This window comes from uncultured Microbulbifer sp., from assembly GCF_947504145.1.
In the GTDB taxonomy this organism is placed as follows: Bacteria; Pseudomonadota; Gammaproteobacteria; order Pseudomonadales; family Cellvibrionaceae; genus Microbulbifer.
Genome location: NZ_CANNGQ010000006.1, coordinates 1 through 57,671, shown reverse-complemented (window position 1 = coordinate 57,671; position 57,671 = coordinate 1). Strand labels below are relative to the sequence as shown.

At 56.7% G+C, this 57,671-nt stretch carries 39 protein-coding genes (1 of these 39 running past the window's edge); 22 read left to right on the top strand and 17 right to left on the bottom strand.

All coding sequences use genetic code 11. The features are described 5' to 3' along the window. The 4 genes from Q1A74_RS17445 to Q1A74_RS17430 all read left to right on the top strand — a co-directional run. A protein-coding gene (locus Q1A74_RS17445) for a 2,4'-dihydroxyacetophenone dioxygenase family protein (protein WP_299599365.1) crosses the window boundary here: on the top strand, positions 1 to 513 show its 3' portion. Its footprint begins 21 nt before the window's first position; only the last 513 of its 534 coding nucleotides appear in the window; the start codon falls outside the window, past its left edge; the stop codon is at positions 511 to 513. Positions 514 to 595: 82 nt separating this feature from the next. Then, complete coding sequence (locus Q1A74_RS17440; protein WP_299599363.1) at positions 596 to 1,426, top strand: SDR family NAD(P)-dependent oxidoreductase; 831 nt, start codon at positions 596 to 598, stop codon at positions 1,424 to 1,426. A gap of 172 nt (positions 1,427 to 1,598) precedes the next feature. Beyond that, positions 1,599 to 3,200, top strand: coding sequence for an AMP-binding protein (locus Q1A74_RS17435; RefSeq protein WP_299599361.1), 1,602 nt, complete (start codon positions 1,599 to 1,601; stop codon positions 3,198 to 3,200). Positions 3,201 to 3,390: 190 nt separating this feature from the next. After that, complete coding sequence (locus Q1A74_RS17430) at positions 3,391 to 4,896, top strand: phospholipase D family protein (protein ID WP_299599359.1); 1,506 nt, start codon at positions 3,391 to 3,393, stop codon at positions 4,894 to 4,896. 106 nt (positions 4,897 to 5,002) lie between these two features. Here Q1A74_RS17430 and Q1A74_RS17425 read toward each other — a convergent pair whose 3' ends face one another. The 7 genes from Q1A74_RS17425 to Q1A74_RS17395 form a co-directional block, all read right to left on the bottom strand. After that, a complete protein-coding gene (locus Q1A74_RS17425) occupies positions 5,003 to 6,994 on the bottom strand; it encodes an alkyl sulfatase dimerization domain-containing protein (protein WP_299599358.1) in 1,992 nt (663 codons plus the stop codon). A gap of 49 nt (positions 6,995 to 7,043) precedes the next feature. Then, complete coding sequence (locus Q1A74_RS17420) at positions 7,044 to 8,327, bottom strand: OmpP1/FadL family transporter (RefSeq protein WP_299599356.1); 1,284 nt, start codon at positions 8,325 to 8,327, stop codon at positions 7,044 to 7,046. Positions 8,328 to 8,391: 64 nt separating this feature from the next. Further along, on the bottom strand, positions 8,392 to 9,180 hold the full coding sequence (locus Q1A74_RS17415) for a transporter (protein ID WP_299599354.1): 789 nt from the start codon (positions 9,178 to 9,180) through the stop codon (positions 8,392 to 8,394). Between the two features lie 216 nt (positions 9,181 to 9,396). Then, positions 9,397 to 10,287 (bottom strand): DegV family protein, encoded by an 891-nt coding sequence (locus Q1A74_RS17410; protein ID WP_299599352.1) that lies wholly within the window; start codon positions 10,285 to 10,287, stop codon positions 9,397 to 9,399. Positions 10,288 to 10,482: 195 nt separating this feature from the next. Then, a complete protein-coding gene (locus Q1A74_RS17405; RefSeq protein WP_299599351.1) occupies positions 10,483 to 11,397 on the bottom strand; it encodes a DUF4380 domain-containing protein in 915 nt (304 codons plus the stop codon). 3 nt (positions 11,398 to 11,400) lie between these two features. Then, a complete protein-coding gene (locus tag Q1A74_RS17400) occupies positions 11,401 to 13,995 on the bottom strand; it encodes an exo 1,3/1,4-beta-D-glucan glucohydrolase (RefSeq protein WP_299599349.1) in 2,595 nt (864 codons plus the stop codon). A 136-nt stretch (positions 13,996 to 14,131) separates the two neighbouring features. Further along, a complete protein-coding gene (locus Q1A74_RS17395; protein WP_299599347.1) occupies positions 14,132 to 16,597 on the bottom strand; it encodes a TonB-dependent receptor in 2,466 nt (821 codons plus the stop codon). Between the two features lie 322 nt (positions 16,598 to 16,919). On the opposite strand from Q1A74_RS17395, the gene Q1A74_RS17390 reads away from it, so the two are divergent. Next, the gene (locus tag Q1A74_RS17390; RefSeq protein ID WP_299599346.1) at positions 16,920 to 18,155 is read left to right on the top strand and encodes an AraC family transcriptional regulator; all 1,236 of its coding nucleotides are present in this window, start codon (positions 16,920 to 16,922) and stop codon (positions 18,153 to 18,155) included. Between the two features lie 160 nt (positions 18,156 to 18,315). Here the strand turns inward: Q1A74_RS17390 and Q1A74_RS17385 are convergent, their stop codons facing one another. From Q1A74_RS17385 to Q1A74_RS17370, 4 genes are all read right to left on the bottom strand, one after another. After that, complete coding sequence (locus Q1A74_RS17385) at positions 18,316 to 19,770, bottom strand: sugar porter family MFS transporter (protein ID WP_299599344.1); 1,455 nt, start codon at positions 19,768 to 19,770, stop codon at positions 18,316 to 18,318. A 257-nt stretch (positions 19,771 to 20,027) separates the two neighbouring features. Next, positions 20,028 to 22,355 (bottom strand): beta-glucosidase BglX, encoded by a 2,328-nt coding sequence (bglX, locus tag Q1A74_RS17380; RefSeq protein ID WP_299599342.1) that lies wholly within the window; start codon positions 22,353 to 22,355, stop codon positions 20,028 to 20,030. 309 nt (positions 22,356 to 22,664) lie between these two features. Continuing rightward, positions 22,665 to 25,391 carry a TonB-dependent receptor gene (locus tag Q1A74_RS17375; RefSeq protein WP_299599340.1) on the bottom strand — a complete coding sequence of 909 codons (2,727 nt, stop codon included), beginning with the start codon at positions 25,389 to 25,391 and terminating at the stop codon, positions 22,665 to 22,667. Between the two features lie 287 nt (positions 25,392 to 25,678). Next, positions 25,679 to 27,820, bottom strand: coding sequence for a carbohydrate-binding protein (locus tag Q1A74_RS17370; RefSeq protein ID WP_299599338.1), 2,142 nt, complete (start codon positions 27,818 to 27,820; stop codon positions 25,679 to 25,681). Between the two features lie 194 nt (positions 27,821 to 28,014). Between Q1A74_RS17370 and Q1A74_RS17365 the strand changes: the two genes are divergently transcribed. Beyond that, positions 28,015 to 29,187: a helix-turn-helix domain-containing protein gene (locus tag Q1A74_RS17365; RefSeq protein WP_299599336.1), complete on the top strand. Its 1,173-nt coding sequence runs from the start codon at positions 28,015 to 28,017 to the stop codon at positions 29,185 to 29,187. A 21-nt stretch (positions 29,188 to 29,208) separates the two neighbouring features. On the opposite strand, the gene Q1A74_RS17360 is transcribed toward Q1A74_RS17365, so the two are convergent. After that, positions 29,209 to 30,831, bottom strand: coding sequence for an endo-1,4-beta-xylanase (locus Q1A74_RS17360; protein WP_299599334.1), 1,623 nt, complete (start codon positions 30,829 to 30,831; stop codon positions 29,209 to 29,211). A gap of 267 nt (positions 30,832 to 31,098) precedes the next feature. Here Q1A74_RS17360 and tilS point away from each other — a divergent pair, with 267 nt between their 5' ends. The 12 genes from tilS to rpoS all read left to right on the top strand — a co-directional run bounded on the left by tilS (position 31,099) and on the right by rpoS (position 43,537). After that, positions 31,099 to 32,424 (top strand): tRNA lysidine(34) synthetase TilS, encoded by a 1,326-nt coding sequence (gene tilS / locus Q1A74_RS17355; protein ID WP_299599332.1) that lies wholly within the window; start codon positions 31,099 to 31,101, stop codon positions 32,422 to 32,424. 125 nt (positions 32,425 to 32,549) lie between these two features. Then, on the top strand, positions 32,550 to 34,178 hold the full coding sequence (locus tag Q1A74_RS17350) for a CTP synthase (protein WP_299599330.1): 1,629 nt from the start codon (positions 32,550 to 32,552) through the stop codon (positions 34,176 to 34,178). Positions 34,179 to 34,283: 105 nt separating this feature from the next. Further along, positions 34,284 to 35,129, top strand: coding sequence for a 3-deoxy-8-phosphooctulonate synthase (kdsA, locus tag Q1A74_RS17345; RefSeq protein ID WP_299599328.1), 846 nt, complete (start codon positions 34,284 to 34,286; stop codon positions 35,127 to 35,129). A 128-nt stretch (positions 35,130 to 35,257) separates the two neighbouring features. Then, positions 35,258 to 36,544, top strand: coding sequence for a phosphopyruvate hydratase (gene eno, locus Q1A74_RS17340; protein WP_299599326.1), 1,287 nt, complete (start codon positions 35,258 to 35,260; stop codon positions 36,542 to 36,544). A 284-nt stretch (positions 36,545 to 36,828) separates the two neighbouring features. Beyond that, positions 36,829 to 37,143: a septum formation initiator family protein gene (locus Q1A74_RS17335; RefSeq protein WP_299599324.1), complete on the top strand. Its 315-nt coding sequence runs from the start codon at positions 36,829 to 36,831 to the stop codon at positions 37,141 to 37,143. Continuing rightward, positions 37,140 to 37,889, top strand: a complete 750-nt coding sequence (gene ispD / locus Q1A74_RS17330; protein ID WP_299599322.1) for a 2-C-methyl-D-erythritol 4-phosphate cytidylyltransferase — start codon at positions 37,140 to 37,142, stop codon at positions 37,887 to 37,889. The genes Q1A74_RS17335 and ispD overlap by 4 nt, the downstream gene beginning before the upstream one ends. Continuing rightward, the gene (gene ispF / locus Q1A74_RS17325; protein ID WP_299599320.1) at positions 37,886 to 38,389 is read left to right on the top strand and encodes a 2-C-methyl-D-erythritol 2,4-cyclodiphosphate synthase; all 504 of its coding nucleotides are present in this window, start codon (positions 37,886 to 37,888) and stop codon (positions 38,387 to 38,389) included. Before ispD ends, ispF begins: the two co-directional genes overlap by 4 nt. Continuing rightward, on the top strand, positions 38,386 to 39,390 hold the full coding sequence (truD, locus tag Q1A74_RS17320) for a tRNA pseudouridine(13) synthase TruD (RefSeq protein WP_299599317.1): 1,005 nt from the start codon (positions 38,386 to 38,388) through the stop codon (positions 39,388 to 39,390). Before ispF ends, truD begins: the two co-directional genes overlap by 4 nt. A 132-nt stretch (positions 39,391 to 39,522) precedes the next feature. Then, positions 39,523 to 40,194, top strand: a complete 672-nt coding sequence (locus tag Q1A74_RS17315; protein ID WP_299599315.1) for a protein-L-isoaspartate(D-aspartate) O-methyltransferase — start codon at positions 39,523 to 39,525, stop codon at positions 40,192 to 40,194. Further along, a complete protein-coding gene (locus Q1A74_RS17310) occupies positions 40,194 to 41,159 on the top strand; it encodes a DUF368 domain-containing protein (protein ID WP_299599313.1) in 966 nt (321 codons plus the stop codon). Before Q1A74_RS17315 ends, Q1A74_RS17310 begins: the two co-directional genes overlap by 1 nt. A 209-nt stretch (positions 41,160 to 41,368) precedes the next feature. Beyond that, a complete protein-coding gene (locus tag Q1A74_RS17305; protein ID WP_299599311.1) occupies positions 41,369 to 42,202 on the top strand; it encodes a peptidoglycan DD-metalloendopeptidase family protein in 834 nt (277 codons plus the stop codon). A 252-nt stretch (positions 42,203 to 42,454) separates the two neighbouring features. Beyond that, positions 42,455 to 43,537 carry an RNA polymerase sigma factor RpoS gene (rpoS, locus tag Q1A74_RS17300; RefSeq protein WP_299599309.1) on the top strand — a complete coding sequence of 361 codons (1,083 nt, stop codon included), beginning with the start codon at positions 42,455 to 42,457 and terminating at the stop codon, positions 43,535 to 43,537. Between the two features lie 148 nt (positions 43,538 to 43,685). Here rpoS and Q1A74_RS17295 read toward each other — a convergent pair whose 3' ends face one another. From Q1A74_RS17295 to Q1A74_RS17285, 3 genes are all read right to left on the bottom strand, one after another. Next, entirely contained in the window at positions 43,686 to 44,051 is a 366-nt protein-coding gene (locus tag Q1A74_RS17295; protein WP_299599307.1) for a YdbL family protein, read from the bottom strand. Then, entirely contained in the window at positions 44,051 to 44,263 is a 213-nt protein-coding gene (locus Q1A74_RS17290; RefSeq protein ID WP_299599305.1) for a YnbE family lipoprotein, read from the bottom strand. The genes Q1A74_RS17295 and Q1A74_RS17290 overlap by 1 nt, the downstream gene beginning before the upstream one ends. Positions 44,264 to 44,422: 159 nt before the next feature. After that, positions 44,423 to 47,647, bottom strand: a complete 3,225-nt coding sequence (locus Q1A74_RS17285; RefSeq protein ID WP_299599303.1) for a YdbH domain-containing protein — start codon at positions 47,645 to 47,647, stop codon at positions 44,423 to 44,425. A gap of 119 nt (positions 47,648 to 47,766) precedes the next feature. On the opposite strand from Q1A74_RS17285, the gene ggt reads away from it, so the two are divergent. Then, positions 47,767 to 49,476: a gamma-glutamyltransferase gene (gene ggt / locus Q1A74_RS17280; RefSeq protein ID WP_299599301.1), complete on the top strand. Its 1,710-nt coding sequence runs from the start codon at positions 47,767 to 47,769 to the stop codon at positions 49,474 to 49,476. A gap of 25 nt (positions 49,477 to 49,501) precedes the next feature. Continuing rightward, positions 49,502 to 52,144: an aminopeptidase N gene (gene pepN / locus Q1A74_RS17275; protein ID WP_299599299.1), complete on the top strand. Its 2,643-nt coding sequence runs from the start codon at positions 49,502 to 49,504 to the stop codon at positions 52,142 to 52,144. A 118-nt stretch (positions 52,145 to 52,262) separates the two neighbouring features. On the opposite strand, the gene Q1A74_RS17270 is transcribed toward pepN, so the two are convergent. Together Q1A74_RS17270 and Q1A74_RS17265 are read right to left on the bottom strand one after the other, a co-directional pair. Continuing rightward, the gene (locus Q1A74_RS17270) at positions 52,263 to 52,889 is read right to left on the bottom strand and encodes a histidine phosphatase family protein (RefSeq protein WP_299599297.1); all 627 of its coding nucleotides are present in this window, start codon (positions 52,887 to 52,889) and stop codon (positions 52,263 to 52,265) included. Positions 52,890 to 52,960: 71 nt separating this feature from the next. Next, entirely contained in the window at positions 52,961 to 54,532 is a 1,572-nt protein-coding gene (locus Q1A74_RS17265; RefSeq protein WP_299599295.1) for a carboxylesterase family protein, read from the bottom strand. A 467-nt stretch (positions 54,533 to 54,999) separates the two neighbouring features. On the opposite strand from Q1A74_RS17265, the gene Q1A74_RS17260 reads away from it, so the two are divergent. Together Q1A74_RS17260 and Q1A74_RS17255 are read left to right on the top strand one after the other, a co-directional pair. Next, complete coding sequence (locus Q1A74_RS17260; protein WP_299599293.1) at positions 55,000 to 56,355, top strand: MFS transporter; 1,356 nt, start codon at positions 55,000 to 55,002, stop codon at positions 56,353 to 56,355. 267 nt (positions 56,356 to 56,622) lie between these two features. After that, on the top strand, positions 56,623 to 57,671 hold a 1,049-nt coding region (locus Q1A74_RS17255), incomplete at its 3' end, for a BapA prefix-like domain-containing protein (protein ID WP_299599291.1).

Below are 57,671 nucleotides of genomic sequence, written 5' to 3'. Positions count from 1 at the left end.
GTGATGGACCTGCTGGCCGCAATGCAAAGTGGTGGCGTGGTATCCCGCGACGACGCCAAAGAGGCGATCCTGATTCAAGAAAATGACCTGCCCTGGGTCAGCCTGCCCGACGGCTCATTGCTGCAGGTGCTACATGTCGATCTCAACCAGAATCTCTGGATCATCCGCAACAAGTTCAAACCCGGTTTCGGTGTGGAGACCCACTACCACACGGGCCCGGTATTTGCGGTGACCACGGCGGGAGAATGGTTCTACAAGGAGTATCCGGACAAGATCAACAAGGCTGGTTCCTACCTGTTTGAGCCAGCGCACTCCGTACACACGCTCTCCGTCGCGGACGATGCGACGGAAGATGCGGAAGTCTGGTTCGCAATCTTCGGCAGCAACGTCAATATCGACGATGACGGCAATGTGACCAGTGTACTGGACGCCAAAGCCGTGATGACCATTTACCGCGCGTTGTGTGAAGCAGAGGGTAAAACCTGCGAGAACATGATTGTGTTGGGCGAATAGCGGACACAGGTTCGCGTAATTCTCACTGGCGCGTCCAACGTCGCCGTTGCCAGCAGTATCCGTGCAATGGGAGTGAAATATTATGAGCAATTGGAAACACGGCGCGCCTAAAGTGGCGTTTGTATCCGGTGGTGGTAGCGGCATTGGACTTAACTTGACCCGCGCATTACTGAAGGACGGAGCTTCTGTGGCGATCTTCGACCTCAAGGTGGACGATGCCCTGCTGAATGATTTACACGGACTTTCTCCCAACGCACGGGTGGAGCGGTATTTTGTGGATATCACCGATTCGGATGCGGTGGAAAAGTCCATGGAGGAAGCCGCAAGCACATTGGGGGCCCCGGACTTTGCCATCAATTGCGCGGGAATCCTGCGCACGGCAGTATTTACCGAAATGTCCTACGCCATGTTTGATCAGAGTATGAAGGTCAATCTATACGGTAGCCGCAACTTTGCCGCCGGCGTATTGAAGCATATGCAATCCGGCGGCCATCTGGCCCTGATTGCGTCGCTGGCGGGCATGTGTGGTAGCTATACACACGGTGCCTATGCCACATCGAAATTCGGCGTCGTTGGCCTGGCGGAAGTTCTGCGTACCGAGATGAAACCGAAAGGCATCGATGTGTCGGTAGTCTGTCCGGGTGAAATCTCCACGCCGATGCTGGATGAAGAGCGTCGGGTTGGCAGCAAGGTGACGGAGATTGTGAATGAATTCGCCGGTGTTCTTCCGGTTGAGGTAGCGGTGCAGGGTATTCTCGATGGCCTGCGCAAGCGCACCTTTATGATTACTCCGGGCTTCAAGGCAAAACTTACCCGTTATCTAGCCCGTAGTCACACCGGGCTTTTCCGCTGGATTGTGGATAAAAAAGTGGCAAAGGCCCTGAAACTCTTTGGCGAGAAGACTGCCGTATAAACTGCGGTAAATCGAAAACGCCGTAATTCGCAAACGGGTACAACTCCAATCGAGTTGTACCCCAAATGAGTAGCACCTAAAACGACTAGCACCTAAAACGACTAGCACCTAAAACGAGTAGTACCCCAAACGAGTAGTACCCCAAAAATACAACAATAATTTTGGAGCGCATATGAGAGACCAAACTATGAATGCACGTGAGCTGAGCCAGAGATCTGCCAATCTTGCTGACTATATTGGCCGATGCCTGAAACGGTTTCACGATAAGCCGGCCTATCACTGCCTGGGACAGACATTGACCTTTGGCGAGATCGAGGAAAAATCCCTGCACCTGGCCCGGTGGCTGCAACATCACTGTGGCCTCGAAGCCGGCGACCGCATCGCCATTCAATTGCCCAACATCACCCAGTATCCCATTGCGGCTTATGCAGCTTTGCGCGCGGGACTGGTGGTCGTCAATACCAACCCGCTGTATACCCCGCGGGAAATGCAGCATCAGTTTTCCGATTCCGGTGCCAAGGCACTGGTGATTCTGGCGGATTTTGTCGACAAGTTTGAAGAGATCAAATCCTCGACACAGATTGAACATGTACTGGTCACCGGTCCCGCAGATCTACTGGGTAAGGCGGTGCCGGCGCCCGCGGGCTACTACGGGTTTGTCGACGCGCTGGAGCGCGGATCACTTTGTGGCGATCTGGTGGAGAGCACGGCAACACGCGAAGATATTGCCGTATTGCAGTACACCGGTGGCACCACCGGTGTGGCCAAAGGGGCGAGCCTGACCCACGCCAACCTGTTGGCGAATACCGACCAGATGCTGCAACGCATCCTGCAGCGCGGTAACGAAGGCGAGGAAATTTTTGTCTGCCCGTTGCCGCTGTACCACATATACGCGTTTACTGTGAATATGCTGACCTTTTTCGGCATGGGCAGCCTGAATGTTCTGATTCCGAACCCGCGGGATATCGACGGTTTTGTGAAAATGATTGCGCCATTCCGCTTTACCGGTCTCGCCGGCCTCAACACATTGTTTGTGGGCCTGTGCCGCCACCCGGAGTTCAAGCAGCTGGATTTCAGTGCATTGAAGATGACCTTCTCCGGCGGTACCGCACTGACCAGCAGTGCGGCGGAGCTGTGGCACCAGGTAACCGGCTGTGCGGTTACCGAGGGCTGGGGGCTGTCGGAAACTTCGCCGGTGATCTGCCTGAACGAATTCGATCGCGAGGAAATCGGCACCGTGGGCCCGGTACTGGAAAACACCGAAGTACAGGTGTGGGACGAACAGGGCAATCCCGTGTCCCAAGGCGAGAGCGGTGAGCTGGTGGTACGCGGCCCGCAGGTGATGCAGGGATACTGGAACCGCCCGGAAGCGACCGCTGAGGTCATGCGCGATGGCTTCTTCCGCACCGGCGATGTGGGCCTCATCCAGGACAACGGCAATATCCGCATCGTCGATCGCCTCAAGGACATGATTATTGTGTCCGGCTTTAATGTGTATCCGAACGAGGTGGAAGATGTGCTGTGCCGTCACCCGCAGGTGATTGAGGCCGCGGTGATTGGCGTTCCCAGTGAGCAGACCGGTGAAGCGGTGTGCGCACACCTGGTGGTCGATGGAGAAATTAATGAGCAAGAAGTTATCGACTTCTGCCGAACCCAGCTGACTGCCTACAAGGTGCCCAAGCAGATTGTTATCCAGAGCGAGTTGCCCAAATCCACCGTTGGCAAGATCCTGCGCAGAGAGCTGCGCACTCCGTCGACTGCAGAGCCGGCGTAAACCCCGACCGAACCTTTGAAAAAAGCGCAGCCATTGGCTGCGTTTTTTTGTCTGTAGATAGCCGTTTGCCGCTGTGTGTTGCTGAATTATGGGCACAAAAAAGCCGCCAGTGCGGTAGCAGAGGCGGCATGCGCGCTATATTACATTGACACGGACGAGGGGCATACTCACACGGGGTCTACCATCGAAAATGACAATCTCCAAAAAGACCGAATACGACACAGGCCCGGATTCTTCCGCTCTGGAGCCAGCCGAGGATTCGGCACTCGCACTCGGTCTGCGCCGCGAGGTTGAATTACACGATCCAGACCAGTCTGGCTTCCACCTGGTACACGATGGTCTCTCCGCCTTCGTCGCCCGCGCGGTGCTGATTCAGGAAGCCCGCGTCTCCCTCGATCTGAAATACTATATCTACAGCGATGACGCTTCCGGGCGAATCCTCACCGGCCTGTTGCTGCAGGCAGCCGATCGCGGTGTGCGGGTGCGCCTGCTCGTGGACGACCTGGGTACCCGGGTCACCAACCCCTGGGTGCTGGCCCTGGATGGCCACCCGAATATGCAGATACGGGTGTTCAACCCGGTGGAAGGTCGCAGTGGCCTGCGCCGAGGCATTGAGCAGTTGTTGAACTTTGGGCGGATCAATCACCGCATGCACAACAAACTGCTGGTGTGCGACGGCAACGTCATGATTACCGGCGGTCGCAATATTGCCGACGGCTATTTCTCCAAGGCGGAAACGGAATTTCTCGATGTGGACGTGGTGGCGGTGGGTGCGGTGGTTCAGGACGCCTCGGATATTTTTGACGAGTACTGGAACAGCGAAGTGGCCATCCCCGTCACCGAGCTGGCGCTGGTCGATGACGATACCTGCTCGCTGGAGAATTTACGCGACCTGGTAACGAGTTATCTGGATGGAGAAAAGCAGACCGAGTTCAGTCGGGCGCTTGAAAAATCCAATCTTGCGGAAAAGCTTAAGAGCGGTGAGACGTCATTTCACTGGGGTAAGGCCACACTCTTAAGTGATCCACCGCGCAAGGCGATTGATCGGGACAGTGTACCGGTGAGTGAATATCCCGGTTACAAACTGGAAAAAATTCTCAAGCAGTGCAAACAGCAGTTGCGTATCACCAACGCCTATCTGATACCCGGCGTTCCGGGGCTGGACCTGTTTTCTACGCTACGGCAGTCCGAAGTCAAGGTCGACATCCTCACCAACGCACTCGCTACCAACGATGTGGCTGTGGTGCATGGCGCTTACTCCCGCTATCGCAAGCCATTATTGGAGGCTGGGGTTAATCTGTGGGAACTGCGGCCAGTAGCGGAGCAGAAACAGCGGCTGCATTGGTTCAAGGGGCAGTCGCGGGCGAGCCTCCATGCTAAAACCTTTGTGTTGGATGGTGACCGCTCGTTTGTGGGGTCGATCAATCTCGATAGCCGCTCGATTATCCAGAATACCGAGATCGGTATGCTGATCGAGAACTCAGAAATAAATCGTCAGCTGAATGCGCTATTTGATACCTGGACGGCCCCCGACGCGGCGTGGCATCTACAACTGAGTGACAGTGGGAACATTCGCTGGCACGCGCAGGACGAGGACGGAAAGGTCCTGCAAACCAGTAAAGATCCGGAAACCCATTGGTGGCAGCGCCTGTTGGCCCGCCTGTTATCGCGGCTTCCGATTGAGGAGCAGATTTAATATTCTTGGCTAAATGGTACCCGGCCGCTTTCCTATGTTGAAATCGGCCGGGTAGGGCTGCTACGAAAAGTCCGCTTGCAAAAAACGCTATTGCAACAGCAGTCCGCTAGTTCTTCGGGCGTGGGTTGGGGGTAGACAGGTTCCACCACAACTCGAAGGTATCCAGCAGGGACAGTAGAGACTCAAATTTTTTGGTGTCTCCAGTCACCTTGGCACTACCGGAAGACAGCTTATCCTTAAAGGTGGTAGTACCCATAATGATGTCATTGAGTTCCTTGCGGTCGATGGAAACCGTGGCATCGGGCTTATCGACGGGCGGACCATAGTTCAACACACCGTTTTCAAGAACCAATGAATAGTTGCCCTTGATATCGGGTAGTGAAATATTGAATCTCATCGTTTTACCTGCGGCTTTGGGGCCATTGAGGCGAATACCCAGGTAATCAAAAAACATCTCTGTGGGCATGTTGGCGATGGTGTCGGGGCTGGCGGTAACGGTGGTTGGTAACTTCTTCACACCTTCGCGCAGCTCTTTGGCGCCACTCAGGAAAAAATTGCGCCAGGTGCCGTTTTCCTGCTGATAACCCATTTGCTCCAGTGTGTTGGCCAACAGGTTTTTGGCCTTCTGGTTATCCGGCTGCGCCGAGACCAGGTTGTCCAGTACCTGTGCCACCCAGCGATAGTTGCCCGCGTCATAGTCCTTCTGGGCTTTCTGCAACACGCTGTCCGCGCCACCCATGTACTCGACAAATTTTTTGCCAGCTTCTGTAGGCGGCAGTGGATACAGGCGTGCCGGATTGCCGTCAAAGAAACCAAGGTAATAGTTCCACACCGCGCGGGTATCGTGGCTGACACTGCCGTAGTAGCCGCGATTGCCCCAATAGTCGGCCAGTTCCGGAGGAAGCTCCATCATCTCGGCGGTTTCGACCATGTTGTAACCGTGGTTTGCCAGGCGCAGTGTCTGGTCGTTCAGATACTTATACAGGTCGCGCTGCTTTTTCAGGTGGCTGACGACATTTTCATTACCCCAGGTTGGCCAGTGGTGTGGGGCAAACAGGACTTCTGCCTTGTCGCCCCAGCGTTCCAGGGACTCTTTCAGATAACCTGACCAGGCACCGGCGTTGCGGACCTTGGCACCGCGCAGGGTGTACAGGTTATGCAGCGTATGCGTGGCGTTTTCTGCCGCGGTTACCGCTTTCAGCTCGGGAATATAGAAGTGCATTTCTGCCGGGGCTTCTGTACCCGGTGCCATCAGGAATTCGAACGTCAGGCCGTCGACTTTCAGGGTTTGACCTGTTTTGGAAATGGTATCTGTCGGTTCGATCAGGGTTGCCTGGCCGGTGGAGGTGCCGAGGCCCAGCCCCGTACCTAGCCCATCTTTGGGACCTTTGCCCAGCAGGTTGCCGTACATATAACTTGCGCGCCGAGCCATATGGTTCCCGGCAAACACGTTTTCGCTGACGGATTCTTCAATAAAATGTTCCGGAGCGATAATTTTCACCTTGCCTGCCTTCACATCTTTTTCATCCACCACGCCGCGTACACCACCGTAGTGATCGATATGGCTGTGAGTGTGAATGACGGCAACCACCGGTTTGTTTCCACGGTGTTTGCGGTAGAGGTCAAGGGAGGCTTTGGCCGTCTCCTTGGAGATCAGCGGGTCCATCACTATGACGCCGGTGTCACCTTCAATAAAGGTGATGTTGGAAAGATCGGCGCTGCGCACCTGATAAATGCGCGGAGTGACTTCGTAAAGTCCCCCTTCGGACAAGAGCTGTAGTTGTCGCCACAGGCTGGGATTGACTGTGTCCGGCGCATCCTGGCCTTTGGCAAATTCATAGGCGCTCAGGTCCCAGACCGGTTGTCCTTTGGCATCCTTGATTACGCCTTTGTCGGGCAGTGGTGCGATAAAGCCCTTTTTGACGTTTTCGAAATCTTCTTTGTTATTAAACGGAAGCTCAGACTTTACAGCCGCATTGGCTTTTTTGGTTGTATCCGTCGCGGCGTTCTGCGCCAACGCCAGCGGCGAAGACAAGACCAGTATCCCGGCGGTCAGCGCTGAGTAAAAAAGGGTATGGGCGCACTGTCTGCGAATCATAGAGTCGCTCCTTGAATCTTGTTCTGTGGAAATTTGACGAATCCGTTGGTTAAAACTCGAATTGCACGGAACCACCGAGGAAGTGCAGAGCACTGTCTTCATAGGTGCCTTCGAGTCGTGGGCTGAACGGTGGGCGGCCCGTTTGATCAATGTCGATGTCGCCCAGTGATACGTAGTTATAGCCTATGTCCATGGTGACTCCGGGGCAGAGCTCCTTTCCTGCGCCAAGGCCAAACGTCACCGATTTGTTGGTGACCGTGTCTGCGGTAATGCTTGACGTATTTGCCATACCGCTTTCGGCGGAAACACCGGTCGACAGCGACCACCCCTGCAACTTACCCTGATCGAATGTATGCCGAATACCGACGGCAAAGGCGCCGGTGTCGTGGTATCCCCGGTTTACCTTCACAGAAGTTTGGTTGGGGTTGTCCAGGGCGAGGCTGACACCGGCATACTCTGACCAGTCCTGCCAGGCCAGGTTGAAATACAGGGTGGTGGCGTCGGTCAATTCCTGCTGCAGGCTAGCGGTGACCGTGGCGGGAACATTGATGCCTATTTCAGTCCCTGTGTTGTCGAGCCGGCCGACGACAGGCTCAAACAATGGACCGAAGTCGCGCAGTTTCAATTCGTCGTCAAATTCAAACTCCACCTTGGATGTATAGGTAATGCCAAAGGTGGTGCCGTTGACGGGGCGGAAAATGATGCCCAGATTACCGCCATATCCCATGTCGAAATCTTTAAAGCGCAGGTAGGCGTCTTCGTCGATTAATCCGGCCCGAGGGGCGGACTGAAAGCTAAAGTAGCCCGCCATGGCGTTGAGGCCCAGCCCGAGTGACAGGCAGTCGTTTACCTGCCAGCTGAGTGAAGGGATCAGGCTCATGCCGAGCAGGTCCACATTTTGTACAAAGCGGCGGCCCTGCCAGTCATCATGGTAATCAAGACCGAGGCCAAAGTTACCGGCCATGGCAAAGCCCCAGCCGATATTGTCGGTCAGCTTGCCGGCGGCAAACCCGCCAAGGCCCGGGAACCACTTGAGGGGGTTACCGCCATCATTCCCCGGTACATTGCTGAGTCCGTCGTCGGTAAATTGAATATCACCGTAGAGTGCCTGGCCGGCGACACGTACTTCGGTTTTATCCCGCCACACGGTGCCCGCGGGGTTGGTGAAGGCGGTTGCAGTTTCTTCCGGCATTGCGGCCCAGCCGGCACTGGCCGTCCCAAGTGTTGGTGTGCCGATTTGCCACAGCATAATGCCGCCGGCCTGCGCGGCGGGCGCAGAGAGCAGAGCGACGAGTAGTGGCAACAATTTTTTTACGGGGCGGTGTTTTTTCATGGCCATTGCCCTCTGCAGAGGATGGAGCAGGTAAATTCAGGTTTTATCGACAAATACCAGGTGGTTATTTCGGGAACAGCATCACCCAGTTCATCCGAAAGCCCCAATCGTGGCCGCCGCCTTCGGGGCTTTCCGCGTAGTAGCGGGGGCCCGCCTGAATTTGATAGGTCTGCTTACCCACCTTGAATACTTTGGCTACGAGGAAGTGCACCGGTACATTCCATTGCTCGCTTTCCCAGTCGTAGGTGGATTCGGTTTGAAGCGTAAATGTCCACGAGGTGGGCGTGTTGTACGCGAAAAATGGCTGAATGAAGGTGCTGTTAACGTCGGCGCGGTTGTCATCACCTGCAAATGACCAGATGTGGTTGACCAGGGAACCGATGGTCCAGGGGCCGGTTTGTTTGAGCACGACGCCGGTGGGACCCGCGCCCCATTTTTCGGTGCCGAGTAGCGGCTCGGTACCCGTGGGCAACAGGAAAACAGGGCCAACACCCCAGATAACGCCGCCCGCCGTAGGCTCTTTGGGCGAAAAGAAGGCACTCTGTACCGTGTCCCCAAGGCCGGTCTGTTCGCCGCTGCCAGGGAAAATGGCTTCCTGGTTGATGACCGGGAGAATAGTGCGGCTGATCAGATTCCACTCTTCATTGAGGGAAATAGGGATGACCGGCTGAATATTCAGGGTGTACTTGCGCCCCCCGTCGGTGGGGCCGACGCGATTGTCCCAATTGTGCTGAAACGGCACGCTGATTAGGTCGGAGACCGGATTGCTGAGTTGTTTGGCCAGGTCGGCGTCGGCAAGCGCATTGCTGCTGATCGCGATCAGGATGATTAGCGCGGCGAAACTACGGTACATCTTTATTCACCTGTTGAGGTAAGTCGTGAAACGGCTTTCCCCAGTCTAGCCATACCTTGGTCACTTTTGCTCTGTTGCGTCGCGGGGCTCGACCTATTGACGATAAATGGCGAGCCATAAAAAAAGCGGGCGACAAATTCTCTCTGTCGCCCGCTTTCGATGGATGTGATTTGGTTGGATTGGCGGAATTGAATTACCGGAAACTCTGGTGGCGTGCTATTTGGCAGCCATCGCCAGCGCGACGATACCCGGACCGAGATTGATGCCGCCCGACAGGCTCATGATGGAGCGATAGATTTTTACTTTGTGCTCGGCCGCGGTTTTCACCAGAGATTGAAAGCTGGGTGTTTTTTCGAGATCGCTCAGTGGCCCGGCAATACTGACTACCACCGCCGGCATCAGCAGTTCCCCCGCCACGATTTTTTCTTCCGCTCGTTGGAACAGGCGGTGGGTGCATCCATCATAGGTTTTTACCGTATCCGCGACGGCGGAACCCTGGTATGTCATGGAAATGATCGGGTGCAGATTGAGTGAGCGCGCCATAAAGGCTTTAAGCCAGCTCACACTTTTTTCATTTTTTTGGCGGCCGCGTTCACGGAGGTAGTACACATCTTTGATCGCCGCGTATCCCACAATTTTGCGCCCGAACTCTTCGGTGCGAGATTTTACCTGTGCACCGCTGAGCCCTTTCTGGATCAATGACAGCGTGTAGAGTGCCAGCAGCCCCTGGCCTGAAAACAGTGAGTGGGAATCCACGGTGTGGATTTGCACCGAGTCGTTGCTCAGCCGGTTGGCGACTCTGACCGCATTGGCGTAAGTGGGGCTGTTGTCGCCGTTGATGGTCTGGACGACGATGTCTTTCTTTCCCTGGCGGATCAGCTTGGCAAGTACTGCTTCTATTTCAGATTCACCAGCGGGCCCTGAATTCACCAGGCGGGAACGGTCTACCAGCGAGCGGGTGTAAAAATGGGCCATCTGCGCGGGATTGCGCTGGTCGCCAAAGAAGTCTTTGCCAACACTCACGCTGTGGGGAAGCACCGGGATATTGTATTTGCGCAGGAACTCATCGGGGAGATCGCAGCCGGAGTCGACGACTAACTGAACCATGGGGCACCTCTTATTATCCGGTTCACGTTCGGAAATATTTGGCGCCAAATTTAGCACTAGTTCACATTTTTCGACAGTTAAGCGGGGCCATTTTACGGGCTTAGTGGTGACTGGTTAGTCTGGATGCGGGGGCGGGATTAAAAGGAGAGCAAAAAATGGCCGCAGCGGGGTGCTGCGGCCGAAGCACCTTGGGTTTCAAGGAGATGATGCCATCTGTGAGATTTGTTGGCGGGTGAATTCGAGTAGTGCTGGAGAGCCGCTGTGCACTTTGAGAGATGCCGGGATCGGCGCAACCAGCCATTCCACTGCCCAGTCGAGCCCTTCACCACGTTTCAGGTTGTGTGCGGCGCTTTGTACTTCCAGTTCCAAGTAAGGCTTTTCGCCGCTCAGGTAAAGCTCGATATCCCCTTCACCGGTGGCCATATTTTTCGCCGCCACTTTCGGGTACACCTTCAGATACAGCAGCCCATCCTGCGCGTAGGCCAGCCAGCCCTCGCTGCCATTGGCAATCACCTTGCCCTCCACCAGTGCCGCGTCGGCCTCCATGGGCAGCCATAGCGTGTCGTTTTCCAGCGTGTAGGCCACCTGGCCGCGCACGGTTTTCACACTGTCGGTGGTTACCGGTGCAAAGGCCAGGCCGCGGTTTGGTACCCGGGTGACTTCCCAGGCGGCAACTTCGGGAAAATCTGTATCCGTATCGATGCGGTAATGCACCGTGGCACTGTGGCCACTATTCAATGTGATGGTCTTGCTCACTCGGGCACCCGCGCCAAAACGGCTGCGGAGCGTGGCCGAATCAGCGCTCTTTGCTGATACGGCATAGGGCGCGCTGTCGTGTTCGGGTACCGGTGGCCAGTTCCACAAGGATTGCGGGCTCAGCCAGAAGGTGGAGCCAAAGTTGTTGCCACCAGGCTGCGGTAGCGCCAGCAGGTCTTGATCGCCGAACCGCAGCTCGGTGATCCGGCCACCGTACGCCGGGTCCAGCGCCAGATGGAGTGAACCCTTGCTGAGCTGGATGCTGGTGTCATCGGCCAATCCGTTTGCGGTCGCCAGCAGGGCAGACAGGCCAAGCGCTGCGGCGCTTTTTTTCAGACGGTGTAAACACAACACGGCTCAACCCCCGCAGTGAATCTGTGCCTGCGCAGCGGTACCGGGGACAAACTTGATGTCGGCCACGGCCATGGCGAGCTTGCCTTCGCTGTGGAAAGACAGGCCCTGGGAGACTTTGGTGAAGTCCACACCGGCCTCGGCGAAGCACTTCAGGTCGATGGAGACCTGGGACCAGTCGCCCTGGGGCAATGCATTCAGCGCATTCTGCAGGGGCAGGGCGCCGCCACAGTTGTTGCCTTCGCAGGCAATCTGCGCGAACACCGGCGCTTGCGGCGCCTGGTCTACGCGGATATCCATGGTCAGTGCGGCGCCTTCATCCAGGTAGCGGCTCATGTCCTGGGGCTTCTGGGTTTGCAGTACCACGCTGCCGGCGCGCAGGCCTTTCCAGGTGAGTGCGCGGGCGTCCTCTTGCGACAGCCTGTCGATGGAGGCAACGGTGATGTTGTCGTCCGCACTACTGGCAAGGTTGCCACTAACCCAGACGGGGGCTTGTTTGCTGTCGTCGATAAACAGTTTCCACGGAGCCTGTGGGCGCGACACCATCAACCAGGCGTCTTCCAGCTTGCCGTCCACATAGGATTCGCCGTCTTCGTTCAGGTTGTTGGCCAGTTGTGTGCTGCTTGTGTAATCGAGGCCGTAACCGTATGAAAACAGCGGGGCATAGTTTGGATCATCGCGGTTGATGACAGTCTGGTGTACCAGCTCCGGCCAGCTGAACGACAGGCGACCGGTGAAGTCGTAGCGTTTTTTGCCCTCGGTATCGGTGAGCAGTACATCGGCAACGCCTGCACCTTCCGAGCCCGGTAGCCAGGCGGCGACGAAGGCGTCGGACAGGTTCAGCTCTTTGTTCACCCACAGCGGTCGGCCCGAGAGGAAAACACTGACCACCGGAATATTCTGTGCCTTGAGTTTCTGCAGTAACTCCTGATCTTCCTTGCTGCCCAGCTGGAACTCGATGCTGGCCAGGTCGCCGTGCCACTCGGCGTAGGGATCTTCGCCGAACACCACAATGGCCACATCGGGTTTTTCACCGTTGAAGACGCTGTCCTGCAGTTCGCCATCTTCACTCAGAACCACCTTACCGCCGGCGGCGTCCACTGCCTGTTTAATGCCGGTGTAAATGGACGTGGCCCCGGGGAAGTCTTCGGCGGTGTTGCCGGTGCCCTGCCAGGAGATGGTCCAGCCACCACTTTGTTTGGAAATACTGTCGGCACCATTGCCAGCCACCAGGATGTTTTTGCGGGCATCGACCGGCAACAACTGATCATTGTTTTTCAGCAGCACCAGGGATTTACGCACCGCTTCACGGGCAATGGCGCGGTGCTCGGCGTTGCCGAGGATACCGGTTTTACCGGCGAGAGGGCGGTCGCGCTCGAACAGGCCCGCGCGGATTTTTACCCGCAGGATCCGGCTTACCGCATCGTCGATGCGGCTCATGGGAATCTCACCACTTTTTACCTGTGCAATGGTGTTTTCGAGCAGGGCTTTCCACTCGGCGGTGATCATAAACATATCCAGGCCGGCGTTAACGGCCTGAGCACAGCTGTCGATGGTGCAGCCGTCTACAAAGCGGTGACCATTCCAGTCGCCGACCACAAAGCCGTCAAAGCCCAGGCGCTCTTTCAGTACATCGGTGAGCAGGTATTTATGGCCGTGCAAACGCTTGCCATTCCAGCTGTTGAAGGAGGCCATTACCGATTGCACGCCGGATTCGAGTGCGGTGAAGTAGCCGGCGGCGTGAATCTCGGCCAGCTCCTTTTCACTCACTTCGGTGTCGCCGCGGTCGATTCCGCGGGTGGTGCCGCCGTCGCCGACAAAGTGTTTGGCGGCGGACACCAGGTGGCGACCATCGAGAAACTCTTCGCTGTTTTTATCGCCCTGAATACCTTTGATCATCTCGCGCGCGTAGGCGGCGACGATTTCCGGGTCTTCGGAGTAGCTTTCAAAGGTGCGTCCCCAGCGGTCGTCGCGCACCACGGCAATGGTGGGTGCGAAGGTCCAGTCCACTCCGGTCACCGCGACTTCGCGGGCGGTGGCTTGGCCGATGCGGCGGATCAGCTCCGGGTCGCGCGCAGCGCCCAGGCCGATATTGTGCGGGAACAGGGTCGCGCCGATCACGTTGTTATGGCCGTGTACCGCGTCGCTTCCCCAGATAATCGGGATGGGCACACCGCCGTCACTATCGTCCATGGACGCCGCAAAATAGGCATCTGCCAGTTGGCGCCAGTCGTCCGGCGTGGCGAATTTGTCATTGTTCGGAAAGGTGCCGCCGCCGTTCAGAATGGAGCCAATGTGGTACTGCTTCACTTCTGCCGGGGTGATGGATTTAATTTCTGCCTGCATCATCTGGCCGACTTTTTCTTCCAGCGTCATTTGCGCGAGCAGGTCGGCGATGCGGGTTTCAAGCTGTTCGTCACGGGGCAGGGCGGGCTTCAGAGCCGGCCAGTTTTCCAGTGCGTTGCGTTGATCCGATGTGTTTTCGGTGGGGAGGGGGGTGTCACCGCCAGCGGTGTTGATGGAGTCGTTCTTATGCTCGCTGCAGGCAGCGAGGGCAGTTGTCAGCATGATGCTGGCTGACAGGGTTTTCAGGTAAGACATGGGTACTCCGTAACGGTTCCGGCGCTGCAATGTGCGAATTCAAAAAAAAGGCGGGGGCCCTGAGAAAGGGTAAACAAGGCCCCCGCAATCACTACTTGGGAAATATGCGCTTCTTACACGCAGAGAGAGAGACTAATCAGAAGTTCACCTTGAAGCGCGCGCCGTAGGTGCGCGGCAGGTTGGTAAACCGCAGATTATTGCCGTGATCAATGATTCCCTTATTAGAGACGGTTATGTCGGTCAAATTCGCCCCATAAACTTCAACCCGGTATTTTCCGGAGTTGTCGGTAAAGCCGATGCCGGCGTCCACATTGACGTAGCCGTCTACCTTGTCGGCGTAATCCGGGTCGCTGCCGATCACGGTTTCACCATCGATCAGGTCGTAATCAGTGTCGTTCCAGATACTCAGGTAGTAGTCGCTGCGGTACATGGTGGAAATGGACCAGTCAAAGGTACCGGCGGAGGTGTCCAGTTGCTGCGACAGCGCCATGGTCATGGTGAAGTCGGAAGACAGTGGCAACTGCTTGCCGGCAATGTCGACAATCGGGAGATCGGTACCCCAGCCCTGGCGGGTATCCGCCATGGTGCCTTCCTTGATTTCTGCATTGAGCCACAGGGCAGTCACATCCAGCATCAGGTCGGCGGGGAGCAGGAATTTGCTTTCCAGTTCCAGGCCGGTGATTTCCGAGTCGGCTATATTGCGGTTTTGCAGGGAACTCGCACTTTCGTCTTCCGCGGTGGCTACGATCATCTGGAATACCTGATCGGCGTAGTCGTAGAAGAAGGCGGAGGCGTTCAGGCGGGTGGGGACGCTGCCGAGGGTCAGCTCGTTTTTGCTACCCACTTCATACATCACCAGTTTTTCCGGTGCGTAGGGCTCGGCAACCAGGTTGCCGTTCGGGTCTACCAGAGTGTCATTGAAACCGCCGGACTTGTGGCCGGAAGCGATGCTGGCGAACAGCATATTGTCTTCGGTCAGCTGATAGGTACCGCCTATGCGGAAATCGGTATAGTTTTCTTCATAATCACCTTTTTGTTGTACCGGCGCACCAACGGTCCAGGGCATGGTGATGTCGGTACAGGCTGGGTCGGTGACACAGGCAATCTGGTCGTCCAGATTGTCGTCCGCACCCCAGCTACCGACGCCATCGAGCAGGTAGGCGTACAGCTGGTCCGGGGTTGCGCCAACTATGTCGTAGTTACTGCGGCCAAGCCCGTCGTATTTAAAGCCGGGAGTACCTATGCGAGAGGGGATAGCCGTGCCCCATTCGTCGCCGGCTTCAAAGAACGCGAAAGCCCAGTTGCCGCCGGTACCGAAGCGGGATTTTTCTTCCTGGGTACGTCGCAAGCCCGCAAAACCGGTGAGTTTTTCGCTGAAGTCGTAGGAGACATCTACATAGGCTGCCATCGAGGCGCTATCGACGTCGGGCATAACCCACTCGGTGCCGGTGTACCAGGTGCCTCCATCGCTGAGGCTGAACAGGGCCGCTTGCTGGTCTTCCTCGAACTGGAAGATGCCGGTCGTCCAGGACAGGGGGCCATCGCCGTTGGAGAAGAGGCGCAGCTCGTTCACCATGGACTCCGACTGGGTGTTCCAGTATTGGCTACTGTAATTTTCCTGGTTCACTTCGTTGTGACCCGGGAAGTAAACACCGTCGTTGGAAGCATTGACCTGCTTGAAGTCCAGGTCGCGATAGCTGCTGGACAGCTCCACCGAGAAGCCCTCGAAGTCGTGGGTCAGCACCGCCATGATGCCACTGTGAGTGGAATCCAGATCGCCCTCGGTGCCGCGGTAGAGGACATTGCGCGGGTCGTCGAGGTCGTCAAAGTCGTAGCCGGATTGCAGTGCCTGCTTGATCTGGGCACCGGGGTAGCCGGTACCGCCTTCCTGAGTCTGGTCCGCGACGACGTAGAGGTTGGTGTTTTCACCGATATCCCACAAGGCGGAAAGACGGAAAGACTGCACGTCTTCACTGCCCGCAGCATCCAGGCTGCTGTTGGCACTGGCGTTGCTGAAGTATGGATCGTGTTGTTCGGTGTACCCGGCGAGTCGCAGGGCAAAGGTATCGGTGACGGGTAGATTGACGGCACCGCGGGTGCCGAAGTTGTTGAAATTGCCGGCAGACAGTTCCAGGTCCGCGCTCATCTCATCCATGTTTGGACGGTTGGCAACAATATTCAGGGTACCAGCGGTGGCGTTGCGTCCGCGCAGAGTGCCTTGCGGGCCCTTCTTCACTTCCACCCGAGCGATGTCATAGAACATGGCGCCGACGCCACGTGGGCGTGGAATGTATACGCCGTTGACGTGGGTGGCCGCCGCAGGGTCGCCGAGTTCCGTATTGTTACTGGAACCTACACCGCGGATGTAGATTTCCATATTGCCTTCCTGATCGGCAATATTCAGGCCGGGAACGACATTCTGCAGATTCTGGAAGTTGGTGCCGACCCCGAGACGGTCCAGGGCGTCCTGATCGAATGACTGAGCCACGCCAGCGACGCTTTGCAGGGTCTGCTCGCGGCGCTCTACGGTGACCACTACTTCTTCCAGCACTTGCGAGCTCCCTGTCTCTTCGTCGGATTGGGCGTACAGGCTACTGCTCATGAAGCCGGCAGCTATTGCGGTGACTGTTGCGGCAACACTCGCGGCTAGTTGGTCTCTCTTGAATCGCACCATCGCTGGCACTCCTTTTTTATGTTTGTCGTATTGGGTGTTCGTCAAAGTTGAGCACTTCTTTGTCTCGTGCCCGATATTGGGGAAGGAGCGGTTGCCGGTCGTCTTGGTTACTGCATCTGCACAACATTGAACGTCCAACTATGGGTAAAGCGCGAAGTTGTACCTTTTGCTGCGTCGATCTGGTCGGAAATTGAGCATTCTGGTACGCTGAGCTAAGCCGATAACAATACAAAGAGAGCTTGCCTGGTCCATGGATACCCTCCTGTTTAACGTGCACGACGTCATCCTCATGATGACCAGTTATCAGTGCCTGTTGTTTGCCCTATTACTGACTGCGGTACGTAGCGAGCAAAAGTTCAGTTTTCTGCTGCTGGCTGCATTCCTTGTTACCCAGGCCATGATTCCCATGGATACCCTGATCAGCTACGGCGCCGGGGTGCGCCAGTGGGCCATCGATACCTCGCCGAACCTGTTCTATATCTTCGGGTTTGCCTACTGGCTCGAGGGGCCGGTGCTGCTCTGGTATACCCGCTCCCTGATCTACAAAGACTATCGACTTGGGCGGGCTGACCTCTGGTACCTGTTGCCTTTTGCTGCCTACGCCCTGTTTGAATATTTCACTTATTTCCGCTTCGACAGCACCACAAAAATCGCCATGTTGCAGGGGTACACCCCCTACGGCGAATCTCTGCTCAATCTACTGATTGGCTTTGGCAGGGAATTGTTGCGCCTGCTGTTCGGTGTTTTCTGCCTGATCGAGATTCGCAATTGCCGCCGGCAGATGCGCGAGCGGTATTCGAACGTGGAGCGTATTGACTTCAAGTGGCTGCTGATTCTGGTCTGGGGCTTTGTGCTGCTGCGCGGTTGGGCGGTACTGGTCAATGTGGCACTGACGTTGGCCGCGCAATGGGATAGTGCGGTGGACTTCCGTGTTATGGGGCTCGCCAGTAACTACACCGTCTTTATCCTCATCAGCGCGATGATCTTCTTTAGCCTCAGCTATGCGTCGATGTTTGAAGGCATCGACCGAAAATCGGCGACGTCGGCTGGGGTCGGTGCTGCAAGCGGTTTGAAAGGGGGGGCTGAAGTCGAAAATAAGCCGGCGGTGGATACCGCATTGGCCGAGCGTATTGCGCGCTTTATGGAAACTGAAAAACCCTACCTGGAACCGTCACTTACTTTGGAACAGCTGGCGGCCCAGTTAAATGTACCCAAACGCAATGTATCCACCGCAATCAACCGTCACTTCGAGCGCAATTTCTTCGAGTTTGTGAATCACTATCGGATCGAAGAAGCGCAACGGAAGCTAGTCGACCCACACTGTGTGGATTTGACGATCATGGATATCCTGCTGGACTGCGGCTTCAATACCAAAGCCACGTTCAATGCGTTCTTCAAGAAGCTGGTGGGTATGACGCCTACTGAATATCGTAAAGAAGAGTACCGTAAGCAGAACTTGCCGGAAAAAACTGCATCCGTGCAGTAAGTTGATTCCCTATCGGACGAGGCAAGGTGATATCCACTGAGTGGATTGAGAGATGATCAGTCGGTCTGCACCCTGTTCAAGGTAGCCCCGGGCAGGGTGCAGTTTGTGCACACGGCTTGTGTCTTCGCGCGGCTATCGATTGATAACCGCGCGTGCCCAATTAACCGCGCATTTCTTCCAGTTCCAGCCCTTTGGTCTCGTGCACCATATACAGTACAAACGCTACCGAGAGCAGGGCGAACAGGGTGTAGATACCGTAAGCACCTGCCAGGCCGATGCCGGTCAGCATGATCGGGAAAGTCATGGTGATGGCGAAGTTCGCTACCCACTGGGCGAGGCCAGACACCGCCAGGCCAGAGCCGCGGATCTGGTTCGGGAACATTTCACCGAGCATGGTCCACATGGCCGGGCCCCAGGAACCGTTGAAGAAGAATACATAGGCGTTGGCGGCGATCAGTGCCAGCAGGCCCATGCTCTGGGAGAGTTGCAGCTTGCCGTCGACGAGAGAGGAGTTGGCGAAGGCGAAGGCGACCAGCCCGAGAGTGACGGCCATACCGATGGAGCCCACCAGCAGCAGCGGTTTGCGACCGATCTTGTCGATCAGCGCCATGGTGATCAGACAGGCCGCGATGCTCACACCACCGGAAATAATGTTGATCATCAGTGCGTCGGATTCAGAGAAGCCTACCGCCTGCCAGAGTACCGCACCGTAGTAGAACACCACATTGATGCCCACCAACTGTTGGAAGGTGGCAAGGCCGATGCCCACCCAGACGATCTTGCGCACCTTGCCAACCCGCTTGCCGGTACTTTCCAGCAGGTCCGCCATACGCGGGCGGTGATCGCCTGCAACGGATTCGCGGATGCTTTCCAGCTTCTGTTCAACCGCTGCTTCACCGTACAGCTTGCGCAGCACTGCGGTCGCTTTGGAGGTCTGTCTGGACATCACCAGATAACGCGGGCTTTCCGGAATCAGCAACAGGGCGAAAAAGAACAAGGCGGCCGGAACCATTTCAATCCAGAACATCCAGCGCCAGGCGTTGTAGCCCATCCACCACTCATTGACTGCAGAGCCCGCGGTGTTTGCCAGCCAGTAGTTGCTGACAAAAGCTGTGAATAGGCCCGAAATAATGGCGATCTGGTTGATGGTGATCAGGCGTCCACGAATGGCCGCCGGGGCAATCTCACTGATATAGGCCGGTGACATCACACTGGCAGCACCGACCGCCAGGCCGCCGAGAATACGATAGAACACGAATTCCCCGGAGCTGCTGGCAACACCGGAACCCCAGGCGCTGACCAGGAACAGCACCGCTGCCACCAGCAGCAGTGTTTTGCGGCCCCAAAGATCCGCGAGGCGGCCGGCGAAGAAGGCGCCGAAGGCGCAACCCAGCAACATGGAGGCGACGTTGAAGCCGGTACCGGCGGTATTGGAATTGAACGCCTGCTGTAGCCCGGTCACGGTGCCGTTGATCACACCACTGTCGAAACCGAACAGGAAACCACCAATGGTGGCCACACTACAGATCAGGATGATAAAGGGGAGGGGCGTCGCGTCCTGGTGGCTTTGCAATGCCCCCAGGTTGCCCTCGGCGGAGTTCTCAATCGCTTGCATGGGTTACTACCTGCTTTTTATTGTTTGTGGGCGGGCGGTGTCTCCACCGCCCGGTATCACGGGTAAATCAAAGTCGGCTTTTGGCCGTTTCTGTCTGTTCTTGATCTATGCGTTCTTTAGAGTGACGTTTTGCGGGCGGAAAAGCGTCCTACTTTAGGAAAAAACCTAAAGTTGGACGCTACCCGAGGCCCACTTTCCACCAATCGACCCATTTGAGGTGGGACACACCGGTATTGAGAAAAACTCGGGCGGCAGATTTACTGCAGCTTAAAGCTTCCCTGCAGGCCGGATTCTGCATCTGGTGCCACCCACACGTGGAAGTCCCCAGGCTCAATGACCTGCTGCATATCGGCGTTGTGGAACGCCAGCTGTGCCGGTGCCAGGGTGAAGGATACGGTGCGCGACTCTCCCGGCTGCAAGGTTAGACGTTCAAACCCTTTAAGCTCCCGCACCGGGCGCGACACGCTGCCCACCAGATCGCGCACATACAGCTGGGCGGTTTCGGTGGCGGTGGTCTTGCCGGTGTTGGTGATGGTGGCGGAGATTTCCAGTTGGCCGTTGAAGTCCAGCTCGTTGCTGCTGAGCTCCAGGTCGCTGTAGTCGAACTCGCTGTAGGTCAGACCGTAGCCGAACGGGAACAGCGGCTTGTGGCCGTAGTCCAGCAGGTTGGAGGAGTTACCCGGCTGGTGCTGGAATACCTCGCGGCCGATTTTTTCGATCCGTGTGTAGTTCTCTTCAGTCGCCGGGCGGCCGGTGGCCAAGTGGTTGTAGTAAATGGGGATCTGGCCTGCACCCACCGGCCAGGTCAGCGGCAGGCGACCGGACGGGGAGCTTTCTCCATAGAGCACGTCTGCCAGTGCCGGGCCGGCCATGGTGCCCGGGTGCCAGGCCATCATGACCGCGTCCGCCTGCTCCAGGGTTTTGTCCAGCTGCAGCGGGCGGCCAGCCAGTAACACCATGGCGAGCGGCTTGCCGGTTTTGGCCAGTTCCGCCACCAGTTCTGTCTGGGCGCCGGGCAGGCGGATATCGCCGCGGCTGTGGCCCTCACCGGACAGGATCGCTTCTTCACCGCCCACAAACAGAATCACATCGGCCTTCTTTGCCGCCTTGATGGCAGCCTTGAAACCACGGGTACTGGTGTCACGGCTGTAGTCGAGGCCTGCAGCGTAGAGAATCTCACCGTCATCGCCGACCATTTCGCGCAGGGCGGGCAGCAGGGTGTGGGAATGCTTTTTGTCACCGTTGTAGATCCAGGTACCCAGCTGGTCGTGGGCGGCGTCGGCCAGGGGGCCGATGACGGCGACGGTCTGGCCTTTCTTCAGCGGCAACAGTTGTTTGTCGTTCTTGAGCAGAACAAAGGTTTCCTTGGCGGCGTCTTTGGCGGCGTTCAGGAAATTGTCATTGCGAATAATCTGCTCGCGTTCGGCCTTGGACTTGGCGCGGGGGTAGGGGTGGTTCCACAGATCCAGGCGCAGTTTGACCCGCAGGATATTGGCCACGGCGGTGTCCAATTGCGTTTCACTGAACTTGCCTTCGTCCATCAACTGGGGCAGAAATTTTTCGTAGGTGTCGGTGTGCATCTCCATATCGATGCCGGCATTGGCGGCGAGGGTTGCCGCGTGCTTGGCGTCGCGGGCGAAGCCGTGGGGCACCATTTCCATGACCGCGTTCCAGTCACTCACCACAAAGCCGTCGAAGCCCCATTCGTCGCGCAAAATCTGCTTGAACAGGAAGGGGCTGCCGGTACCCGGAACATCGTTCAGGGTACTGTACGTACTCATGATGCTCTGCATGCCCGCATCGATGCCGGCCTTGAACGGCGGCAGGTAGATGTCCCGCAGCAGGCGTTCGGGAATATAGGCACTGTTGTAATCGCGTCCGCCTTCCGCGGCACCGTAGCCGGCAAAGTGTTTGCCGCAGGCGGCGAGGCTGGTGGGATCGGCAAGGTTGCCGGTCTGGAAGCCTTCCACCATGGCGACACCGAGAACGGAGGTGAGCAGCGGGTCTTCCCCCAGGGTTTCCGCGATGCGGCCCCAGCGCGGGTCGCGGCTGATGTCGATCATCGGCGCGAAGGTCCAGCGGATACCATCGGCACTGGCTTCCTGTGCGGCCACGCGCGCACCGTTTTTGATCAGTTCCGGATTCCAGCTGGCGGCCTGGCCGAGGGGAATCGGGAAAATGGTCTCGTAGCCGTGAATCACGTCCTGGCCGAATAACAGCGGAACCCCCAGCGGGCTTTCTTCCACCGCAATGCGCTGCAATTCTTCAAACGCGTTTTTATCCACGGAACTGAAATTGACGTTCAGGAATCCGCCCACGCGCCCGTCACGCACGGCCTGTTTGATGGATTTCATATCCGAAGCGCCAAAGGTGCCCCAGTCGCGCAGGGCCAGCTGGCCGATTTTTTCCTGCACGGACATCTGTGCCAGCAGGTTTTGGATACGGGATTCGATGGCTTCCTGTTGTTGGCTCTGCTGTGGCTGCGCGCCCGGAACCGTGGTTTCGTTGGCGGCCTGAAGTGGCAGGGCGGCGGCGAGTGATAGAAGTCCGGCCATCACGCCAATAGTAAGGGGGTGTTTTTTCATGGTACTCACTCTCGAAACTCTTTCCTGGAGCTCTTTGTAAAAGCTCGCTTGAAACGTTCACTCAATGCTTTTTCGCAATGTTTTCTTGCAAAAACTTTTTGCGATAACTTCTTGCAACTACTTTTCACATCTACTTTTCACAAAAAAACCTAAAGCTCCAAGGTTCTCCAGTCTCTCTCATCCCGTTGGCCGGGTTCCGCGCGCACGTTGAATCCCGGGGGGGGAGTGCGGGGAAAAAGGCCCCCACCACCATGGGTGGGGGCAAGAGAGACAATCGACGAGAACGATCGCTTTAAGAAGTTTTGGTCATTAGAAGTTGTAGTTGCCGCGGATGCCGTAGAAACGCGGCATGGAAACCGGCCCTTTGATTACGTGGTCGCCACCGCCGGCCCAGTAGGTTTCTTTCTGGTCGGTGAGGTTGTAAACAAAGGCTTCTACATTCCACTTGTTGTCCGGTGCTTCCAGCTTGAGGGTGCTGTTTACACTGTGGAATGCCGGGCGCACATCACTGAACGCATCGGGGGTTTCTGTGACAAAGGCGTCGTAGTGTTTATCCACGTTCTGGAACGTGTGATACGACTTGTCCCGCCAGAAATAGCTGAGGTGAGGAACAATGGCAAAGCCGTTGTTGAATCGGAAGGTGTGGGTGTAGTTCAGCTTGGCGCTGAGCTTCGGTGAAGCCGCCAGCTCGTTGCCTTTCAGGTTGACCTTCATGGCATCGTTGTCTGGATTGGTGGCGGCACCGTGATCCACTTCGAACAGATCGGTGGCTGCAAAATCCCAGTGGTAGATGAAGTCGCTGGTGATTTCGGTATCCAGCCAGGTGACGTAACCGTCGAAGCGGCCGTTTTCAATCGGTGCCCAGTCAAACTCCACTTCCAGGCCTTTGATGGCGGCGGTGCCGATATTGTCGGTCTGGAACACGGTCTGGGTTTCGGTGGTGATTTCACCGGTCAGCTCACCGGTGCCGTCCGCGCGCTCTTCTACATAATAGGGGAAGATGCCTTTGGCGGAGGCCGCCTGCATATCTTCGTAATCGCTATAGAAGAAGGTTGCCATCACGTTCAGGCTGCCGTCCAGGTAAGTACCCTTGGTACCCAGCTCGTAGGTGGTAACCACTTCCGGATCGTAAGTGTTGCGGTGACGCTCTTTGATGATGCGCTCGCCGTTGGCGTCCAGCAGGTATTCGGCAGTGTCGGGGTTCTGTTCATATTGCACGAATACATCGCCGATACCACCGGACTTGAAGCCGTTGGCCACATAGCCGAAAACCATCAGGTCGTCGTTGACGATGTAGTCCAGGCCCACGCGGTAGTTGGTGAAATCCCAGGTGCCTTTGGTTTGGTTGTCACTGACGGCGGTGTAAATACTGGAATCGTCAAAGTAATCCGTGGGCAACTGGTTGAAGGCATCGCGATCCCAGGCCGGGAAGCAGCGCTCGCCAGTTTGCGGATTGATGGTGTCGCCGTTACAGGTCATGTTGCGGCCACCCACGTCCTGCTTGGTGTCTTCGGTGTGGCGCAGGCCCAGGGTCAGGTTCAGCTGGTCGGTCAGTGCGTAGGTACCCTGGGCGAATACCGCCTGGGATTTGAGTGTGCGGTTCGGCTGGTTCCAGTAATCCGCATTGGGTCCGCTGTTGATCCAGCCACCCTGCATGTTGTTGTCTTCTTCGAAATAGAAGGCGCCGGCGATCCACTGCAGTGGACCGGAACCGGTGGATTGCAGCTGAAGCTCGTGCGACTGAGAGGTGAAGGTCGCATCGCGGAAGAAGATGGACATATCCCAACCGGTGATACCGCGGTCCTGGTCGGAATGCTGTGAGCGCACTTGCTCGGCCCAGCCGGCGTTGTACACCAGCTCCATATTGTCGCTTACATCCCAGCTCAGGTTGGAGCGTATGGATTCGATATTCAGGTCGAGGAAGCCGGGCACGCTGACGTTGACGGTGAAGTCGTCGGCACCGGGGCCGTACACGCTTTCACAGCCCAGCTGACCGGGTACTGGTGTGGCGGAAATATTGCCGTCCGCATCCAGGTAGTTGCCGTCGCCGTCTTTGCGAATGCGTTTGGCGGCCATGTCACAGTTCAGGGTGTCGGCACCGCCGGCGCTATCGTCCTGGAATTGCTCATAGGCCAGCATCCACGACAGGGTTTCGCTGGGCTCCCACAGGGCGCTCACACGGAAGGCGTACTGGTCGGAGTTGTTGTAGAAGTCGGACGGATCGGCTTTGACCAGTTCCTGTACCTCACCGCTGCCCCAGCGTTCGCGTTGGCGCAGGCTGCGGTCTTCATCGGTGCCGGTGTAGACCGGGGCGTTCTGGATTTCTTCCGGCAGGTAGCGCACGTCCCACTGGTTGGGGTCGTAGTAGCCGTCCAGGTAGGAGTCGCGGGATTCCTGCATAAACGAGGCGCGCAGGGCGAAGGTCTCGCTCACCGGGATATTGATCATGCCGCGGGTCTGCTGGTGGTTCCAGCGGCCGGCTTCGATGCCTACGGACGCGTCGAACTCGTTGAAGTCCGGGCGTTTGGAAATGATGTTGACGCTGCCCACAGTGGAGTTACGACCAAACAGGGTGCCCTGCGGGCCGCGCATGGCTTCCACCCGCTCCACGTCGAACATCAGCGCCATGGCGCCTTGCGGTCGGGGGGAGTAAATGCCGTCCAGGTGCAAGCCGACGGAAGGATCGCCCAGTTCGGTGATATTGGTGGAGCGCACGCCGCGCATGGCAACTACCGGCGCGGTCTGTGAGGAATCCATGGAGATTTCCATGTTTGGCACCATCTGTGCCATATCCTTGATGTTGGTCAGGCCTTCCCGGTCCAGCTTCTCCTGGGTGAAGGCGGTGATGGAAACGGGGGTCTCCATCAGATTGGTTTCCCGCTTGGTGCCGGTAACGGTCACTTCTTCCAGGGCGTTGGTGGCATAGGCACTTTGTGCTTCTACCGGCGTTTCCTGTTGTGCATCTTGTTGCGCAAAGGCGAAGCCGGAGTTCACCAGCGCAATGGAGAGCGCCAGAGGCTTGTGCAGTCTCTTCATCGGTATTCCTCTCATGTTTATTGTTTTCGGTCGCCAAATCTGGGCGACGGAGGAAATTTGCCAAATGCCTGGAGCCCGGGCGTCCGGATGCGGTTACTCGAACGCAAAAATCCCGATTTTTTTGGCGTTCGACTATCCTACGCGCAGTCGAACCTGGGGTAAATGTCTGCAAATCAATGACTTAGAAGTTTTGGTCGCTGGCGGCGCCGGGTCATAAAGCGGTCAAAAAAAAGGGCCGCGGGAGTGTTTCCGGCGGCCCAAGGCAAGAGAGAGTCTGTCAGGTGCGGTTAGTTTTCAAACAGCCACAGCTGGTTGTCGCCACCGTGGAAGGTCCACTGTTGGATATTGCCGCCGGCGCTGGTAGAGCCATCCTGAACATCCAGAGATTTGCCGCTCAGTGCAGACAGAATACGGAACTGGTTGCCGGAAACCGGTTCGACAATCCACTGCTGGTTGTCACCACCACCGTACTCCCACTGCTGGATGTTGGCGCCGTTGCTGGCAGAGACACCCTGCACATCGAGCGCGAGTCCGCTGTAGTTGTTTTCGATCCGGTAGTTTCCATTGCTGAGTGCGGTCACCTGCCAGGATTGGCTACCACCCTGGATCACATTGCCGCCGTTGCCGGTGGCATTGTTGGCAACGGCCAGCAACAGGCCACTGGCCAGGTTGCGGATCTGGTATTCGCCATCGGCAATGTCGCCAGATGGCGGTGGGGTGGGGTCCACGGGTTCTTCCTCCCCGCTACCTACTTCCAGCTCGAACCAGTTGAGGTTGAATCCGGGGCCCGCCACCTGCAGGCGCAGGGTTTGGGTGCCGGCGCCGAGGTTCACGTTAGTGGAAACGGACTGCCAGCTCTGCCAGCCACCGGTGTTGGGCAGGCTGGTATCAGCTACTTGCGCACCATCGGCCAGCAGTTGTAGCTGCCCGGTATTGGTGGTGCTGGCAACGCGGTAGGTCAGTGTGTAGCCACCGTCTTCGGGGACGTCGACGCGGTAATCCAGCCAGTCGCCGCTGTCGGTCCAGCCGATATTCTGGCCGCCGCCGTTGTCACTGGTGTCTTCCGTTTGAATACCAGACATGGCGCAATAGCTTTCCGCTTCGATGCGGTCGACGGCCTGCGCAGCGGTGGAATCACAGCCAGCGGGAGGTGGGGTACTGCCGCCCGCGGATTTGATGGCATCGTAGAAACCCTGATGCCAGCTCACATTACTGGCGCCGTTGCCGATGTGGTTCTGGGCAAAGTCGATCATCCCCGCATAGGCGTTGGCCGGGGGTGTGCCACCGTGATTGATGTAGTTCACCACCTGGCTGTAAACGCTGTTGGGGGCAATGGTCCACAGGGTGCGGTCGTGGCTCATCTTCTTGAACGACCAGGGGAATTGGCCGGCGATATTGTTGATGGACCAATCGGTCAATTGGCGAATGATATCGTTGGTGTCCTCGCCATATTCCCCGAGGATCATTGGTACGCCCATGGCATTGGTGATGTCTGCGCGGGGGTACAGGTCGGGGATCCAGCCCACATTACCGAATACATAGTGGTGGGTTTGGTACACCAGATTATCGTCCCAGCGAACGCTGATACCGGTATTGGTCTGGGTATTGGCATCGGTCCAGTCGATCTTCTGCATGTCCGAGCCCCACCAGCTGCCCTCGGCGACAATTGCGTGGTTGGTATCGACTTCGCGAATGGCGTCGCGCATGGCGATCAGTGACGGCAGCAGCTCGTACTCGCGTCCGGCCTGGGGCACCGGCTCGTTGATCAGATCGTAGCCCCAGATGACCGGCTCCTCCTTATAGCGGTCGGCGATGTGCCGCCACACCTGGCTGGCAATCTGCACATTGTTGCCATCCCAGAACTTCACCGAATCCCGCGGCTGGCCGGCGTTGGAGTCGATGTTGTCGCTGTGGTCGCCAGGATTTTGGTAGCCGGGGGCGGCGTGCATATCCAGCAGCACATAGAGCCCGTGGGTGCGGCAGTAGTCGATCAGTCGATCAAAGTACTGGAAGCCGTGATCCGACAATTGGCCGTTTTCCCAGAACAGGTTGTAGTGGAAGGGCACCCGTACGGTATTGAAACCGAGACTTTTCAGGTCCGCGATCTCCCGTTCGGTCACGTAATTGAGTCGCCACTGGTGCTCGAACTCCCTCGCCTGGGCCATGCTGCCGAAAGTGTCGGCGAGGCTGTTGAGAAACTGGGTATGGGTGCGGTAATTAAAGTCGCCCATCATTAGATAGCCTTCCCATAGCAGCCAGTTGCCGAGGTTGATACCGTTCAGGTGGATGGGGTCACCGTTGCCATCCACGATTTCGGTGCCATCCGTGTGGACATACTGAGCGTGGGCTTTTTCAGTGACCGTCAAAGGGGACATTAGGACGAGCAGTGCTAATAGACTGCCGAGCCCGCTTGCAGAGTTAAATCTCATCATGCTTTCCTTTATTATGATTTCAAGTGATGTAGAGAGATAAGGCGAGTCAAGATCGCCAACGACACCCTAAGAGGGGAGTGCAGGCGGCGTCGTTCTGACGACGTGAAAACAGTGGTATGTGGTTAGTCGAACCCGTTCGGCTGCCGCGGGGCATCCGAACGCCCGGAAACGATTGGATAAAAATCATAAAAATGAGCCAGGTTCTGTTTAACTTTCACGATGTCGTGCTGCTGATGACGGCCATGCAGTGTCTGTTCTTTGCGGTACTTCTGTTGGCCACCAACACCAGCAAACAGGTGAGTACCTACTTCCTTGCAGCTTTTCTGTTTGCGCACGCGTTTATCCCGCTCCACGAGCTGGTGTTGTGGGGCGCGGAATTCAAATTTGCGGTGCGTGAGTGGCTGCCACAGGTGTACTTCCTCGGTGGCTTCGCCTATTACCTGGACGGCATGCTGCTGTTTTTCTGCGTCAAATCCCTGATCTTCCGCGACTTTTCCCTGCGCCCTCGCGATGCGGTGCACCTGTTGCCGTTTGTCCTGGCACTGGTTTACATGAGCGCGGTGTTTTTCCGTCTGCCGCTAGAACAGCGGTTAGATCTGATCAGTAGCGAAACCCTGGTGTACGGCTGGCATTACGTGCTGGTGGAGTTTTTGTGCAAGGGCCTGCGGGTGGCCTACTGCCTCTGGTCATTGCTGCTGATTGTGAAATACACCCAGCGTTTGAAATCCACTCACTCTAATGTGGAAAAGGTGGATGTGACCTGGATCTGGACACTGGTGTTCGGATTTATGCTGGTGATGCTGATGGAGGTGGTGTTGAGTATCGCCAAGATGTTCAGCCTGTATCAGCACTACGATCTGGGGGTGTTCGAAAAAATCGGGCTCACCGGTTACTACACGGTGTTCGTACTGGTGAACCTGCTGGTGTTTACCGGTGTGCGCTACTTCGCCAGTTTTGAATCCGTGCGCGAGCCGGAAAAACCGCGCAAAGCCGCGGGCGAACAGGTGTGCAATCCGGCCCTGGCGGAAGACATCGACCGCAAGATGCAGGCAGAAAAACTCTATTTACAACCGGACGTGACCATCGATCTGCTGGCGGAGAGTCTCGAGGTGCCGACGCGAGACCTGTCGATGATCATCAATCGGCACTTCGAGGTGAATTTCTACGAGTTCATCAACCGTTATCGGATTCAGGAGGCCATGCGCCTGTTGCGCAGTGCCGATGGGGAAGGGAAGACCATTACCGATATTTATCTGGAAGTGGGCTTTAACAGCAAATCCGTATTCAATACCTTCTTCAAGAAAGCCGCCGGGATGACGCCGTCCCAGTACCGCCGGGCCGACGCCATTCCAGAGCCCGCTTAGGGGCGCATGAAAAGAGAGGTGTTACTGGCCCAGTAGCGCCTCGGCAAACCCTTCCAGTGCTGGCTTTTCTTGGTAGGGTCCATTGGCGGGGCCATTGAACAGTAGTGGCCAATCGTCGGCACCCTGCCAGTTTTCAAAATCCAGTATCCAGCTGTCGCCATCCCACAAGCCCCAAACAGAAATCCCGCCTCTCTGTGCCGGCGGTACTACGTCCAGATATGTTTGTACGATCGCCTTGTAGCGAGCTTTCTGCAGTGCTGCGACTTCCGGCGTGTACTGGGTGTATTGCGGAAACGGGGCGGAGGAATAGGGGTTGTTCACCGGTACATCCAGCTCGGTGATTTTTACCTTGAGACCGCGATCGACGATGGCCTGGAAGGCGCTGCGTAAATGGCTGGTAGTGGGCCAGTCAATCTGTATGTGCATCTGCAGGCCGACCCCGTCGATGGGGACTTCCTCTGCCTGCATCTCGTCCAGCATGGTGAGCAAACAGTTGAACTTGGCGGTGTTGCCGCCGGAGATACTGTAATCGTTGTAGTACAGATCTACCTCAGGGTCTGCGGCATCCGCGGCAATAAAAGCGGCGTTAACGTAGTCGCTGCCAAGACGCTGGTAGAACAGGGAGTTGCGGTAACAATTCGACTGGGTCTCATCGAGTACCTCGTTCACCACATCCCAGCTGGTGACACGCCCTGCAAAATGATCGGCAATGGTGGCCACGTGCTCGTTGAGCATGATCTGGAAGTCGCCGTTGTAATTTCTCATCCAGTCGGGCACCTGGTATTCGTGATGCCAGAGGAAGGTGTGCCCGTGCACGGTCAAGCCGTTGCTGAGCGCCCAGTCCACCATCTGGTCAGCGTCGGCAAAATCGTAGGTATTTTCTGCCGGGTGCAGAAAGCGCATCTTCATGATGTTCTCGGCGGTAATCTGGCTGAAGTGCTGCTTGATGGTGGATTCCTTTTCCGGAATGCGCAGGAAGCTCCGGCTATCGTCGCCCGCGGCTACCGCAACACCGATCGGGAACTCTGCAAGGCTGTACAGGTTGGTGGTGTTGCTGCCAGATGACGATCCACTGCCAGAAGAGCTACCGGAGGAGCTGCTTGATGATGAACTGGAAGATGAGCCGCCCGATGACGAGCTGCTGCTAGAGCTACTACTGGATGAAGAGCTCGACGAAGAACTGGATGACCCACCGTGTTCGCATAGCGCACCGTTGACCTGCGGTACTTCGGCAGTACCGGTAGACGTGCCTTGAAATCCGAATTCCGCCGTCTGCCCCGGTTGCAGGCTGGCATTCCAGCCGGCGTTCGTTGCGATGTACGGATTCCCACCCGAAACCTCCGCATTCCAGGTGTTCGTGACCCGGTTGTCGCCGCTGTATTGCCACTGCACCTGCCATCCGTCGATCGCGGAATCGGTATCGTTGGTGACCCGAACATTTGCGGTGAAACCGCTGTTCCAGGCATTGCTGACGGAGTATTCGCAGCTGGCGAGCGCACTGTAGGGCGCGGCCCCCAGAGCAGTCAGGGCAGTAAACAGTAGGGCCCCGACGAGCTTGCGCGGTTTGTTCCCGGTGGGTGCCCGGTGGGCACTTGGGGAGATCGTTTGAAATCGCAATGATGCTGGTGGTCTGACAATAGGCATTGGTGTCTTCTCTTTACATAAGTTTTGAAGATGGTGTGCCCGGCGAGGGTGCTGAAAAACATACAGCTCAGAACCATGCTGAGGGGGCATACATTGCTGGGACGTATGGCGATGGCACGCGGGCCGTTGAGTGCATGGTTTTGTGCGCTGCTTCTCCAGAATAGTCATAATGACTATCATGGGGCGGAGCAGGGAGGGGTGTCTTGGGTGGCTGCGTATGACCGGTATATGGGGGTGCAGTCCAGCGGTATACTCCCGGCCTATTGAATGAACAGGATCAGGATCGGAATGGTGATGGCTCCCCCCGCCAGGCTTGCCACATTGCTGGATGACGCACTACTGCGCTGTCCAGTGTCCGGAAAATTGTGGCTCGGGTACTCCGGTGGTCTGGACTCCACCGTACTGTTGCACCTGCTCGCCAGTGCCAAAATCCCATGCACGGCACTGCACATTAACCACGGTTTGAGTGCGCGGGCGGACCAGTGGCAGGCCCACTGCGAAGCGGTAGCCGGGAAAATGGGGGTGCCTTTTGTTTGCCGGGAGGTGCGGGTAAATCGCAGCGATGGTGGATTGGAGCAGGGGGCGCGGAAGGCCCGGTACCGAGTTTTTGGGCAGGTATTGGCAGCGGGCGATCAGGTCCTGCTGGCTCACCACGCGGACGATCAGGCGGAAACCTTTTTACTGCGTTTATTGCGTGGCGCGGGGGTGCAGGGACTGGGGGCCATGCGTGAATGGCGCTCCCTTGGCGGTGAGCGGAAGGGTTGTACGGTATTGCGTCCTTTATTGCGTGCGCGCCGCAGTGAGCTGGAAGATTACGCCCGCGCTCATGGGTTGGAGTGGGTCGAGGATGAGAGCAATACGGATCAGAATATTGACCGAAATTATATTCGCAGTCAGGTTGTTCCCCCGCTGCAGCGCCGTTGGCCGCTGTATTCCAGGGTCGCCCAGGCCGCGGAGAATCTGCGCGAAGCTGCGGTGCTGCTCGGCGAGCTGGCCGAAGCGGACCTGAAAAATTGCGGCCTGCGTGGGGAGATGTTCGGAGTCAGTATTGATCGCGTCAGTTTCTCGGGCCTGTCTGCGGCCCGGCGGAAAAATCTGCTGCGCGGCTGGCTGGCGGAATCAGGCTCGCAAATGCCTGAGGCTGTACATCTCGACCAGGCGTTGCGTCAAGTCGAAGCCGGTGACGATGCGGTGCCGGCAGTGACGCTCGGGCAGCGGGTGTTGCGCCGCTATCGCGATCGGCTGTACCTCACACCACAATTGAAACCCTTCAATGCTATTGATGGGGGTGAACAGCGGTGGGATGGCATGAAACCATTGGCGCTGCAGGGCAGCTGGGTACTCTTGCCTGCCGGCGACTGGCCGGTCTCGGACTATACCGTTCGCTTCCGCGTGGGTGGCGAGCGGGCCAAACCGCGAGAGCGCCATCACTCCCAGACCTTGAAAAAGCTGCTGCAGGAGTATGGCCTTCCACCCTGGCTGCGGGATCGGGTTCCGCTGATCTACCGGGGCGAGACCCTGGTTGCCGTGGGCGACCTTTTTGTCACCGCCGAAGGACCTCCCAAACCACCAATCTGGCGTTTTTCAGATTGAGCAGAAACCGCCTTTCTGGTAGTCTGGCGTCCCATCTCAAAGGCACCGGGTTGCGCGAGGCTGCGCCCCCAGAGCCAGTTCCGCACGCCCGAACTCGTCGGGCATTCAACTGACCAAGGTTTTGCATGACGCGCTATATTTTTGTCACTGGCGGCGTGGTTTCCTCATTGGGGAAAGGTATCGCTTCCGCTTCTCTGGCTGCCATTCTGGAAGCCCGTGGCCTCAAGGTCACCATCCTGAAGCTTGACCCTTATATTAACGTTGACCCGGGCACTATGAGCCCCTTCCAGCACGGCGAGGTCTACGTGACCGAAGATGGCGCCGAGACCGATCTGGATCTGGGCCACTACGAGCGCTTTATTCGCACGCGCATGTCCAAGCGCAACAACTTCACCACCGGCCGGGTGTATGAAACCGTGCTGCGCAAAGAGCGCCGAGGCGACTACCTGGGCGGCACCGTGCAGGTGATCCCGCACATCACCGACGAGATCAAGCGCCGTGTTATCGAAGGCGGCCGCGATGTGGATGTGGCCATTGTCGAGATCGGCGGTACCGTCGGCGACATCGAATCCCAGCCGTTCCTGGAATCCGTGCGCCAGCTGCGTGTGGAAATGGGCACCAACCGCGCCCTGCTGATGCACCTGAGCTATGTGCCTTACCTGGCTACTGCCGGTGAAACCAAAACCAAGCCGACCCAGCACTCGGTAAAAGAACTTCGCTCCATCGGCCTGCAGCCGGACATCCTGCTTTGCCGTTCCGAGCGTGCCATCGACGATGACTCCCGCCGCAAGATCGCCCTGTTTACCAACGTGGAAGAGCGCGCGGTAGTGCCACTGCCCGATGCCAAGACCATTTACGGTGTGCCCCGTATGTTGCACGAATACGGTCTGGACGAGATCGTGGTGGAAAAACTCCAGCTTGAAACCGATGCGCCGGATCTGTCTGAATGGGACGCGGTGGTCGACGGCAAACTGAACCCGCAGCACGAAATTAAAATTGCCATGGTTGGCAAGTACATGGAGCTGCTGGACGCCTACAAATCCCTGATTGAATCGCTGGTGCACGCGGGCATTAAAAACCGTGTGAAGGTGAACATTGATTTCATCAACGCGGAAGATGTCGAAGGTGAGAACGGCCTCGACCTGATCAAAGGTGCCGATGCGGTACTGGTACCCGGTGGCTTCGGCGAACGCGGCCTAGAAGGCAAGCTTGAGTCCGTGCGGTATGCCCGCGAAAACAACGTGCCTTTCCTCGGTATCTGCCTGGGCCTGCAGTCCGTTGTGATCGAGTATGCGCGCAATGTACTGGGCCTGGAAGGCGCCAACAGTACTGAGTTCGATGCCAAGGCCAAGCACCCGGTGATCGGTCTGATTACCGAGTGGATCGATGCCGAAGGCAAGGTCGAGAAGCGCGATGAAAAATCCGATCTCGGCGGCACCATGCGCCTCGGTGGCCAGGAATGTCGTTTGGCCAAAGATACCAAAGCCCGTGAGATTTATGGCAAGGACGTCATCGTCGAGCGCCACCGTCATCGTTATGAAGTCAATAACAACTATGTTGACCGCCTGCAGCAGGCCGGCCTGAAAATTGGCGGTTGGTCCGCAGACGACACCCTGGTGGAAATGGTTGAATTGCCGGAACACAACTGGTTCCTGGCCTGTCAGTTCCACCCGGAATTTACTTCTACGCCCCGCGACGGCCACCCGCTGTTTGAAAGTTTTGTGGCGGCAGCACTGAAGCACAAGCAGTCGTAACCAATTGGGTAGATAAGGTGGGGCTGCAACACGTGCAGCGCCACCTCATTTCTGTCAATAAGAATTGAGCGATGACCAGATCCAATCTGGCTCAGGAAGAGAAAAATGAAAACCATCGAAGTCGGTAACCTCCAGGTTGCCAATGACAAGCCGTTCACCCTGTTCGGCGGTATGAATGTTCTGGAATCTCGCGACATGGCCATGAAAGTGGCTGAGCACTACGTGAAGGTGACAGACAAGCTTGGCATCCCCTACGTTTTCAAAGCGTCTTTCGATAAAGCCAATCGCTCCTCCATCCACAGCTATCGCGGTCCGGGGATGGAAGAAGGTCTGAAAATTTTTGAAGAAATCAAAAAGACCTTCGGCGTCCCCCTGATTACCGATGTACACGAAATCCACCAGGCTGCCCCGGTGGCCGAAGTCGTTGACGTGATCCAGCTGCCCGCCTTCCTCGCCCGCCAGACCGACCTGGTCTCTGCCATGGCAGCAACGGGTGCCGTGATCAATGTGAAAAAACCACAGTTCATGAGCCCGCCGCAGGTGAAAAATGTGGTGGAAAAATTTGCTGAAGGTGGCAATGAAAAAATCATCCTGTGCGAGCGCGGTGCCTGTTTCGGCTACGACAACCTCGTTGTCGACATGCTCGGCTTCCGCACCATGATCGACGCCTCCGGCGGTGCCCCGCTGATTTTTGATGTGACCCACTCGCTGCAAATGCGCGATCCGGGCGGTGCCGCCTCCGGCGGCCGTCGCGGCCAGGTCACCGAACTGGGCCGTGCCGGCCTCGCGATCGGTATCGCCGGCCTGTTCCTGGAATCACACCCCAACCCGGAAAAGGCCCTGTGCGATGGCCCCAGCGCGCTGCCGCTGGAAAAGCTCGAACCCTTCCTGGCGCAGATGAAAGCCGTGGACGATCTGGTGAAAAATTTCGAGCCGCTGGACACCAAGTAAGCCGATCTAACCGATTAAAAACGAATAACTAAAACGAGTGGCCCTGAGAAGGCGGCCACCAACTCCAAACCTCACAGAAGTGATTTTTTAGGTCTAACCATTTTCGAAACAAGGAGCCCGTTAAAACAATGAGCAAGATTGTTGCTGTAAAAGCTTTTGAAGTACTGGATTCGCGCGGTAACCCCACCGTTAACGCCGATGTTATTCTCGAGTGCGGCGCGGTAGGTTCTGCCTGCGCACCCTCTGGCGCTTCTACCGGCTCCCGCGAAGCCCTCGAACTGCGCGACGGCGACAAAAGCCGTTACCTGGGCAAAGGCGTACTGAAAGCCGTTGAAAACATCAATGGCGAAATCGCCAGCCTGCTGGTAGGCAAAGACGCCACCGATCAGCGCACTCTCGATCAGATCATGATCGACGCTGACGGCACTGAAAACAAAGCCAAGCTGGGCGCCAACGCCATTCTGGCTGTCTCCCTTGCTGCCGCCAAAGCTGCCGCCATCTCCAAAGGTGTTCCCCTGTATCAGCACATCGCTGAAATCAACGGCACCGCTGGCGAATACACTCTGCCGGTACCGATGATGAACATCATTAACGGCGGTGAGCACGCCGACAACAACGTCGACATCCAGGAGTTCATGATCCAGCCGGTGAAAGCGAAAACCTTCGCCGAAGCCCTGCGCCAGGGTGCCGAGATCTTCCACGCCCTGAAAAAAGTGCTGTCCGCCCAGGGCCTGAACACCGCCGTTGGCGATGAAGGTGGCTTTGCCCCCAATCTGCCGTCCAACGAAGGTGCACTGAAGGTCATCGCCGAAGCCGTTGAAGCCGCTGGCTACAAGCTGGGTGACGACATCACCCTGGCTCTCGACTGCGCTTCTTCTGAATTCTACAAAGACGGCAAGTACAACCTGTCCGGCGAAGGCAAAGAATTCGACAGCGAAGGCTTCGCGTCTTACCTGCAAGAGCTGTCTGAAAACTACCCGATCATTTCGATCGAAGACGGCATGGACGAGAGCGACTGGGACGGCTGGAAAATTCTTACCGACAAAATCGGCAAGAAAGTTCAGCTGGTTGGCGACGACCTGTTCGTCACCAACACCAAGATCCTCAAAGAAGGTATCGACAAAGGCGTTGGTAACTCCATCCTGATCAAGTTCAACCAGATCGGCTCTTTGTCCGAAACTCTGGATGCGATCAAAATGGCTAAAGACGCAGGCTTCACCGCGGTTATTTCTCACCGCTCCGGTGAAACCGAAGACACCACCATCGCCGACCTGGCCGTGGCTACCGCTGCTGGCCAGATCAAAACCGGCTCCTTGTGCCGCTCCGACCGCGTAGCCAAGTACAACCGCCTGCTGCGCATCGAAGCCGAACTGGAAGGCAAAGCGCCTTACCGCGGCATTGCTGAATTCAAGTAATTCGGCAAGCTCGGTAAACTGGCTTTTCCTCGCATTCCGGTTCTGAGCCCAGAACTTTGATGTGAAGGCTGCGACGCCGGTAGTTGTTCGCTAGACCTTCACCGCCATGGATGGCGGTGCAGAGCCCCCAGGGCAGATTTTTGCTCCTGCAAAATCTGCATTCCCGCCATCCGTGGCGGTCAGATGGGAACGTTCACGGCGTGTCTAGAGAACAACTACCGGTGGCGGAGCCGCCACAAGATCCGAAAGAGTCGGACCACAATAGCCAGAAGAGAACAATACAAATGAAATGGCTGCTGGCAATTCTCACTGTGCTGTTGCTGATGACCCAATACCGATTGTGGGTAGGGGACGGCAGCTTTGCGGAAGTGACACGCCTCGAGCGACAGCTCGGCGAGCAGCAGCAGAAGAATGCCGCTCTTGAACGGGAAAACCGTCAGCTACTGCGCGAAGTGCGCAGTCTCAAAGAAGGTACCGACGGCGTAGAAGCCAAAGCGCGTTACGACCTCGGCCTCATCAAAGAAGGGGAAACCCTGTTTATTTTTCTCGACCAGGATAAGCACAAGCATCCTGAGCAGTCATCGCGGGAAAAAGAATGACCACTGCCTCCCACCCGGTTGAAACCAGCTACTGGGTCATCGTCCCCGCCGCCGGTACCGGCAAGCGTATGGGCGCAGACAAACCCAAACAATACCTCAGCCTCGCCGGCAAACCGCTTATCCAACACACCCTCGAGAATATCCTCGGCTGGCCCGGCCTCACCGGCATAGTCGTCGCCATCGCCGCAGACGACCAGGAGTTCAGCACACTCGTCGCCGCTCGGGACCCTCGCGTACACACCGTCACTGGTGGCACAGAAAGAGCCGACTCTGTCCTCGCCGCCCTCGACTATTTAAGCGAACTCGCCACGCCCGAGACTTCCGTGCTGGTACACGATGCTGCTCGCCCGCTTGTTCATAAAAGCGATATAGAAAGCCTGGTTGTTGCAAGCCCCACAGCTCTGCTCGCTCAACCCGCCAGCGACACCGTAAAGCAGTCACGGGAAGAGTCAGGTAAACCTGTCGTGCGCCAGACCCTGCCGCGCCAACAGATCTGGCTTGCGCAGACTCCACAAAAGGCGCCCCTGCAAATGTTGCGTGAAGCGCTGCAGGCAGGACTTGCGCAAAACCCACAGGCCATCACCGACGAAGCCAGTGCTTTGGAACTGGCCGGATACGCGCCCGAACTGGTGCCCGCCTGTCGCAGCAATTTCAAAGTTACCCATCCCGCCGACCTGGTATTGGCGGAGGTCTTGCTGCAGCACCGACAGACCCTCGAACAACTTCAGTCAGGTACCGAACAATGAGTTTCAGAATCGGTCAGGGGATCGACGTACATGCCTTCGGCCCCGGTGATCATGTAGTACTCGGTGGCGTGCACATTCCGCACTCTCTGGGGCTTGTCGCGCATTCCGATGGCGACGTCCTGCTGCACGCACTGGCTGACGCACTGCTGGGTGCCCTGGCATTAGGGGATATCGGCAAGCACTTTCCGGATACTGACGAGAACTACTCCGGTGCTGACAGTCGTGTTTTACTCCGCCACGTTGTGGGGCTCATTCACGAGCGCGGCTACCGGGTCGTCAACGCTGACGCCACCCTGATCGCCCAGGCCCCCAAGATGGCGCCCCACATCGACGCTATGCGGGAAAATATCGCCGCCGATTGTGAGGTCTCTGTGGACGCAGTCAGCGTCAAAGCCACCACCAGCGAACGGCTTGGGTTTACCGGACGCAAAGAAGGGATTGCCGCGCAGGCAGTGGTGCTGCTTGAGCAGGCAAGCCCAGAATCGGGAATGACCTCGTGAGCGAACAGGAAACCCAGCCCTGGGATCTCGATTGGCCGCGCGCCCTCGGCGGCGCCGCCATTCGTGCGGACTTTCGGACAGAGCCGGAAGATTTTGTAGTGGATGAGCTGGCAGCGCCCGAGCCTGCGCCCGAAGCGGAAGTCAGTGAGCACGTGGTGGTGCAGATCCGCAAACGTGGCGCCAACACCGGTTATGTTGCCCAGCAGCTGGCTCAGCTTGCCGGTGTACAAAGCAAAGATGTGGGCTACTACGGCCTGAAGGATCGTCATGCGGTCACCACTCAGTGGTTCAGTGTGTGGCTGGCACAAAAGCCAGAGCCGGACTGGCATCGGCTGAACAACGATGAAATTACGGTGCTTCAGCATTTCCGCGGCACGAAAAAACTGCGCCGTGGGGATCACCTGGGCAACCGTTTTCAGATCCGGCTGCGCAACGTGCAGGGGGATCGCGAAGCGGCTGAGGCGGTTCTCGCGCAGGTGCCTGCCGGGGTTCCCAATTATTTTGGCGAGCAGCGCTTCGGTCACAATGGCGGTAACCTGGATCTGGCAAACCGGTTTGCGATGGATCAGCAAGCGGGCAAACGGGGCAGAATTCCCCGCAACCAGAAGGCTTTCGCCATGTCTGCCGCACGCAGCTGGCTGTTCAATCAGGTGCTCGGGGACCGGGTGCGGCAGGGCAACTGGCAGCAGTTACTCGATGGAGAGCCAGAAGCGACGGGGTCCGGCCCGCTATGGGGGCGTGGCCGCAACCCCGCGAGCGATCAACAATTGGTGCAGGAAGAAGACGCGATGGCCCCATGGAAGCCGTGGCGTGACTGGCTGGAACACTGTGGTCTCAGCCAGGAGCGGCGCGCCCTGGTACTGCAGCCACAGGGCTTTCAGGCCAGCTGGGAGGAGGGTGACCTCACACTGGCATTTGCGCTGCCACCGGGTACCTTCGCCACGGCGGTACTGCGGGAAGTCGCGGAGCTGGCCAACCTGTCCTTCAGCGCAATAAAATAAACGACAACAAAATGTGACCGGTGGCACAATCGTGACCCCGGCCAATCGCCGGATTTTATAGACGGAATATATAAAGAGTGCCGCTTTGCAGTGGCAACCGGCGATCTGCTTGCAGGGAGACTGTGCGTCCTTATGGATCGATTTAGACATGAAGGCCTGGGTATGACTTCCCAGCGTACCCGCAATCGCCTGATTCAGCGGCTGCGGGAAGAAGGTATCAGCAGCGAAGAGGTGCTGGATGTCATGGCGTCCACCCCGCGCCACCTGTTTCTCGACGAGGCGCTGGCCATCCGTGCCTACGAAGACACCGCCCTGCCGATCGGTTACGGCCAGACAATCTCCCAACCCTATATTGTTGCGCGCATGACCGAGCTCCTGATGAGCCGCGCCCGCGCCCGTGCCCGGGTGCTGGAAGTCGGCGCCGGATCCGGTTATCAGACCGCGATCCTCGCCCGGCTGGTCGACAAGCTGTATTCGGTAGAGCGAGTCGAGCCCCTGTTGATCAAGGCTCGGCAGCGTATGCGCGAACTGGGTATTTACAATGTGGAAATGCGCCTTAGCAATGGTGGCTTCGGCTGGCCAGAGCAGGGACCCTTCGATGCCATTTTATGCGCCGCAGCGCCGGCCAGTGTCCCCGATGAGCTGAGAGAGCAATTAGCACCGGGCGGCGTACTGGTGATACCAGTGGGTAGCGACAGCCAGTACCTGACCGTCGTCAGCCGCAGTGAAGACGGCGAGCGTTTCGACGTGGAAAAGGCAGAACCTGTGCGTTTTGTGCCCTTATTGAGCGGAGTCGTGCGCTGATGGCCGGGCTACTAAGGAATCGGTATCTCGGTGTGGCGGCACGCGGGCTGGCCATGGGGGCGGCGGACGTGGTGCCGGGCGTCTCTGGAGGCACCATTGCCTTTATCACCGGTATATACCAGGAACTCTTGGATTCCCTCAGCCGGATCGGGCCGCATACGGTCACCATTCTGTTCAAGGAGGGTATTGGCGCGGCCTGGCGCCAGATCAACGGTACCTTTCTGCTGGCGCTATTCTCCGGTGTTCTCGTCAGCATCTTCAGTCTGGCCAAATTGATCAGCTACTTGTTGGCGAACTACCCGATTGTGGTCTGGGGCTTCTTTTTTGGTTTGATACTCGCTTCTGTGGTGCCTATCGCGCGCAGAGTACCCCGGTGGAGCTGGCGGTGCTGGGTGGCGCTGCTCCTTGGGGTGGCCCTGGCAGTGCTGATCAGCGAGATGCGGCCGAGCGAAATCGCGGCAAATCCTTATACCCTGTTTTTCTCGGGTGCCCTGGCGATCTGCGCCATGATACTGCCGGGGATTTCCGGATCTTTTATCCTGCTGATGATAGGCATATATCCCCAGGTCATTGCGGCGGTGCACCAGTTTCAGGTCAATGCGCTCATGTGGTTTGCGGCGGGCGCCGTTACCGGACTGTTGTTATTCAGCCGGTTGCTTTCCTGGCTGATGCATCGCTTCCCGTCAGTCACCCTCACTTTTCTGGTGGGAATCCTGCTCGGCAGTCTCAAAATTGTCTGGCCGTGGAAGTTGGCGGTAGATAGTACTGGTGGGGAGAGTGCCGCTGGAGTGGGGGAGGAATTCGTCCCCATGATGTCCAATGTCTCGCCTGGTGAATTTGCCGCGAGCTCCGGTGAGCCTTCTTATATTGTCGGTGCGGCACTCGCCGCTGTAGGTGCGGTCTTACTGGTGCTGGGGATTGAGTGGCTGAACTGGCGCTTTGTAGGAAAAGTCGCACAGCGGTAACGGGAATTGGCTCACAGGCTCAGGGCGCTTTGTGCCAATGGAAAATGTCGACTGACTTACAAGTCTGACGTGACAGATATTTTGAAGAAAAGCTTTTCACCATGGCGGTGTAAAGGGGCAGGTTTTTTCGCCGCCGGCAAGGGGGGAAACAGCACATTTCTTTAGACACTTTTTCCATAAATGCACCCCTTTGATGTAAAAAGAGAATAATGAATCGGCGTAAAACTCTACAAAAAAACACTGTTATCACCAGAGCGGAAGGGTGTTTTTTGTGCCATTTTGGGTTTTCCCTGTTTAAAATAATTACCGCACCCTTGCTGTTGGTCGTTATCACGGCCTGTTCCAGCAATCTTGCTCCTACTTCCTCCCTCGGGCAGCCGCCCAGCCAAAAAATCCAGCACCACACGGTGAGTCGCGGTGAAACCCTGTACTCGATTGCCTGGAGATATAGTAAAGATTTCAAAGACTTGGCATATATAAACCGGATTCCTGCGCCCTATCGAATCTTTCCCGGGCAGCGAATCAAACTCACTGGTCGGGTGCCAGCGCCAGTGGTGAAAAAGGCACCGGTGGTGCCGGCAAAGCCTCGTCGGGTGGCCTCAGTCAAGCCTGCACCTGTTAAAAAAACGGCACCAAAAGTTGCGAAAAAATCGTCAAAAACGGTCAGTAACAAATTTGACACAAATTGGCACTGGCCCGTGAAGGGGAGAGTAATCTCCCGTTTCCAGCCCAATAACCCCTTGCGAAAGGGTGTTGATATCGCCGGGAAAAAGGGGGAATCTGTTCAGGCAGCAGCGGATGGCACAGTGATTTACGCCGGAAGCGCACTGAGAGGTTACGGTAAACTTTTGATCATCAAGCACAGTGAGGAATTCCTCAGCGCTTATGCCCACAACGACAAGTTACTTGTCGGTGAGGGGGCGAAGGTCAAAGCAGGGCAACGGATAGCGGAACTGGGTTCGAGTGGTACCGACCGCGATATGCTCCACTTTGAAATTCGCCGAAATGGTCAACCGGTAGATCCATTGATCTATCTGCCTTAACCCCTTGCTTGGTCTATCTGACCTGGTCGGTGCGAAGATCTCCCTGTCTTTACGCTGTTGTGCAATAAAAATGGACTTTTATTTATAACCACTTGAGGTAGTCACCGGGATCGGCAGTAACTGCCCTGCAGTGACACAACTCACCAACGAGGGTGAGTGCCGGGAACGGAGGCTGTCGCACTGACAGCGACCGATTCAGCGTCGCGAGCTGTCAAAGCGGCTGATACAGGCAAAGTACAAGGAGTTGGGGAAATGGAAGCACAACGACACGATCACCTGGAGCTCAACGCCAGAGCGGATCTTTCTCCCGAATCAGTGGATCGGGAAGAATCCACATTAGAAACCAAAAAAAGCCGTCCCCGGAGCAAAACGGCAAAAAAAAGCGCCGAAACAATCTCTCACAAAACCAGCGCTTCGAAAGCCACTTCGAAAGCGTCTACGACGAAAACCTCCCAGAAAACACCTATCCGTACAACGGATGATGCCCGCGGGCAAAAAAATCTCGATGCTACCCAGCTATATCTCAACGAAATCGGTTTTTCTCCTCTGCTGACCGCAGAAGAAGAAGTTTACTACGCACGTAAAGCCCTGCGAGGCGACGCGGCCGCGCGTAAGCGCATGATTGAGAGCAACCTTCGACTGGTTGTAAAAATCGCCCGCCGTTATGTCAGCCGCGGACTGGCTTTGCTGGACCTAATAGAAGAGGGCAACCTCGGTCTGATCCGCGCGGTGGAAAAATTTGATCCGGAACGCGGTTTCCGTTTCTCTACCTACGCCACCTGGTGGATTCGCCAGACCATCGAACGCGCCATCATGAACCAGACACGTACCATCCGTCTGCCGATTCATGTGGTGAAAGAACTCAACGTCTATCTGCGCGCATCTCGTGAGCTGGCCCAGAAACTGGATCACGAACCCAGTGCGGAAGAAATTGCCAACCTGCTGGAAAAGCCGGTAGAAGATGTTGAAAGAATGCTCGGGCTCAACGAGCGCGTGACTTCTGTCGATACGCCCATCGGCCCTTCCTCGGAAAAGACACTGGTCGATACCATTCCGGATCAACAGGAATCAGACCCGGCGGAATTGCTGCAGGACAAGGACCTGTTCGACAGCATCAACCGCTGGCTCAGCGAGCTTCCGGACAAGCAGTGTGAAGTGGTTTCCCGCCGGTTTGGTCTGCGTGGATACGAGGCCAGCACCCTGGAAGAAGTAGGGCGTGAAATTGGTCTGACGCGGGAGCGTGTACGCCAGATTCAGGTGGACGCACTGAAACGTCTGCGTGAAGTGATGGAAGCCCAGGGGCTGGATGGAATGTCACTGTTCGCCAATCTTTGATGGGTTGCCCCCCGGCTGGTGACCAACCGGGGCATCCCATCAGAGATAGAGAAAGCGCAACCGGTTCCTCCCCTCTCATTGACTTTGTTAAAACCCGCAATCCAGATTGCGGGTTTTTTCGTTGTGGCCTTTTTCTGATGGCTACTGCTTATTTCTGCTTCCAGCGCCCCAGGTTGTCCTGGTAATACTCACCGCTGGAAAGACGGGACTCCAGTTTTTCCGCCGCACGTGCTGCCACCTGGCTAATGTCGATGTTATTGCGCTTGGCGATGGCGGCATACTCCCGTTTGCGTTTGGCGTTCACCTCTGCCACCAGTGCATCTACTTCTGGCGAGCTGTCCTGCACTACGGCGATATAACCACTGTTCGCTTCGCCGACCACGCCTTTGCTCTGGGCCTCTTTCAGGGATATTGCGGCGGCGGGCAGGGCGATTAGCAGGGTGAGAGAAAAAAGCCCGGAAATCAGTTTTTTCACCAATGGTTTCATGGCTGTCAGTTTCCTTTTCTCGTTCATCAGAAAATTCCTTCTTTATCTTCAAACAGGCTGTCCAGTTCCTTGTCTACCTTGACGCGAATTTCGTGCTCAATTTTCACGTTGAGATTGACGGTGATGGGCTCACTGGGGGCCTGCACGGCGACCGTGGGCGTACAGGCGCTGGTAGCCGCCAGGCCGAGCGCCAGCAGCAAGCAAAGTGCCGGGCGCTTGAGGATTCCTGTCTGATTCACTGAATACTCCCGTATATCTTCAGGGGTTTGCTCAGGATTCCCTGATGGTCCATGGATGGCATCTGGGAACTGTTGATGATTACTATAGATACTGCCGGATTAACCGTAACTGAACAGTGTACCGAATTCGGTGCCATCTCGCGCAGATGGTTGAATCGGTTACTGAACCTGCTGCTCCAGTACGTCTGTGAGGTCCCGGCTGGCCTGCAGTGAGCGCAACATGGTGGGAATGTTGTTTTCAAGGTTCAGGTTGATGATCAGGTCCCGATTGGCATCAATGGCCTTACTGCGGCCGGTCAATTTCAAGTTCAGGTTCAGGTCGCCACTTAACGGGTAAGTAATGGTGCCATTTATATCCCGGTAGTTGTAATCCTCCAGCGCGCCGGCAAGGAGTTTCAGCTGGGGGTTACTGCCGAGCATAGCGGGCGAAAAAGCGCCGTAGTAGCGCAAGCGGCCACCGGGTGGGCGGGATTGGATGGTGCCATTCTCAACAGTGACACCCTGCTTGTCGGTGACCAGCGGGATCCGTGCGTCGAGCAGACCGCTGGCGGCAAAGTTCTGGGATTCCATTTCCCGGGCAAGGGCGCCGATGGCGATGCCGGTAAACTGGAGCTGGGAGCGGCGCTCTTCGCCGTTGAGATTCCAGGTTAATTTGTCTGACGTCAGAACGCCTTCGAGCAACTCTGCGGCAAAATTTTGCAATGTCAGGTCGCCTGTCGGGTCCAGGGCGAGTGCGAAGTGCAGGTTGTTCACCGCCACGCCCACATCTGCGGTATTGATCGATACCGGTGCGGGTTTTTCAGTAGACCAGCGGTTGCCACGCTGTTGTAGTGTTATCTCGGTATTGACGCCCACAATGAAGCTTTCACCGACTTGAAGCCCTGTCTCCTTCATTGCCAGAACGGCGTGATCTTGCCCTTGCTCCGGCCAGTTGAGTTGCGCAGACCCACTCAGCGTGCCGTCGACTATGTCCGCAGGTAAGCCGTGCACCGCCTGGCTCAAGGTGTTGTTTGGTGAGAACGTGGTCTCCGGCAGCGTCAGCTGCAGCTTGCCTTGGCCCGTTTCGAGACTGTGGGTCCACACGGAATCCACCTTCAGTGGCCCGGCGGCAGCCTGCCCGCTTCCCGCAAGCAGACCGTCGGCAAGTGCCATACGGCCACTGGCAGCGATACTCGATTTGAATTGGTCGATGGCTAATATGTTCAGGTTTTCTCCACGAAACCGTGCCTGGATATTAACGCCAAACTGTTTGCCGGTGGTGTTCTTCAGCGCAACTTCCTCAAGGAAAACCGCACCACTGATCCGGCTGTCTTCCAGTGCCAGCGGTGCGATACTCAGTGCCAGTTGGGGAATTTTACAGGCGGTTTCCTGCTCGCTTATCCGGCATGCAGCCTGTTGGGTGAATAACTCAGGAGCGGAAATCGTCGCGGGGCCCGAGGTTATTTTAGCGGCGACAAGGTTGAGGTTGTTAAACGTGTACTCCGTATGGTCAGTATCCTCGGGATGTTTGACCGCAACTGATGTTTCAAAATCCAGCTGTTCCACAGCCGTCGCGGCGTCAACCAGATTCAGCCTGTTCAGGCTGGTCTTCAGGGAAATCGCGCAATCAACAGCGGGCAAACGTGTGCACAAGCCTCTGCTGACCGTGCCCGCGAGGATTGGCGGGTATTCAGTATTTTTGCCTGGGTTCTTGTTGTGTTCAGTGGCTTTGAATTCGAGATCGGAGAGTTTCAGTGTGACTGCGCCGGGAATCTTATCAGCAGAGACAATCAACGGCTTGCTGGCTCGAACCTGGACTTGTGCGCCTTTCCAGCCAATCGCCGCCAGTGGATTTTCTTGTTCTGGCAAGGAAACTCGAAACTCTAATGGTGCTGTCAGCTCAATTTGCGTGGAAAGCTGCTCGAATGTCGCTGGGGTCTTTCCAGCAGAAAGACTTTCCAGTGAGGGGAGTAAAGCGCTTCCGGTAAATCGGTGGCGACCGCTGAGCCCGTTCAGCCGGTAGTCGCCGAGAGTGGACTTCCACTTCGCACCGGACAATAGCGGAGCAATTTGGGACAGATCGTAGTGTCCATCAAAGCGGATTGCATGGCGGGCTACTGGAGTGCGTTCGCTCGTGCCAAGCGCAACGTGAACCTGCAGTAGCGGACTTGAGAATACGCCGTCCGCTTGCGGGTGCTCGATTTTGGGCGTGAGCTGAAGGGTGAAATCGCCCTGTGCACTTTTTACCGCCAGCGGGGAAACGGTCGCCAGGTGAACGGTCAGCGGAGAGCTGGCGGAATATTGTAGCGCCAGTGGAACACCGGCAAGGTTTTCCGGTAGTACTGTGGAGAGCGCCGGTGTGGCGAGTGTTGCGATCAGGTCGGTCAGGTCTGCAGTACTCCCGAATTTGTCCGGGACTTGCCCCGTAAGTCCCAGTTCAATCTGCCCCGTCACGGATTGAAGCAGTGCACTCCAGTCCAGCGTTTCGGTGCCATTGGTTTGGGGGCTCAGGGGGATTTCCAGTTCTTCGATCAGCTGTTTTATTGGTTGCGATTTGACCGCAAGGCGACTTTTCAGGGTCCACTCGTCTTGCGCAGTGTCGTTCTTCCCTGTCTTCGCCCGGTTTAGCGTGGCGTGAAAATTTGCTACTGAATCCTCCCCGTGTGACAGTTGCCACTGAACACTGGGTTGACGCACTTCCGGATTTTGGAACGTCAGATTGATCGCGCAATCGGCGCACTGAGAGCTACGGATCTGTCCCGATAATTTCTGGCCGGAGGGCTGCGACTCTGGGGCGTTTTGGAATGACAGGGTGAGATAGCCGTCGAACCTTTCGTCCCAGTAAAGCTGCTCGATCGCCAGGGCACTCAGGGGGATATTGCTCAGTGTGCGCAGTATGTCATTGATCGAAAATTGTTCGCTGTCCGAGGGGATGTTTGAGGTATTGCCTCCGGAAGACCGCGTGTTACTGGCAGTTGTACCGGAGTGTGGTGTTTCCGGTTCCGCTGAATTTTTGAGGTCCTGGTCGGGAGCGTGCACGGTTACTCGGGCGACCCGCAGCTGGCCCAACGCCGATGCGGTTGGCTCTTTTTCTCCCTTTTTGCCGTTTGTCGCGCGTCGCATTGCGCGAATTGTTGTTCTGAGGCCCATTAATTGCACGTCATCAATGCTGATGCGCAACCCGGTATCGGTAATCAGAATCAGGTGGTCAAACTGTGCGCTAATCTGGTTGTTCTGGCGGTTAAGAGTCAGCCCGCGTAACTCGGACACGGAGATTCCGTGCAGCTGATGGTTGACCACCGCGGGCAACCAGTGGTGCCGGCTCAACCAGCCGGAAATACCCGCCAGCAGGGCCAGCATCAGTATACCGGCGAAAATAATCGAAAGGCGGGAGACAACGCGCACGAAAACCTCGGTTGACCGACTTGAGAATCGGCGACTAAATGTAGAGACTTGTTCTGAGAATAATGACAGAGGCAGTAATTGTGAAATACATGATGACAGTTTTACGCGCTGGTTTCAGAGTGCGCCGGAAATCACTGGCGGCAGTTGCCATAGCGCTTGTGGGCACATTGTCTCTTGCTGGTGGTGTCCATGGATACGACCGCGTGAATGGCGAAGGGTTCGCCAGCCGCTCTCCGGTACTGGCGACCCAGGGAATGGCCGCCACCAGCCAACCCCTGGCGACACAGGTGGCATTGGATATCCTCAAAAAGGGGGGTAGTGCAGTGGATGCGGCCATCGCCGCCAATGCGGTGCAGGGGCTGATGGAGCCCACGGGCAACGGCATTGGCGGGGATCTGTTCGCGATTGTCTGGAGCGCGGAAGACAAAAAGCTGCACGGTCTGAACGCCAGCGGACGATCGCCGAAATCGTTGCCGTTCAGCTACTTTGCCGACAATAATCTCGACAAAATCCCGTCTCACGGGCCATTGCCCGTGTCTGTACCGGGCGCGGTGGATGGCTGGTTCGAATTGCATGAGAAGTTTGGCAAGCTGCCGATGAAGGATCTGTTGGCGCCGGCTATTTCCTACGCCAACAAAGGTTTCCCCGTTACGCAGCTGGTGGCCTATTACTGGAATCGCTCGGTACCGATCCTGGAAAAATTTCCGGGCTTCCGCGAGACCTACATGCCCGATGGCCGCGCGCCAAGAGAGGGCGAGCTGTTTCGCAACCCGCGCCTGGCAAAAACTCTGCAGCAGATCGCCGATGGCGGTCGCGATGCCTTTTATAAAGGCGATATTGCCCGGGAAATCGATCGCTACATGAAGGCCAATGACGGGTTTCTTTTCTATGAGGACCTGGCCAGCCACACGTCTGACTGGATTGATCCAGTCTCCACAAATTACCGTGGTTTCGATGTCTGGGAACTGCCACCGAACGGGCAGGGTATCGCCGCCTTGCAGATTCTGAACATCATTGAGCATTACGATCTGAAAAAGCTCGGCCGTACCAGTCCCGAGTATGTGCACCTGTTTACCGAGGCGAAAAAGATCGCATTTGAAGACCGCGCCAAATATTACGCGGATCCTGACTTCAACAAACTGCCGGTGCAGGAGCTAATCTCCAAGCAGTATGCAGACAAGCGCCGCAAACTGATTAATCCGGACAAGGCAGCAAAGCGCTACGATGCGGGCAATGTGGCACTGCGCCACGGGGATACCATCTATCTGACCACCGCCGATAAAGACGGCAATATGGTCTCACTGATCCAGAGTAATTACCGGGGTATGGGCTCGGGTATGACGCCGGGGGAGCTCGGCTTTATTCTCCAGGATCGGGGGGAAATGTTTAGCCTGAAAGAAGGGCATTTCAATCAGTATGCGCCGGGCAAGCGGCCCTTCCACACCATTATTCCCGCGTTTGTCACAAAAGACGGAAAACCCTGGCTCAGCTTTGGCGTCATGGGTGGGGCGACCCAGCCGCAGATGCACGCTCAGATTGTCATCAATATGGTGGACTTTGGCCTGAATGTTCAGGAAGCGGGGGATGCGCCGCGGATACTGCACAGTGGCTCAAGTCAGCCTACGGGTGAAATGATGGAAGACGGTGGTTACCTGAGCCTGGAAGACGGTTTTCCCATGGAGACCCGCCGCAAACTGGTCCAGATGGGACACCAGATCCGCTTTGAGAGCGGCCCCTACGGTGGCTACCAGGCCATATTGAAATCAGACCAGGGCGTTTATCACGGCGCATCGGAAAGTCGCAAAGACGGCCATGCTGCCGGCTATTAATCGAAAGAGTGGATGTAACACGCGAATGAAACACGCTAAGCCAAGCACGATTTACTTGAAGGACTATCAGGCCCCAGAGTATCTGATAGACAGTACCGAGCTGACATTTGATCTGGACCCCCACGCCACCCTGGTAAAGTCGCGCCTCAAAGTGCGTCGCAATCCAGACGCCGCAAAGGCTGGCGAGAAAGAGTATCCCCCCTTGTGGCTGGATGGCGTTGATCTGGAGTTGCTGTCCATTGCGGAAGACGGTGAGCTACTCCCCGCTCAACGGTACCAGGAGATGAACGGGGGGCTTGCCCTGTCGGTCGATAAGCCCGGGTTTGAACTGGAAATCCAGACACGTATCGCACCGGAATCCAACACTTCCCTGGAAGGTCTGTACTTGTCCAACGGTATGTACTGTACCCAGTGTGAGGCGGAAGGTTTTCGTAAAATCACCTTCTATCCGGACCGCCCGGATGTGATGTCGGTGTTCACTACCACCATTGTTGCACCGGCCAAGTACCCGGTGCTGCTTTCCAATGGCAACAAAGTCGATAGTGGCTCAACAGATGACGGCCGCTTGCGTGTCACCTGGGAAGACCCCTTTGCCAAGCCTTCCTATCTGTTCGCGCTGGTGGCGGGGGACCTTCAGTATGTCGAGGATTCCTTTACCTCCGCCAGCGGTCGAGAAGTGAAACTGCAGCTGTTCACTGAAGCGCGCAACATCGGAAAATGCGCGCACGCCATGGCCTCCCTCAAGCACGCGATGCGCTGGGATGAGGAGGTATATGGCCGCGAATATGATCTGGATATTTTCATGATCGTGGCGGTAGACCATTTCAATATGGGTGCTATGGAAAACAAAGGGCTGAATATTTTTAATTCTGCCTGTGTGTTGGCAAGCCCGGAAACCGCGACCGACGCCGCTTTCCAGCGCATCGAATCCATCGTTGCCCACGAGTATTTTCACAACTGGTCTGGCAATCGGGTGACCTGTAGAGACTGGTTTCAATTGAGCCTGAAAGAAGGGTTTACCGTGTTCCGGGATGCGGAGTTTTCTGCGGATATGAACTCCCGGGCGGTCAAGCGGATTGAAGATGTCACGCTCTTGCGCACCGCCCAGTTTGCCGAAGATGCCGGACCCATGTCTCACCCTGTCCGCCCGGAATCCTATATGGAGATCTCCAATTTCTACACGCTCACAGTGTATGAAAAGGGCGCGGAAGTGGTGCGGATGATTCACACCATTCTCGGGGCGGAGGCATTTCGCCGGGGCAGTGATCTGTACTTCGATCGCCACGATGGCAATGCCGTTACCTGCGAGGATTTTGTCGCAGCCATGGAGGACGCCAATAATGCCGACCTCAAACAGTTCCGCCGTTGGTACAGTCAGGCGGGGACGCCAGTGGTAGAAGCCACGGATGAATACGACAGCGAGAGCTCGACCTACAGCCTTACGTTGCGCCAGCATACGCCGGCAACCCCGGGTCAGGAGCAAAAGTTGCCGCTGCATATCCCGGTCGCCGTTGGCCTGCTGGGGGAGGGCGGCAAAGCGCTGCCAGTGAATGAGTCCGGAAGCACTGAGGTTGTTCTTCATCTTACCGAAGCCAGCCAGACATTCACGTTCCACAAGATTGGGGAGCAGCCGTTGCCATCGCTACTGCGTGGTTTCTCCGCCCCGGTGAAACTTCGCTATGGATACAGCAGTGAGCAACTGAAATTCTTGATGCAGCATGACCAGGATGAGTTCAATCGCTGGGACGCATGCCAACGCCTGGCACTGAATACATTGGCTTCGCTGCAAGTCCAGTTCCGTGCCGGTGAGCCTCTGGAAAGTCCCACTGCACTGATTGACGGATTCTCCGCGCTCCTCGACAGCACAGAGCTGGACCCGGCACTGATTGCCAAGATGCTCGCGCTACCCAGCGCGCAGGAGCTGGCCGAGCAAGGCGACGGGATTGATGCTGCGGCGATTATTGCCGCGCGAGACTTCGCCCGCCAATCGATCGCGCAGTCACTCAAGCCGCAGTTCCTTGCGCGTTACCAAGCGCTGGATCAACGCAAGGAGTATCAGCCAACCGCCGCCGATATTGCGCAACGCAGCCTGAAAAATACCTGCCTCGCATATCTGAGTATCACTGGTGATGAGGATGCGCAGGCCCTGGCGAAAACCCAGTTCCAGCGCGACGAAAATATGACGGACGTATCCGCCGCGCTGGCGTCCATGGTGGAGTACGGGCCGCGGTCAACTGCGGAGCGGTCACTGGAATCCTTTTATCAGCAGTGGCAGCAGGACACTCAGGTGGTGGAAAGCTGGTTTGGCCTGCAGTCCAGTAGCGCAAGCTTCGGCACGCTGGATCGAGTACAGCAGTTGATGGCGCATCCGGCATTCGAACTTAAAAACCCGAACAAGGTGCGCGCGGTGGTGGGAGGCTTCGCCATGCGAAACTTCAGGCAGTTCCACCGGGAAGATGGCAGTGGTTACGAGTTCCTGGCAGATCAGGTCATTGCGCTGGACAAGTTGAATCCACAGATTGCCTCTCGTCTGGTTACGCCGTTGACGCGCTGGAAAAAATATCGCGCGGAAGAAGGCAAACAGATTCACTGTGCGTTACAGCGAATTGCGGACAGTGGTGAATTGTCTGGCGATCTGTATGAGGTGGTGAGTAAAAGCCTCAGCTGACCGGGTCAGCTTGCGATCGTGAAATAAGGATTAAGGGGCCATCGGCCCCTTAATTTATGGACTTGACGTTTGGCTTTGATATTTGGCTTTGATATTTGGCTTCGATGTTTGGTTTCGACTACTGGATACGATGCTCGCCCGCATCTTCGCCTTCGGTATTCCGCTCCTGCCCCAGTTCCGTCAGTGTCAGAATACCTCGATCGAGTTTTATCTCGGTTTGAGATGTGTAGTCTGGAAAAAACTGGGCGACCTTATTGTGCTTCTTCAGCGCAGCGACAACGGAATTGATCACCATAAAGTGACAGAAAACCAAGGTGGTGTGGTCGGGGTTCCCTAACACGTCGGGTGATTTACTGCCCGGGCCTTCCAGCCCGGAAAGGTAGCTTAGCAGTCCTTCACGCCACAGGTTCTGTGCAGGCGTCAGGCTGGTCCAGCTGTCGTTGAGGAACTGGCGAATCCATGCGCCACGTTTTTCCAGCGGCACGCCTTGAGGAGAAGGAATTTCAATGACATCGGGAACCTGGTGAATCTCTTTACCCCAGTGCGTGGCGACGGGGATGGCGGTTTGCAGCGCGCGGGATTTTGGGCTGCTGACCAGCGTTACGTCCCGGCCACCGGGAAAACGCCTGTCGAGACTCGCAATCAGTTCCTGGGCCTGCTGTTGACCGCGCTCGGTCAGGCCTGGGTCAGCATCGGTGGCGGACTTCGCAGCTTCACCATGGCGGATTAGAATAATCTGGTGCAAACGCTGGGCCTCCCTGGTATTTGTCAGTATCTGTCCATCATAACCGACATCGACGAGGCCGACCGATCTGGCTACAGAAACCCGTTCATGCGCGTATCTTCCATGTCATTCCAGAGTTGGTGTAGTGCGTCGAGATCCAGAGAGTGATTCTGGGTATCCCCGAACTGGCGGCTGTGGCCCTGTTCGAAGCCGGGCCAGTCTTCCCCGGGATTACCAGATTCGGCGAAACTCAGCCAGGCATTGCGCATGGTGTTGCTGAGTGTCTGGGGCTCTGCCTCGCCGCCATATAGATGCTGAAGAGAACTGTGACTGTGGGTGCCGAACACATAGCCCAATTCCGCAGCGTGGCACGCGCCCAGTAGTGGTTGCGCACTCAAGGGTTGGGAAAAGTGGTAGTGGAAGCGCTGGCCGCGGTGTGCCTGAAGCAGGCGTAAGCCCGGTACGGTGAACACCATATCGGTCAGCATCAGATTCCAGGTCCGGCTCCACAGGGGCCAGGGATTGTCCGGCTGTGACTCCGCCCGATGCCGGTAGTGATCGAGTAGCGCGGTGATCAATGGTCGGGGGAGTATGTTTTGCAGGTGGCCGCGAATCTGCTGGTCGTCCAGGGTCAGGGTCTCCGGGCGCGCCGCACTGAACAGGTTCCACTCGTCGCGGTTGCTACCGACCATTATCGCCACATTGGCACCGGCACCACTGCGCAGCGCTTCTACCGGTGTCTGCTGAAGCAGTGTTCCGTCCAGGACTGGTTTAAAGGGCAGGTGCCCCCAGTTAGCATCGACATTAGAGTCATTCAACAGTGCTTCCTGAGCCCGCAGAATCTCACGGGTCGTAGGGCGCTGTCGGATTGGTTTGCCGTTGCGTACGTCTGCCAGTAGCTCACAGAATTTTTCCGCCAGTCCGGCGGCTTTTCGTTTGCTGTGAAGGATGCCCGGGTTGCCGCTTTGCACTATGGCCTTGTGAAACTCCTGCCCACACAGAGGTTGGCCGCTTTCGGTGTGTGCCGAAAATAACGATGCAATGGACATGGCGCCGGCAGATTCACCAAACAGAGTGATGTTGTCCGGATCGCCGCCAAAAGCCGCAATGTTTTCTCGCACCCAGCGGAGCGCGGCGATCTGGTCCTTCAGCCCTTCATTGCCGGAAGCAGGCACATCGATATGATCGCAAAGGCGCAGAAAGCCGAGCGCGCCCAAGCGGTAGTTGAGGGTGACTACGATGGCGCGACCGGTTTCTGCAAGATAGCGGCCGTTGTACAGTGCCTGGCAGCCAGAGCCCAGATAGAAGGATCCCCCGTGTATCCATACCATTACCGGAAGTTGATCGCGGGTTGGCGTTACCGGCGCATATATATTCAGGTACAGGCAATCTTCACTGTCCGGCGCTTCGCCATCTGGTCCGCTGACATCAAACAGTGGAGAAGGGTTTTGTGGCGCTGGCATACCGTAGCGGGTCGCCTGGCGTACCTGCTTCCAGGTGGGGTGCGGTTGGGGAGGGTGCCAGCGTAGTTCGCCCACTGGGGGAAGCGCGTAAGGCACACCAAGAAACTGTACTACGGATCCGGCTTCGTCCATCTTTCCTTTTAGCGGGCCGCAGGGAGCATCCACAATCCTGGAGTGCTCGGCACCATCAGAAATCCGCATAATGGGTTCTATCCTTCGTCAACGTTCTTACCCGGCAAGTATAGAAGCTGTCACATTCGAGTTCGTTTCTCGCTGTGTGACCAAAATATTGCCGAAGTGAAAAAAGCGAAACTAACGTGTGAATTCGGTTGCAATGGAAGATAAGTCCGATATGATTAAATGATTCCTGTCAATTATATGTATCGGTTTTCCAAGCTGATTTCGAAACATATTTCGAATCAACGACAAGTAGAGACAACCTGTGAACCTGATTACCCCCCTCAACACCCCGTATCGCCGCGGACCATACTCCGTCGACGCTGCCGACGTGTGCGTGGTGGTATCTCTATCAATGTATCTCTCTGCCTGCACTTGGCTATGCAAATCTCTGTGTAAACACCTGTCCACAACTGCGACCTGTGCTGCTGTGGCGATGCGAGTGCGCAGAATGATTACCTGACAGTGAACAATTTTTTTGTGCTGGAGGGTTGATCAAAACCCTCCAGGAAAAAACCCGGAGGGTTCTGCCCTCCGGGTTTTTTTATGCCGAAAATTTGGGAGATACGGCAATGGACAGGCAATGGTGGCAATCACTGTACGGCTTACCGCCCCTGATATGGATCGTTTTACTTGGCAGCTTTTTTGGTCGCGGCACCTATTTCATGGTGTGGCCCTTTCTGGCGATCCTGCTACATGAAAAATTTGCACTGGGCCCCGGCGCCATCGGTGTGATTCTCAGCGTCTCGGCGATGGCTTCCGCAGTGCTGGGGTTCTACGTTGGCGCGCTATCTGATCGCTACGGTCGGCGCAGTATTCTGATTCTGGGCACGGCGATTAATGCGGTTGCCTTTCTTGTGCTGTCGGTTGCCGAATCCCTTACGGCCTTTGTGGTGTCGATCACTCTGTGCTCGGTGGGCCGTGCAATCTGGGAGCCACCGGCGAGCGCATTGTTTGGCGATCTTATTCAGGAGAAAAAGAGCCGTGAGCTGGCGCTTCAATTCCGTTATTTCCTGATCAACGTGGGGGCGGCGCTCGGACCGATCATCGGTGTTTGGGCGGGTATCAGTGCACAGCAGTCCACGTTTGGATTGACGGCGCTGAGCTATCTGCTGCTGTGCCTCGGGTTTGTATGGGCATTCAAATATTCCGTGGCGGGCAGAGCATCGGCTGCGCAAAAGCACACAGTGACAGACTTTTCCGGGACGCTACGTGTTCTTCGACAGGACCGAGTCTTTCTGGTGATCGTGCTGGCGAATATTTTAACCCTGTTTATTTATGCCCACTTTGATACCAGCCTGGTGCAGTATCTGACGCAGTTACAGACGCCAGCGCTGATCGGATTGATCTCTAGCATGATCCTGATAAACGCATCGACCATCGTGTTTCTGCAGTTTCCACTGTTACGTTTGATGCGGGGATTGTGTGTTAACAAGCGGATGATGCTCGGCGTGATTATTCTGGCAGCGGGGCAGGTCTGGTTTGCACTAAATCCGGTTCACTGGAACTACGGCTGGCTCGGCGCCACTTTTATTGTCAGTGTGGCGGAAGCAATTCTGTTTCCCACGATGAGTATTCAGGTAGATCGAATGGCTCCCAACCATCTGCGCGGTAGCTATTTTGGTGCTTCTTCCTTTTATTCCTTTGGTTGGTCCAGTGCGCCGCTTGTGGGCGGCTTTATCATCGAATGGTTCGGAGGGAGTTTTCTCTACTGGAGCATGTTTATCCTTTGTGGGCTGGTGCTGACACTCTATCGCCACAGCTACCGGCTGAGTGAGGCGCTGCCACGCCCGCTCAGTTCGAGCGGGGAGGTTGAAGGCACGCTGGAAAAATCGACTGCGACATAAAAAGTGGAATTGCCTCAAGGTCGTGCCGCGACGTTTGCCAATTTGGCGCTCGATGGTTCCCTGGGGCATATATTCACTTTCTCATTTTTTGTGCGTTTGCTTGAAGAAATTGAATAACTCATCCATACCAATATATGTCTGATTAAAAATTAGACATATGGGGTAAAGTTTGCACTCTCAATTGGGGCTGGTTTTGGGTGAGGGTGCCGCTTTGTCAACATTGGTCAGGATCTCATCAGTGGATGATGAAAAAAGTAGGTAGGCAGGATGCAAACCCAGGTAGTCGATAAGTCGAGCGGCGTCCTGAGTTCATTTGATTCCACCAACGTGGTTTTGAACTCACCAGGTTTCGTCAAACTTGCATTGGCGCAAGACGACATAGTGGCCTTTTCCAGGGCCGGGGACGATCTGATTATTCAGCTGGAAAATGGCGAAATAGTCACGATCGAAAATTTTTATCTCGCGGATTCCGGCAGCACGCAGAGTGATCTTTTTCTTGAAGATCCGGAGTCCGGTACGGTGTTGCTCGCTCAGCAGGGTGTGGATGGTTCCATATTCTCCATGGCGCAGGTCAGCAGTGGTGCTGACCTGGCGGGCGTGGTTCCACCCACAGGGGACGTTGTGTGCCCATGGGTGTGGGCTGGGCTGGCTGCGCTGGGGATCGTAGGGATAGCGGCAGCAGTCGATGATGACGATAGCAACGAAGGGACCTTCGAACCCTTCGTTGAGCCGGTTCCACCGCCGCCGCCCACTTCTTCGCCTCCGCCCGTATCTGAGCCACCGCCGGTATCCGAGCCGCCGCCCGTATCTGAGCCACCGCCGGTATCCGAGCCGCCGCCGGTATCCGAGCCACCGCCGGTATCCGAACCACCGCCCGTAGGTCCGCCGCCACCCGATGGCGATGCCGACGCAGATTCTGATGCTGACGCCGACGCAGATACCGATGCAGACGCAGATGCCGATGCGGATACCGATGCAGACGCAGATGCCGATGCGGATACCGATGCCGACGCAGATGCCGATGCGGATACCGATGCCGACGCAGATGCCGACGCGGATACCGATGCAGATGCCGATGCGGATACCGATGCAGACGCAGATGCCGACGCGGATACCGATGCAGACGCAGATGCTGATGCGGATACCGATGCCGATGCAGACGCAGATGCCGACGCAGATACAGATGCCGACGCTGATGCCGATGCCGATGCGGACGCCGATGCCGATACTGATGCCGACGCCGACGCCGACGCCGACGCCGACGCCGACGCCGACGCCGACGCCGACGCCGACGCCGACGCCGACGCCGACGCCGA

Coding starts and splice junctions, on each gene's coding strand:
- Q1A74_RS17395 (WP_299599347.1), bottom strand. CDS start 16,597: ATGAGCAGTAGCCTGTACGCCCAATCCGACGAAGAGACAGGGAGCTCG.
- kdsA (WP_299599328.1), top strand. CDS start 34,284: ATGAAAACCATCGAAGTCGGTAACCTCCAGGTTGCCAATGACAAGCCG.
- Q1A74_RS17365 (WP_299599336.1), top strand. CDS start 28,015: ATGAGCCAGGTTCTGTTTAACTTTCACGATGTCGTGCTGCTGATGACG.
- Q1A74_RS17435 (WP_299599361.1), top strand. CDS start 1,599: ATGAGAGACCAAACTATGAATGCACGTGAGCTGAGCCAGAGATCTGCC.
- Q1A74_RS17400 (WP_299599349.1), bottom strand. CDS start 13,995: ATGTCTTACCTGAAAACCCTGTCAGCCAGCATCATGCTGACAACTGCC.
- Q1A74_RS17315 (WP_299599315.1), top strand. CDS start 39,523: ATGGATCGATTTAGACATGAAGGCCTGGGTATGACTTCCCAGCGTACC.
- Q1A74_RS17370 (WP_299599338.1), bottom strand. CDS start 27,820: ATGAGATTTAACTCTGCAAGCGGGCTCGGCAGTCTATTAGCACTGCTC.
- ispD (WP_299599322.1), top strand. CDS start 37,140: ATGACCACTGCCTCCCACCCGGTTGAAACCAGCTACTGGGTCATCGTC.
- tilS (WP_299599332.1), top strand. CDS start 31,099: ATGAACAGGATCAGGATCGGAATGGTGATGGCTCCCCCCGCCAGGCTT.
- Q1A74_RS17410 (WP_299599352.1), bottom strand. CDS start 10,287: ATGGTTCAGTTAGTCGTCGACTCCGGCTGCGATCTCCCCGATGAGTTC.
- Q1A74_RS17420 (WP_299599356.1), bottom strand. CDS start 8,327: ATGAAAAAACACCGCCCCGTAAAAAAATTGTTGCCACTACTCGTCGCT.
- Q1A74_RS17305 (WP_299599311.1), top strand. CDS start 41,369: ATGAATCGGCGTAAAACTCTACAAAAAAACACTGTTATCACCAGAGCG.
- Q1A74_RS17310 (WP_299599313.1), top strand. CDS start 40,194: ATGGCCGGGCTACTAAGGAATCGGTATCTCGGTGTGGCGGCACGCGGG.
- bglX (WP_299599342.1), bottom strand. CDS start 22,355: ATGAAAAAACACCCCCTTACTATTGGCGTGATGGCCGGACTTCTATCA.
- Q1A74_RS17390 (WP_299599346.1), top strand. CDS start 16,920: ATGGATACCCTCCTGTTTAACGTGCACGACGTCATCCTCATGATGACC.
- ispF (WP_299599320.1), top strand. CDS start 37,886: ATGAGTTTCAGAATCGGTCAGGGGATCGACGTACATGCCTTCGGCCCC.
- Q1A74_RS17335 (WP_299599324.1), top strand. CDS start 36,829: ATGAAATGGCTGCTGGCAATTCTCACTGTGCTGTTGCTGATGACCCAA.
- Q1A74_RS17295 (WP_299599307.1), bottom strand. CDS start 44,051: ATGAACGAGAAAAGGAAACTGACAGCCATGAAACCATTGGTGAAAAAA.
- eno (WP_299599326.1), top strand. CDS start 35,258: ATGAGCAAGATTGTTGCTGTAAAAGCTTTTGAAGTACTGGATTCGCGC.
- rpoS (WP_299599309.1), top strand. CDS start 42,455: ATGGAAGCACAACGACACGATCACCTGGAGCTCAACGCCAGAGCGGAT.
- Q1A74_RS17265 (WP_299599295.1), bottom strand. CDS start 54,532: ATGCGGATTTCTGATGGTGCCGAGCACTCCAGGATTGTGGATGCTCCC.
- Q1A74_RS17375 (WP_299599340.1), bottom strand. CDS start 25,391: ATGAAGAGACTGCACAAGCCTCTGGCGCTCTCCATTGCGCTGGTGAAC.
- Q1A74_RS17385 (WP_299599344.1), bottom strand. CDS start 19,770: ATGCAAGCGATTGAGAACTCCGCCGAGGGCAACCTGGGGGCATTGCAA.
- Q1A74_RS17350 (WP_299599330.1), top strand. CDS start 32,550: ATGACGCGCTATATTTTTGTCACTGGCGGCGTGGTTTCCTCATTGGGG.
- Q1A74_RS17440 (WP_299599363.1), top strand. CDS start 596: ATGAGCAATTGGAAACACGGCGCGCCTAAAGTGGCGTTTGTATCCGGT.
- pepN (WP_299599299.1), top strand. CDS start 49,502: ATGAAACACGCTAAGCCAAGCACGATTTACTTGAAGGACTATCAGGCC.
- Q1A74_RS17430 (WP_299599359.1), top strand. CDS start 3,391: ATGACAATCTCCAAAAAGACCGAATACGACACAGGCCCGGATTCTTCC.
- Q1A74_RS17415 (WP_299599354.1), bottom strand. CDS start 9,180: ATGTACCGTAGTTTCGCCGCGCTAATCATCCTGATCGCGATCAGCAGC.
- Q1A74_RS17360 (WP_299599334.1), bottom strand. CDS start 30,831: ATGCCTATTGTCAGACCACCAGCATCATTGCGATTTCAAACGATCTCC.
- Q1A74_RS17425 (WP_299599358.1), bottom strand. CDS start 6,994: ATGATTCGCAGACAGTGCGCCCATACCCTTTTTTACTCAGCGCTGACC.